This window comes from Pseudophaeobacter sp. TrK17 (genome assembly GCF_042192375.1).
In the GTDB taxonomy this organism is placed as follows: domain Bacteria; phylum Pseudomonadota; class Alphaproteobacteria; order Rhodobacterales; family Rhodobacteraceae; genus Pseudophaeobacter.
Genome location: NZ_CP071700.1, coordinates 3,190,217 through 3,247,887, shown reverse-complemented (window position 1 = coordinate 3,247,887; position 57,671 = coordinate 3,190,217). Strand labels below are relative to the sequence as shown.

General features: G+C 56.0%; 47 protein-coding genes, 3 tRNA genes, 3 rRNA genes and 2 pseudogenes (1 of these 55 cut by a window edge). 45 read left to right on the top strand and 10 right to left on the bottom strand.

Annotated features, from left to right (window positions below; genetic code table 11):
* The 9 genes from JZI28_RS15330 to JZI28_RS15290 all read left to right on the top strand — a co-directional run.
* On the top strand, positions 1-89 hold the end of the coding sequence (locus JZI28_RS15330; protein WP_295447959.1) for a MurR/RpiR family transcriptional regulator. The gene continues 784 nt to the left of window position 1, outside the view; the window shows 89 of its 873 coding nt (coding positions 785-873); its start codon lies beyond the left edge, outside the window; it ends in the stop codon at positions 87-89.
* A 97-nt stretch (positions 90-186) separates the two neighbouring features.
* Positions 187-582 (top strand): hypothetical protein, encoded by a 396-nt coding sequence (locus JZI28_RS15325; protein WP_375698173.1) that lies wholly within the window; start codon positions 187-189, stop codon positions 580-582.
* Between the two features lie 93 nt (positions 583-675).
* Positions 676-1,026: a RidA family protein gene (locus JZI28_RS15320; protein ID WP_295447953.1), complete on the top strand. Its 351-nt coding sequence runs from the start codon at positions 676-678 to the stop codon at positions 1,024-1,026.
* An 842-nt stretch (positions 1,027-1,868) separates the two neighbouring features.
* A 16S ribosomal RNA gene (locus JZI28_RS15315) occupies positions 1,869-3,328 on the top strand.
* 259 nt (positions 3,329-3,587) lie between these two features.
* Positions 3,588-3,664: transfer RNA gene (locus JZI28_RS15310), tRNA-Ile, on the top strand.
* A 21-nt stretch (positions 3,665-3,685) separates the two neighbouring features.
* A tRNA-Ala gene (locus tag JZI28_RS15305) sits at positions 3,686-3,761 on the top strand.
* A gap of 451 nt (positions 3,762-4,212) precedes the next feature.
* Positions 4,213-7,040 (top strand): 23S ribosomal RNA (locus JZI28_RS15300).
* Positions 7,041-7,302: 262 nt separating this feature from the next.
* Positions 7,303-7,417: ribosomal RNA gene (gene rrf, locus JZI28_RS15295) — 5S ribosomal RNA — on the top strand.
* The 16S, 23S and 5S rRNA genes sit together here with 3 tRNA genes alongside, the layout of an rRNA operon.
* A 94-nt stretch (positions 7,418-7,511) precedes the next feature.
* A tRNA-Met gene (locus tag JZI28_RS15290) sits at positions 7,512-7,588 on the top strand.
* A 495-nt stretch (positions 7,589-8,083) separates the two neighbouring features.
* Here JZI28_RS15290 and JZI28_RS15285 read toward each other — a convergent pair.
* A protein-coding gene (locus JZI28_RS15285; protein WP_375697739.1) for an IS3 family transposase occupies positions 8,084-9,171 on the bottom strand; the annotation gives its coding sequence in 2 pieces (ribosomal slippage) (positions 8,084-8,910 and positions 8,910-9,171; 1,089 coding nt in all).
* Positions 9,172-9,205: 34 nt separating this feature from the next.
* Positions 9,206-9,808, bottom strand: a complete 603-nt coding sequence (locus JZI28_RS15280; RefSeq protein WP_375698172.1) for a hypothetical protein — start codon at positions 9,806-9,808, stop codon at positions 9,206-9,208.
* 127 nt (positions 9,809-9,935) lie between these two features.
* Here JZI28_RS15280 and JZI28_RS15275 point away from each other — a divergent pair, with 127 nt between their 5' ends.
* From JZI28_RS15275 to JZI28_RS15265, 3 genes are read left to right on the top strand one after another with little or no spacing between them, the layout of a single operon-like run.
* Positions 9,936-11,282, top strand: a complete 1,347-nt coding sequence (locus JZI28_RS15275) for an IS1380 family transposase (RefSeq protein ID WP_040176196.1) — start codon at positions 9,936-9,938, stop codon at positions 11,280-11,282.
* A complete protein-coding gene (locus JZI28_RS15270) occupies positions 11,282-12,178 on the top strand; it encodes a hypothetical protein (RefSeq protein ID WP_375698171.1) in 897 nt (298 codons plus the stop codon). Before JZI28_RS15275 ends, JZI28_RS15270 begins: the two co-directional genes overlap by 1 nt.
* Positions 12,175-12,615 carry a lysozyme inhibitor LprI family protein gene (locus JZI28_RS15265; protein WP_375698170.1) on the top strand — a complete coding sequence of 147 codons (441 nt, stop codon included), beginning with the start codon at positions 12,175-12,177 and terminating at the stop codon, positions 12,613-12,615. Before JZI28_RS15270 ends, JZI28_RS15265 begins: the two co-directional genes overlap by 4 nt.
* 601 nt (positions 12,616-13,216) lie before the next feature.
* Here JZI28_RS15265 and JZI28_RS15260 read toward each other — a convergent pair.
* Together JZI28_RS15260 and JZI28_RS15255 are read right to left on the bottom strand one after the other, a co-directional pair.
* A pseudogene (locus JZI28_RS15260) lies at positions 13,217-13,642 on the bottom strand (ATP-binding protein); the annotation flags it as partial.
* Positions 13,643-13,766: 124 nt separating this feature from the next.
* Positions 13,767-14,945, bottom strand: coding sequence for a tyrosine-type recombinase/integrase (locus JZI28_RS15255; protein WP_375698169.1), 1,179 nt, complete (start codon positions 14,943-14,945; stop codon positions 13,767-13,769).
* Positions 14,946-15,071: 126 nt separating this feature from the next.
* On the opposite strand from JZI28_RS15255, the gene JZI28_RS15250 reads away from it, so the two are divergent.
* The 7 genes and pseudogenes from JZI28_RS15250 to JZI28_RS15220 all read left to right on the top strand — a co-directional run bounded on the left by JZI28_RS15250 (position 15,072) and on the right by JZI28_RS15220 (position 21,292).
* A protein-coding gene (locus tag JZI28_RS15250; protein WP_375697807.1) for an IS3 family transposase occupies positions 15,072-16,234 on the top strand; the annotation gives its coding sequence in 2 pieces (ribosomal slippage) (positions 15,072-15,342 and positions 15,342-16,234; 1,164 coding nt in all).
* A pseudogene (locus JZI28_RS15245) lies at positions 16,159-16,647 on the top strand (integrase core domain-containing protein); the annotation flags it as partial. The gene JZI28_RS15250 and the pseudogene JZI28_RS15245, both read left to right, overlap by 76 nt.
* Positions 16,648-16,782: 135 nt before the next feature.
* Entirely contained in the window at positions 16,783-17,553 is a 771-nt protein-coding gene (gene rfbF / locus JZI28_RS15240; RefSeq protein ID WP_375698168.1) for a glucose-1-phosphate cytidylyltransferase, read from the top strand.
* Entirely contained in the window at positions 17,550-18,596 is a 1,047-nt protein-coding gene (gene rfbG, locus JZI28_RS15235) for a CDP-glucose 4,6-dehydratase (RefSeq protein ID WP_375698167.1), read from the top strand. The genes rfbF and rfbG overlap by 4 nt, the downstream gene beginning before the upstream one ends.
* Before the next feature lie 45 nt (positions 18,597-18,641).
* A complete protein-coding gene (locus JZI28_RS15230; RefSeq protein ID WP_375698166.1) occupies positions 18,642-19,547 on the top strand; it encodes a glycosyltransferase family 8 protein in 906 nt (301 codons plus the stop codon).
* Positions 19,548-19,611: 64 nt separating this feature from the next.
* Positions 19,612-20,436: a hypothetical protein gene (locus JZI28_RS15225; RefSeq protein WP_375698165.1), complete on the top strand. Its 825-nt coding sequence runs from the start codon at positions 19,612-19,614 to the stop codon at positions 20,434-20,436.
* 25 nt (positions 20,437-20,461) lie between these two features.
* Complete coding sequence (locus JZI28_RS15220; protein ID WP_375698164.1) at positions 20,462-21,292, top strand: glycosyltransferase family 25 protein; 831 nt, start codon at positions 20,462-20,464, stop codon at positions 21,290-21,292.
* A 164-nt stretch (positions 21,293-21,456) separates the two neighbouring features.
* Here the strand turns inward: JZI28_RS15220 and JZI28_RS15215 are convergent, their stop codons facing one another.
* Positions 21,457-22,428: an IS481 family transposase gene (locus JZI28_RS15215; protein ID WP_375698163.1), complete on the bottom strand. Its 972-nt coding sequence runs from the start codon at positions 22,426-22,428 to the stop codon at positions 21,457-21,459.
* A 473-nt stretch (positions 22,429-22,901) separates the two neighbouring features.
* Here JZI28_RS15215 and JZI28_RS15210 point away from each other — a divergent pair, with 473 nt between their 5' ends.
* The 5 genes from JZI28_RS15210 to JZI28_RS15190 all read left to right on the top strand — a co-directional run bounded on the left by JZI28_RS15210 (position 22,902) and on the right by JZI28_RS15190 (position 29,193).
* The gene (locus tag JZI28_RS15210) at positions 22,902-24,143 is read left to right on the top strand and encodes an extracellular solute-binding protein (RefSeq protein ID WP_375698162.1); all 1,242 of its coding nucleotides are present in this window, start codon (positions 22,902-22,904) and stop codon (positions 24,141-24,143) included.
* Positions 24,144-24,283: 140 nt separating this feature from the next.
* Complete coding sequence (locus JZI28_RS15205) at positions 24,284-26,296, top strand: ATP-binding protein (protein ID WP_375700110.1); 2,013 nt, start codon at positions 24,284-24,286, stop codon at positions 26,294-26,296.
* Between the two features lie 181 nt (positions 26,297-26,477).
* On the top strand, positions 26,478-27,311 hold the full coding sequence (locus tag JZI28_RS15200) for a UDP-2,3-diacylglucosamine diphosphatase (RefSeq protein WP_375698161.1): 834 nt from the start codon (positions 26,478-26,480) through the stop codon (positions 27,309-27,311).
* Between the two features lie 12 nt (positions 27,312-27,323).
* On the top strand, positions 27,324-28,541 hold the full coding sequence (locus JZI28_RS15195; protein ID WP_375698160.1) for a DUF3419 family protein: 1,218 nt from the start codon (positions 27,324-27,326) through the stop codon (positions 28,539-28,541).
* A gap of 4 nt (positions 28,542-28,545) precedes the next feature.
* Positions 28,546-29,193, top strand: coding sequence for a class I SAM-dependent methyltransferase (locus JZI28_RS15190; RefSeq protein WP_375698159.1), 648 nt, complete (start codon positions 28,546-28,548; stop codon positions 29,191-29,193).
* 105 nt (positions 29,194-29,298) lie between these two features.
* On the opposite strand, the gene JZI28_RS15185 is transcribed toward JZI28_RS15190, so the two are convergent.
* Positions 29,299-29,703, bottom strand: a complete 405-nt coding sequence (locus JZI28_RS15185) for a hypothetical protein (protein WP_375698158.1) — start codon at positions 29,701-29,703, stop codon at positions 29,299-29,301.
* A gap of 17 nt (positions 29,704-29,720) precedes the next feature.
* On the opposite strand from JZI28_RS15185, the gene JZI28_RS15180 reads away from it, so the two are divergent.
* The 9 genes from JZI28_RS15180 to JZI28_RS15140 all read left to right on the top strand — a co-directional run bounded on the left by JZI28_RS15180 (position 29,721) and on the right by JZI28_RS15140 (position 43,243).
* Positions 29,721-30,758: an AraC family transcriptional regulator gene (locus JZI28_RS15180; RefSeq protein ID WP_375698157.1), complete on the top strand. Its 1,038-nt coding sequence runs from the start codon at positions 29,721-29,723 to the stop codon at positions 30,756-30,758.
* Positions 30,759-31,029: 271 nt separating this feature from the next.
* Positions 31,030-32,679, top strand: a complete 1,650-nt coding sequence (locus JZI28_RS15175) for a sulfatase-like hydrolase/transferase (protein ID WP_375698156.1) — start codon at positions 31,030-31,032, stop codon at positions 32,677-32,679.
* Between the two features lie 437 nt (positions 32,680-33,116).
* Positions 33,117-34,742: a glucose-6-phosphate isomerase gene (gene pgi / locus JZI28_RS15170; RefSeq protein WP_375698155.1), complete on the top strand. Its 1,626-nt coding sequence runs from the start codon at positions 33,117-33,119 to the stop codon at positions 34,740-34,742.
* Positions 34,743-34,787: 45 nt separating this feature from the next.
* Positions 34,788-36,248 (top strand): glucose-6-phosphate dehydrogenase, encoded by a 1,461-nt coding sequence (zwf, locus tag JZI28_RS15165; RefSeq protein ID WP_375698154.1) that lies wholly within the window; start codon positions 34,788-34,790, stop codon positions 36,246-36,248.
* 68 nt (positions 36,249-36,316) lie between these two features.
* Positions 36,317-38,155 (top strand): phosphogluconate dehydratase, encoded by a 1,839-nt coding sequence (gene edd / locus JZI28_RS15160; RefSeq protein WP_375698153.1) that lies wholly within the window; start codon positions 36,317-36,319, stop codon positions 38,153-38,155.
* 239 nt (positions 38,156-38,394) lie between these two features.
* Positions 38,395-40,185, top strand: a complete 1,791-nt coding sequence (locus JZI28_RS15155; protein WP_375698152.1) for a gamma-glutamyltransferase family protein — start codon at positions 38,395-38,397, stop codon at positions 40,183-40,185.
* A gap of 58 nt (positions 40,186-40,243) precedes the next feature.
* Entirely contained in the window at positions 40,244-41,068 is an 825-nt protein-coding gene (locus JZI28_RS15150) for a sulfite exporter TauE/SafE family protein (RefSeq protein ID WP_375698151.1), read from the top strand.
* Between the two features lie 6 nt (positions 41,069-41,074).
* Positions 41,075-41,788, top strand: a complete 714-nt coding sequence (locus JZI28_RS15145) for a FadR/GntR family transcriptional regulator (protein WP_375698150.1) — start codon at positions 41,075-41,077, stop codon at positions 41,786-41,788.
* Positions 41,789-41,896: 108 nt separating this feature from the next.
* Positions 41,897-43,243 carry an IS1380 family transposase gene (locus JZI28_RS15140; RefSeq protein WP_040176196.1) on the top strand — a complete coding sequence of 449 codons (1,347 nt, stop codon included), beginning with the start codon at positions 41,897-41,899 and terminating at the stop codon, positions 43,241-43,243.
* Between the two features lie 11 nt (positions 43,244-43,254).
* Here JZI28_RS15140 and JZI28_RS15135 read toward each other — a convergent pair whose 3' ends face one another.
* Positions 43,255-43,395, bottom strand: coding sequence for a hypothetical protein (locus tag JZI28_RS15135; protein WP_158441640.1), 141 nt, complete (start codon positions 43,393-43,395; stop codon positions 43,255-43,257).
* Between the two features lie 311 nt (positions 43,396-43,706).
* Here JZI28_RS15135 and JZI28_RS15130 point away from each other — a divergent pair, with 311 nt between their 5' ends.
* The 4 genes from JZI28_RS15130 (at position 43,707) to JZI28_RS15115 (ending at position 46,022) form a co-directional block, all read left to right on the top strand.
* A complete protein-coding gene (locus JZI28_RS15130; RefSeq protein WP_375698149.1) occupies positions 43,707-44,255 on the top strand; it encodes a hypothetical protein in 549 nt (182 codons plus the stop codon).
* A gap of 208 nt (positions 44,256-44,463) precedes the next feature.
* Entirely contained in the window at positions 44,464-45,381 is a 918-nt protein-coding gene (locus JZI28_RS15125) for a hypothetical protein (RefSeq protein ID WP_375698148.1), read from the top strand.
* Positions 45,374-45,610, top strand: a complete 237-nt coding sequence (locus JZI28_RS15120; protein ID WP_375698147.1) for a hypothetical protein — start codon at positions 45,374-45,376, stop codon at positions 45,608-45,610. The genes JZI28_RS15125 and JZI28_RS15120 overlap by 8 nt, the downstream gene beginning before the upstream one ends.
* Before the next feature lie 271 nt (positions 45,611-45,881).
* Complete coding sequence (locus tag JZI28_RS15115; protein WP_158441640.1) at positions 45,882-46,022, top strand: hypothetical protein; 141 nt, start codon at positions 45,882-45,884, stop codon at positions 46,020-46,022.
* A gap of 11 nt (positions 46,023-46,033) precedes the next feature.
* On the opposite strand, the gene JZI28_RS15110 is transcribed toward JZI28_RS15115, so the two are convergent.
* Positions 46,034-47,380, bottom strand: coding sequence for an IS1380 family transposase (locus JZI28_RS15110; RefSeq protein WP_040176196.1), 1,347 nt, complete (start codon positions 47,378-47,380; stop codon positions 46,034-46,036).
* A 100-nt stretch (positions 47,381-47,480) separates the two neighbouring features.
* Here JZI28_RS15110 and JZI28_RS15105 point away from each other — a divergent pair, with 100 nt between their 5' ends.
* A complete protein-coding gene (locus tag JZI28_RS15105; protein WP_375698146.1) occupies positions 47,481-48,800 on the top strand; it encodes a methyl-accepting chemotaxis protein in 1,320 nt (439 codons plus the stop codon).
* Positions 48,801-48,958: 158 nt separating this feature from the next.
* Here the strand turns inward: JZI28_RS15105 and JZI28_RS15100 are convergent, their stop codons facing one another.
* Positions 48,959-49,186, bottom strand: a complete 228-nt coding sequence (locus JZI28_RS15100) for a hypothetical protein (protein ID WP_348153000.1) — start codon at positions 49,184-49,186, stop codon at positions 48,959-48,961.
* 336 nt (positions 49,187-49,522) lie between these two features.
* Here JZI28_RS15100 and JZI28_RS15095 point away from each other — a divergent pair, with 336 nt between their 5' ends.
* From JZI28_RS15095 to JZI28_RS15070, 6 genes are all read left to right on the top strand, one after another.
* Positions 49,523-50,134 (top strand): DUF4178 domain-containing protein, encoded by a 612-nt coding sequence (locus JZI28_RS15095; RefSeq protein ID WP_375698145.1) that lies wholly within the window; start codon positions 49,523-49,525, stop codon positions 50,132-50,134.
* On the top strand, positions 50,131-51,441 hold the full coding sequence (locus JZI28_RS15090) for a DUF4178 domain-containing protein (protein WP_375698144.1): 1,311 nt from the start codon (positions 50,131-50,133) through the stop codon (positions 51,439-51,441). Before JZI28_RS15095 ends, JZI28_RS15090 begins: the two co-directional genes overlap by 4 nt.
* A gap of 1 nt (position 51,442) precedes the next feature.
* Positions 51,443-51,601, top strand: coding sequence for a hypothetical protein (locus tag JZI28_RS15085; protein WP_295455170.1), 159 nt, complete (start codon positions 51,443-51,445; stop codon positions 51,599-51,601).
* An 11-nt stretch (positions 51,602-51,612) separates the two neighbouring features.
* Positions 51,613-51,837: a DUF350 domain-containing protein gene (locus tag JZI28_RS15080; protein ID WP_297340905.1), complete on the top strand. Its 225-nt coding sequence runs from the start codon at positions 51,613-51,615 to the stop codon at positions 51,835-51,837.
* Between the two features lie 7 nt (positions 51,838-51,844).
* Positions 51,845-53,437 carry a polyamine aminopropyltransferase gene (locus JZI28_RS15075; RefSeq protein ID WP_375698143.1) on the top strand — a complete coding sequence of 531 codons (1,593 nt, stop codon included), beginning with the start codon at positions 51,845-51,847 and terminating at the stop codon, positions 53,435-53,437.
* Positions 53,438-53,589: 152 nt separating this feature from the next.
* Positions 53,590-54,693 (top strand): CaiB/BaiF CoA transferase family protein, encoded by a 1,104-nt coding sequence (locus tag JZI28_RS15070; RefSeq protein ID WP_375698142.1) that lies wholly within the window; start codon positions 53,590-53,592, stop codon positions 54,691-54,693.
* 17 nt (positions 54,694-54,710) lie between these two features.
* Here JZI28_RS15070 and JZI28_RS15065 read toward each other — a convergent pair whose 3' ends face one another.
* Positions 54,711-55,508, bottom strand: coding sequence for a helix-turn-helix transcriptional regulator (locus tag JZI28_RS15065; protein WP_375698141.1), 798 nt, complete (start codon positions 55,506-55,508; stop codon positions 54,711-54,713).
* A 133-nt stretch (positions 55,509-55,641) separates the two neighbouring features.
* On the opposite strand from JZI28_RS15065, the gene JZI28_RS15060 reads away from it, so the two are divergent.
* The gene (locus tag JZI28_RS15060) at positions 55,642-57,627 is read left to right on the top strand and encodes a CocE/NonD family hydrolase (RefSeq protein WP_375698140.1); all 1,986 of its coding nucleotides are present in this window, start codon (positions 55,642-55,644) and stop codon (positions 57,625-57,627) included.
* Positions 57,628-57,671: the final 44 nt, after the last annotated feature.

Here is a 57,671-nt window from a genome sequence, read left to right as displayed (position 1 = left end):
AGGAGGAAAGCTGGGACAAGACCAAAGAGCGCTATGATCGCCTTGATGAGCTCTTTGACACCACGCGACTGTTTCGCAAGTTCTCCTGAGGCGCGGGCCATGCGCTGTGGTGGATGGACAGGGCAGGCGGCTTGCGTCATGTTGGGCCCGTCAGCTCTTGCCTTGTCGTAGGTCTTAGGGGCTGTTTTGAACATTTCCTTTCAGGTTAAGACATCCATGATCAAATCTGCTGCTTTCTTCCCTGCGCTTGTTGTTGCCGCATCTGTTGTATTTGCCTCTGTCCCGGCAACGGCCAAGCCCCTGAGCCGAATTTTAGCCCAATCGCCGCTGTCGCCTGTCGATTTTGACACGATGCGCGCGGCCGAATCCGCGCTGTATGAGCATGCGAGGGTAAAAGTAGGCAGCTCGGTCAAGTGGAGCAATCCGCAAACGGGCTCCCATGGTGTGGTCAACGTGACAGCAAAGCAGGGCGCCTGCGTTTCGCTGAAACACGTGGCTCACCCCAATGGAGGAGCTGCGACGGTAAACGCCTCTCGTCGCTTCTGTCGGCAGGCCAGTGGTAAGTGGCTGTTGTCGCAATAATCGAGACCTGACCTCCTGCGAAGGTGCCTCTCTTCGATATGCGTCGGGGGCTTCTCCGATCGTAGCTTTTTCTTTTCAACCAGGAATACAATCATGACTGAAATCACCCGTCTCCACACCGGCGCCCGCATGAGCCAGATCGTAGTGCATGGCGATACCATCTATCTCGCCGGGCAGGTCGGTACCAAAGGCGCCAGCGTGGCCCAGCAGACCCAGGACTGCCTGGATAAGATCGACGCCCTGCTGGCTGAGGTCGGGTCTGACAAGACCCGCATCCTGCAGACCACCATCTGGCTGGCCGATATGGCCGACTTTGAAGAAATGAATGCGGTCTGGGACGCCTGGGTCCCCGAGGGCAATGCGCCGGCCCGCGCCTGTGGTGAGGCCAAACTTGCCCTGCCGGAGTTCCTGGTAGAGTTCCTGGTGACCGCCGCCAAGGCTTGATGAAACTGTCTGGGGCGGCTGTCTTCACTAAAGCTCTGAGAGGTTCGGCTGTTAGCCGGGCCTCTTTTTGTATTCCCGCACAAGGCTTTTTGTTTTCCGGCGCTGCTTTTGCTGTTCTTGCTGGTTTTTCTCTGGGGCTTTGTGTTGTTTGTCTTGATTCCTTTTGGTGAGTCTGTGGGTAATGTTGTGGGTAAGTTGGATTTTGGTTGTTTTGTGGTTTGTGGGGGCTGTTTTTGAGGCTTTTTGCGGTGCGGGTGTGGGGGTGGTTTGTATGGTAAGGTATTGATTTTGTTTTTATTTCACATTTCTTTTGCAGAAAGTTGTGATTTGATTGGTTTTTGGGTTGCGGGTTCTCTGGGTTATACTTAGAACCCCCTCTACCGGCGGCGGAGACGCGGCACGGTGGGGCGGCTGAGAGGTCGCTGACTGGCAGGAAAGGCTGCTGGACGCTCAGGAGAGACTGGGGCATCTGGAGGATGTTATGAGGCGGTTGCGCTAAGGAATTGGCGCGGTGGTCTTGTTTTTGGCCTTTAGGTGTTGCTCTTTGACATTGATGATAACTGAAGAGATATGTGGGCGGTTTGGTTCGTTTCGATGGATCAACGTCTGTATATCAACGCTAGTAGGGTGGGCCATTTGGTCTGTTCGATGATCTAGTGTCAGCTTCACTGTTTGACGGACTTTTGTTTACTTTTGTAAACTGAAGCACAATCAAACAGATGACTTCCGATACGTGTCCAATCCTTAGCCGGGTGGACATATGGATCTGCCCCCAAAAGCGGTCCTGAGTATTGGAGATGTGCAGAGGTTCGAACGTCAAGGATAGCATCGCGAGATGCTTTCAACTTGAGAGTTTGATCCTGGCTCAGAACGAACGCTGGCGGCAGGCTTAACACATGCAAGTCGAGCGCACTCTTCGGAGTGAGCGGCGGACGGGTTAGTAACGCGTGGGAACGTGCCCTTCTCTAAGGAATAGCCACTGGAAACGGTGAGTAATACCTTATACGCCCTTCGGGGGAAAGATTTATCGGAGAAGGATCGGCCCGCGTTAGATTAGATAGTTGGTGGGGTAATGGCCTACCAAGTCTACGATCTATAGCTGGTTTTAGAGGATGATCAGCAACACTGGGACTGAGACACGGCCCAGACTCCTACGGGAGGCAGCAGTGGGGAATCTTGGACAATGGGCGCAAGCCTGATCCAGCCATGCCGCGTGAGTGATGAAGGCCTTAGGGTCGTAAAGCTCTTTCGCCAGAGATGATAATGACAGTATCTGGTAAAGAAACCCCGGCTAACTCCGTGCCAGCAGCCGCGGTAATACGGAGGGGGTTAGCGTTGTTCGGAATTACTGGGCGTAAAGCGCACGTAGGCGGATCAGAAAGTATAGGGTGAAATCCCAGGGCTCAACCCTGGAACTGCCTTGTAAACTCCTGGTCTTGAGTTCGAGAGAGGTGAGTGGAATTCCGAGTGTAGAGGTGAAATTCGTAGATATTCGGAGGAACACCAGTGGCGAAGGCGGCTCACTGGCTCGATACTGACGCTGAGGTGCGAAAGTGTGGGGAGCAAACAGGATTAGATACCCTGGTAGTCCACACCGTAAACGATGAATGCCAGACGTCAGCAAGCATGCTTGTTGGTGTCACACCTAACGGATTAAGCATTCCGCCTGGGGAGTACGGTCGCAAGATTAAAACTCAAAGGAATTGACGGGGGCCCGCACAAGCGGTGGAGCATGTGGTTTAATTCGAAGCAACGCGCAGAACCTTACCAACCCTTGACATCCTTGGACCGCTAGAGAGATCTAGCTTTCTCGCAAGAGACCAAGTGACAGGTGCTGCATGGCTGTCGTCAGCTCGTGTCGTGAGATGTTCGGTTAAGTCCGGCAACGAGCGCAACCCACATCCTTAGTTGCCAGCAGTTCGGCTGGGCACTCTAGGGAAACTGCCCGTGATAAGCGGGAGGAAGGTGTGGATGACGTCAAGTCCTCATGGCCCTTACGGGTTGGGCTACACACGTGCTACAATGGCATCAACAATGGGTTAATCCCCAAAAGATGTCTCAGTTCGGATTGGGGTCTGCAACTCGACCCCATGAAGTCGGAATCGCTAGTAATCGCGTAACAGCATGACGCGGTGAATACGTTCCCGGGCCTTGTACACACCGCCCGTCACACCATGGGAGTTGGATCTACCCGAAGGCCGTGCGCTAACTTTTGAGGCAGCGGACCACGGTGGGTTCAGCGACTGGGGTGAAGTCGTAACAAGGTAGCCGTAGGGGAACCTGCGGCTGGATCACCTCCTTTCTAAGGATGTATCTAGCAAGAAGAACTTGTTCTTCCTCGTGATACACTTAGCAATGAACAGTAATCAAAACTGTTCAACATCGGGACATCTACTGGATGTCCTTTGGACCGAGCCGTCCTCATATCTCTTCAGACAAGTCGCGGCAGCAGCCGTTATCTGGCGCTGCCTGGTGACATAACCACTGAGTGCTGCTCTCGGGCATTGCTTTGCAATACCCTGTCGCACACGGGTTTTGATTTGCTTTGCAAATCGAAAACCGGGTCGGTAGCTCAGGTGGTTAGAGCGCACGCCTGATAAGCGTGAGGTCGGAGGTTCAAGTCCTCCTCGACCCACCACTCATCCTTCGGGATTAAGATGGGGCCTTAGCTCAGCTGGGAGAGCGCCTGATTTGCATTCAGGAGGTCAGGAGTTCGATCCTCCTAGGCTCCACCATTAAACAATTAGATCGTTAAGCACTGTGCGCAGTTCTTAACCGTCCAATTGGACGAATTGATATCGTAAAGAGAGAAACAATCAACAACACTGTTGATCGCCCCGAGTGTGGGGATGATCTCAGATTGGTGCTGGGTGAGATCTTCGGATTTTACACAGCGAGCTTTGGAATACGTCTGTTTCCTCGGACGTCCCAGGGTATGCCGGTTTGAAACGACAGAGTTGTCCAAGTCAAGTACACTAACCCGGTTCTAATTCCGCAAGGTTTTGGAACCAATTGTATTTATGATGTTTGTTTTGCGAAGGGGCTGCGACCGACATCACAGCCTTAGTAGTGAAGCGACTTTCGCATCATAAATGCGGGAAAGTATGCTTTTTGGTTCAGAGATTGTGGTCCGGCTACTTACCAGCGGCTGGATCCTGATGGTTTAGGCTATCTATTTCTGGATCAGATCAAGCGCGAGAAGGGCGTTTGGTGAATGCCTTGGCAGTAAGAGGCGATGAAAGACGTGATACTCTGCGATAAGTCATGGGGAGCTGAGAATAAGCTTTGATCCATGAATTTCTGAATGGGGCAACCCACCTGAAAGTTCATTATTGTTACTTCGGTAGCCAATAATGTTCTTAACCAGGTACTTATGAACTGAATACATAGGTTTATAAGAGCAAACCCGGGGAACTGAAACATCTAAGTACCCGGAGGAAAGGAAATCAATTGATACTCCCCTAGTAGCGGCGAGCGAACGGGGACCAGCCGAGCCTTGAGTGTGAGAAGAACCTGTTGGGAAGCAGGACCATAGCGGGTGATAGTCCCGTATTCGAAACATGATAGGACGTATTAAGTAGGGCGGAACACGTGAAATTCTGTCTGAAGATCGGAGGACCACCTTCGAAGGCTAAGTACTCCTTACTGACCGATAGTGAACCAGTACCGTGAGGGAAAGGTGAAAAGCACCCCGACGAGGGGAGTGAAACAGTACCTGAAACCGAACGCCTACAATCAGTTGGAGGGCCCTTGCGGCCTGACAGCGTACCTTTTGTATAATGGGTCATCGACTTGGTCTCACGAGCAAGCTTAAACCGTTAGGTGTAGGCGCAGCGAAAGCGAGTCTTAATAGGGCGCATGAGTTCGTGGGATCAGACCCGAAACCGAGTGATCTAGGCATGGCCAGGTTGAAGGTGCAGTAACATGCACTGGAGGACCGAACCCACATCTGTTGAAAAAGATCGGGATGAGCTGTGCCTAGGGGTGAAAGGCCAATCAAACTCGGAGATAGCTGGTTCTCTGCGAAATCTATTTAGGTAGAGCGTCGTACGAATACCCCGGGGGGTAGAGCACTGGATGGGTAATGGGGACTCACCGTCTTACTGATCCTAACCAAACTCCGAATACCCGGGAGTACTATACGGCAGACACACTGCGGATGCTAACGTCCGTAGTGGAGAGGGAAACAACCCTGACCTCCAGCTAAGGCCCCTAATTCATGGCTAAGTGGGAAAGCAGGTGGGATGTCCAAAACAACCAGGAAGTTGGCTTAGAAGCAGCCATCTTTTAAAGATAGCGTAACAGCTCACTGGTCTAATTAAGACGTCCTGCGGCGAAGATGTAACGGGGCTCAAGCCATGAGCCGAAGCTGAGGATGCACATAGTGCATGGTAGCAGAGCGTAGTGTGACATAGTTCCATGTCTCCTTACCTACTTCGGTAGGATTGGAGACACGGAGCTTTCGATGAAGCGGGCGCGTGAGCGATCCCGTGGAGAGATCACTAGCGAGAATGATGACATGAGTAGCGACAAAGAGTGTGAGAGACACTCTCGCCGAAAGTCCAAGGGTTCCTGCTTAAAGCTAATCTGAGCAGGGTAAGCCGACCCCTAAGGCGAGGCCGAAAGGCGTAGTCGATGGGAACCAGGTTAATATTCCTGGGCCATGAGGTGGTGACGGATCGCAGGTGTTGTTCATCCTTATTGGATTGAATGAGCAGCTGAGCGGTTCCTGGAAATAGCCCCTCTATAAGATCGTACCCTAAACCGACACAGGTGGACTGGTAGAGAATACCAAGGCGCTTGAGAGAACGATGTTGAAGGAACTCGGCAAAATACCTCCGTAAGTTCGCGAGAAGGAGGCCCGGGTCCTACGCAAGTGGAATCCGGGGGCACAAACCAGGGGGTGGCGACTGTTTATTAAAAACACAGGGCTCTGCGAAGTCGCAAGACGACGTATAGGGTCTGACGCCTGCCCGGTGCCTGAAGGTTAAAAGGAGGGGTGAGAGCTCTGAATTGAAGCCCAGGTAAACGGCGGCCGTAACTATAACGGTCCTAAGGTAGCGAAATTCCTTGTCGGGTAAGTTCCGACCTGCACGAATGGCGTAACGACTTCCCCGCTGTCTCCAACATCGACTCAGCGAAATTGAATTGCCTGTCAAGATGCAGGCTTCCCGCGGTTAGACGGAAAGACCCCGTGCACCTTTACTACAGCTTCGCACTGGCATCAGGATTGTGACGTGCAGGATAGGTGGTAGGCATCGAAACCGAGACGCTAGTCTCGGTGGAGCCTCCCTTGAGATACCACCCTTCGCACTCTTGATGTCTAACCGCGGTCCGTTATCCGGATCCGGGACCCTGCGTGGCGGGTAGTTTGACTGGGGCGGTCGCCTCCTAAAGCGTAACGGAGGCGCGCGAAGGTTGGCTCAGAGCGGTCGGAAATCGCTCGTTGAGTGCAATGGCAAAAGCCAGCCTGACTGCGAGACTGACAAGTCGAGCAGAGACGAAAGTCGGCCATAGTGATCCGGTGGTCCCGAGTGGAAGGGCCATCGCTCAACGGATAAAAGGTACGCCGGGGATAACAGGCTGATACTGCCCAAGAGTCCATATCGACGGCAGTGTTTGGCACCTCGATGTCGGCTCATCTCATCCTGGGGCTGGAGCAGGTCCCAAGGGTACGGCTGTTCGCCGTTTAAAGAGGTACGTGAGCTGGGTTTAGAACGTCGTGAGACAGTTCGGTCCCTATCTGCCGTGGGTGTAGGATACTTGAGAGGAGTTGCCCCTAGTACGAGAGGACCGGGGTGAACGAACCACTGGTGGACCAGTTGTCGTGCCAACGGCAGTGCTGGGTAGCTATGTTCGGACAGGATAACCGCTGAAGGCATCTAAGCGGGAAGCCCCCCTCAAAACAAGGTATCCCTGAGGGCCGAGGTAGACCACCTCGTCAATAGGCCAGAGATGTAAGCGTGGTAACACGTTCAGTTGACTGGTACTAATCGCCCGATTGGCTTGATCTGATCTAGTAATAGACAGCCAAGAACCAAATAAGCACCACATGACTTGTGACATAACAAAGGTGCAGCAACGTGCATTTGCACTGCCTGCTGCGTGACAGACTTTACTAACGTAAAGTCGTCAGTGTTGATTGTTTCCCTGCGATCTTGGAAATGTCCTCGTGACATAACTGGGGTGCGGTCTCTCGGGCATTTGCCATGCAAATACCCTGCCGACCGCCAACCAAAAAAATCCAAGAACCGCAGGTTCTTGGATTTTTCTTGGTTTGGTGGCGATAGCGAGAGCAAAACACCCGGTCCCATCCCGAACCCGGAAGTTAAGTGCCTTTGCGCCAATGGTACTGCGTCTTAAGGCGTGGGAGAGTAGGTCACTGCCAAACCTAGTAAAATCCAAAACTCAAAAACGATAACATAAACGCTAACTACTAGGACAAATCGTCCTCAAGTAGCAAAGCGCTAGGACATCATAACTGTCGCGGGATGGAGCAGCCCGGTAGCTCGTCAGGCTCATAACCTGAAGGTCGTAGGTTCAAATCCTACTCCCGCAACCAGCGCCTCTTGTGAGGTAGCGCCAGTAGAATACGCAGACACACAGCCCCCTTGCGGGGCTGTTTGCGTTTCTACCCTAAGCTCTTGATGCACGTGTTGAAGTTTAGAAAGTTCCGCTGCAATGCGGCTGCTTTCTGACGTAGTTGCAACCGACAGAATGCCTGCCAGGTCGCCAATCAGATCAACCGTCAATTCTTCACCCGTCTCGTTGGGGGTGAGGACTACTTTGTCGATCATTGCGCGCAGATGCTGTGATGCTTCGGCACGTGTCTCGGGGTTGTTCATGGTGTCCATCAGGCCGCGCACTTCCTTGTGGTAGCGGTCCGCCATATTGGGGTGGAAGATGATCTTCTCTTCTTCCTGAGTGGACAGCACCTGTTCCAGCTCATTGAGGCGGTTGTTGACGATGACAGCGCGGTCTTTGATCATCTCGGCAGGCACGCCATCGCAGATGGACTGGTAATCCCCCCATTTTTAATTGGGTCCAGCCGTAGAATTCACGCAGCCGTTTTCAGTTTCATGGCGGGTGTCATGCCGCCGATGCCCATGTTGGGTCGCTCGTTGTTGTAAGTCCAGAGCCATTGTGTTGCCTGGTCCTGTGCCTCCTCGATGGTTTCGAAGATGTATTGCCCCAGCCATTCGCCACGAACGGTGCGGTTGTAGCGCTCGATATAGGCATTCTGTTGGGGCTTACCGGGCTGGATATATTCGAGCCGCACATTGCGTTTCTCAGCCCATTCCATGAGCTTCCCGCTGACGTATTCTGGGCCGTTGTCCACACGAATAGCTTGGGGCTTTCCGCGCCACTCAATGATCTGGTTCAGCGCACGCACGACACGTTCAGCAGGCAGCGAGAAGTCGACCTCAATAGCCAGTCCTTCGCGATTGAAGTCATCCAAGACGTTTAATGCCCTGATCGACCGGCCATCCGCCAGCTGATCCGCCATGAAGTCCATGGACCAAGTTTCATTTGGTCTTTCAGGCACAGCCAGTGGTTCCGGCTTGTCCCGCTTCAAGCGTTTCTTCGGCTTGATACGCAGGTTCAACGCCAGCTCACAGTAGACCCGGTAGACACGTTTATGGTTCCAGCCATAGCCCTGCACGTTGCGCAGATACAAAAAGCACAGGCCGAAGCCCCAGGTCCGCTTGTTAGCCGTCAAGCGTTCAAGCCAATCTGCGATCTCTTCGTTGTCATCGCTCAGCACAGGGCTGTATCTATAGCAGGTCTCGCTGATCTCGAACGCACGGCAGGCCAGAGCTATGCTGACCCCATATTGCGCAACTGCATTCATGGCCATCTCTCGCCGATGAGACGGCCTTAACGCTTTTTTCCAAGCGCTTCTTTCAGCAGGTCGTTTTGCATGCTCATCTCGGCATACATGCGCTTCAGACGACGGTTCTCTTCCGCCATATCCTTCATCTCGGAAATCAAGGACGCGTCCATGCCGCCAAACTTGGCCCGCCATTTGTAAAAACTCGCGCTGCTCATTCCGTGCTCGCGGCAAAGCTCAGAGACCGGCACACCGCCCTCCGCCTGCTTCAACACTGCCATGATTTGCGCGTCGCTAAATCGTCCATTCTTCATCATAAATCTCCTCAGATATCTTGCCGAGAAAATTCTACTTTGGAACACCACTATTTTTAGGGGGGATTACCTCCCCACTTTTTTCCAAGGCCTTGAATGCAGCCTGGATCGATGGGCCGATAGTGGGGCGGCCAGCAGGCGTGGGGGCTTTTACCGTGACATTGCCACGGTCTAGGATCTCATTGCGGATACGGTTGGTGGTTATGCGCACTTCCACAAATTCTAGCCCCTGATGGCTAAGCGTGCGCTCGTACCAATCAACCTTTCCAGCCCAAGTTGATTTGGGAATGTAGACCGGAGCATTGGCGACTTTGCGCGGGGCTTCAAACCCATAGGCATGGGCATGCCCCTGCGAGATATAGCTTAGGATATTTTGCTTGAGCTTACGTTCAACTTCTGCCCGCGCGGTCAAGATTTCCTGCGGTTTCTTCCAAAGCATTTGCATCTTTTCCACCGGGCTGCATTCCGCATCGCGAACTTGTTGCGCTGCGTCATCGAATGCAGTGATAGCGGAGACCTTTTGCAATTCTTCCCAGCGTGCCTTGAGTTTGGGTTCGCCGTATTCGACCCAGACGCAGGACAGCGGCACGCTGATGCGCCACAGGTACTTTAGCTGATCTATGGAATGACTGGTCAAAGGAAATATCTCTTGTCTGTTATGTTACCTATACCCGCATTTCCCAAGTAACTTGACGTTTTCGCGCCTCCAACGGCCACTAATGTGTTATATTTCAGTATGTTAATTTGGCTGAAGGTGGTGGATTATGGATCACCCAGAGGGTGCACGCGAAACGGGTGATGGGCGGCTCAGTTTTGACCGCCGGGTCCGGCTGGAGTTTCATGGTTCCAAGATCAGCTCGGACGGTGGATTACTGTTGTTCAGGGAATTGGATGAAGTGCTCGGCCTGCACGACATTGCGGGCGGATTTCTGAGAGACACGCGAACTGGCCACAATCGCCTGCACTCACTGGTCGGCTTGTTGCGCCAGTCGGTCTTTGGGCGGCTGGCCGGATATGATGATGTTAATGACGCGGACCGTTTATCGCTTGATCCGGTGATGCGGCAGGTCGTTGGAGGGCGTGCCGTTGAGGCCAAGGCCGCGTCTGCGAGCCAGATGGGACGGTTCGAGACCGAGGTGTTGGCGGCAACCGACAATCGCACTGTGCTGGCGGATTTATCAGGACACTGGATCGACCGGGTTCACAATCGCAAACCGCCCAAGTGGATCACGCTCGACATGGACAGTTCAGTCAGTCCCACCCACGGCGCGCAAGAAGGCACCGCTTGGAACGGGCATTTCGGCTGCATGTGCTATCACCCGCTGTTCGTCTTCAACCAGTTTGGCCATTTGGAACGCTGCGCCCTGCGCCCCGGCAATGTTCACAGCGCAGATGGGTGGGAAGAGGTTCTGAAGCCCGTCATCGCGCGATATGCGGATCGTCACCTGATGCGGTTCTTCCGGGGGGATGCTGCGTTCGCCATCCCGGAGCTATACAAAACTCTGGAACTGGAAAACTATTTCTACGCCATCCGCCTTCGGGCCAATCGCGTTCTTCAGGGCAAGATTGCGCATCTGCTCAAGCGCCCTGTGGGTCGTCCGCCAAAAGGCGTGAAGCGCATCTACGGCGACTTCCAATATCAGGCGGCATCTTGGGACAAACCTCGTCGTGTCATCGCCAAGGTGGAATGGCATCCCAGCGAGTTGTTCCCGCGCGTGGGCTTCGTGGTCACCAACATGCCGATGGAACCCGACTGGATCATCCGCTTCTACAACCAACGCGGCACCGCCGAGCAATACATCAAGGAAGGCAAGCAGGCGATCAACTGGACCCGTTTGTCCTGCAAAGGCATGGCGCAGAACGAGGTGCGGCTGCAACTCCATGCACTGGCTTACAATATCGGTGCCTTCCTACAGGGCACTGATCTACCTGATGAGATAGCCGACTGGTCACTGACAAGCCTGCAGACGCGATTGATCAAGATTGGTGCGAGGGTTGTGCGTCACGCCCGTGCAATCACCTTCCAACTGGCCGAGGTGGCTGTCAGCGGCGATCTGTTCAACCGCATCCTTGCGGCCATACATCGGCTGCGCGCACCGCCGGTTCCCTAATGACAACATCGTTAATCATAAAACCTGAACAAAAGCGGCTCAACCGGTCTATCCATACGGGGGTCGGTCAGACCAATATCCGGATCAACCTCGCCCCCGAGACCGGAAATCGTGCTCAGTTCGCGCGTCAGATGCCCGAACAACGGCACCATGGGTCCAAGAGGCTTGATAGGAGCGCAGAACAGCGGCAAGGTGGGCGGGAGGACGTTCCACTTGGGGAATGTCAGCTGTATGTGAAAGAAAACTCACTACATTTTGCGAATAGCTGCCTAGATGCCCATCCGTTCCTCATTAACAATCATCGGTTGATATCGGTTGATGGGCTATGCCTGACGGCAGAAGAGGCTCCGTGCGGACCGCACGCAAAATCCTCGGAAGTTATTTTTGCCGAGTGCGAAGTGGGTAATCCCGCGCAAAATTGGGATATCCCACCGGTGAACGGCAGCGGCTATGTCATTCACGAGATGTCGGCGCTGACCTCGAAATTCGCCAAAGCATACCTGACTTCCCAAGAACACGAAGCTCTTCCTTTTCATATCATTGAGGCGTTTGAACCCATAATGGGTGATTACTACCATGTGTCAAACAGAGTGACCGGACGTGGTTTTGATTGGAATTTCGACCTTAAGGACGGCGCACAGAAGCTGGCGTTTGGAACCACAGAAACTGGATTGCTTGTCATTTATCAGGGACGGTATTTCCTAGAGCTCGATGATCGCAACGGGTATCGTTTTACAGACAGTTGGTCCGAGGCCACGAAAATGTATTTTCATCCATTGCCGGACAACCAGTTTAAAATGCTCATTGATGAGAACTCCTGCATAGTTGACGCTGGCAACGTCGACGTCGAAGTTGGGTCATGCAACTCAGATTTCGCAGTGTGGTTGGCAAAATGAATTCGCCTGAACATTTTCTTGTAAAAGCAGTTGGGGTCATTGGATCGATAACTCTTTGTGTTGTCGGATTTGCAGCCATTGCAGAAACCAGAAGCTTTTTGAGCCCGGCCTTTGCCAATTGCTCAAGCGAGGTCTCAAACATAAGCGAGGAGTGGCTGGACTGCCTTTCGGACGAAAGGGAGCATCAAGAACAGTTGCTGGCAGGCGTTGAACAGAAATTGCAGCGTAAGCTTGTAGATTTGGGGCTAGAAAACGCCGCGGCCCTGCAAATTCTGCAAGAACGACACGCAATTTGGAAGAATTTCGCGGATAGTGAATGTGAATATTATTTCGGAGTTTTCGCCGCGGGTCCTACGCGCGGCCCTGATCTGGAAATATGCAAAGTAAGAGCAACCATTGAACGAAGGCATGAGCTTGAAAAAGAGCTTGAGGAGTAATTATTTCAGATTCCAATAACGTATATCTCCTATCAAAATGCGGCAGCATGCTAGAATTCCCCTGCGTTTTTTACACCAGGGGGAACAAGAATCTGAGTTCAGGGCTGGTGGGGCATTTAGGGCTGACTGCCGCCATCTGATAGTTTCTGTCAGGAATGCCGGGGAGGTAAGCTGGTCGAGTGGCAGCTATGCGCAGATAGCGCGCTTTGCAAAGTTTGAGCGGTTGCCGACAGCGGACCTTCACCCCGACTGAAGCGATCCGCGGTTGAAGCCCGCCTTTCTGAACGCTACGTATCGCACCAAAGTCTTGCAGGCAGCAAGTCCATCATAGGAGAGATACTTGTGAGAATGACTGCACTTCCCAATTTGCAGGTTCTTGATCTTGCACGTAGCTACCATGAGGCGGCCGAAGTGTTGGCTGACGCTAACGCCAATGCAATTCCAATCATTAATTTGCGTTGCCTGTCAACGGCGGAGTAAAACCCGGCCACTGTGGCGGAGCAAAAGTAGGCCATCTGGGCGCGAGCGCCTTGGAGCGTGCGGCTCTCATTTAGCAAGCACGTTCCAAGGCGCATTGGCCGTCAGGCCAATTCTGTGAGGATCATGTTCCGGCGGTTGCGATGCGGGCGCGGCTTTGGTTGAGCCGATAGCTTTCGCCGTTCATTTCCAGGATATTGACGTGGTGGGTCAGCCGATCCAGAAGTGCGCCGGTCAGGCGTTCTGTGCCGAAGGTTTCCGTCCACTCTTCGAATGGGAGATTGCTTGTGATCAGGGTTGAACCGCGCTCGTAGCGCTGCGAGATCAGCTCGAAGAGCAGTTCGGCACCGGTCTTGCTGAGCGGCACGAAGCCCAACTCGTCGATGATCAGCAGCTTGACCTTTGTCAGTTTGCGTTGGAGTTGCAGGAGGCGTTTCTCGTCGCGGGCCTCCATCATCTCGTGGACGAGAGCGGAGGCGGTGACAAAGGCGACTGGCAGTCCTTTCTGGCAGGCGGTCAGGCCTAGGCCGAGGGCGATATGGGTCTTGCCGGCTATACGTAGGCCTTGGCCGTTCCCTACGTATAGGTAACGGTCGGTGAGTGGGTCTAGAAACCCTTATACGTAACGTACGGGATTTGCGGCAACCTTAGTCCCCACGTATCGGTACGTGTTCTTATACGGCGCGCAACATCGGTCGCCTCAAATCCCCGACTATAGATCCCAGCCGCGCGGCATTTTCTTCCGCTGCCTGCCGTACTGGATCATCCGCCAGATGGGCGTAGCGCATCGTGGTTTGGATCTGGCTATGCCCCAGCAACCGCCCGACCATCTGAATAGGCATGCCAGAGGATACGGCATTTGACGCATAGGTATGGCGCAGGTCGTGGATGCGGACCCCGGCCAGACCTGCCCGCGCTCGGATGCGTCGCCAGGGGTGCTGCAAATCGGTGGCGTATTTGCCCGCGATCTTGCCTTCAATGACATAAGGATTGCCGGGGCTGCGCGGCAAATGGGTCAGGACGTCCCGTGCAGGCTGGGGCAGGGGGATGCGCCGCGCGCCCGTTTTGGTGTCGGGCAGTTCCATGCCGGTGTCGGTAATGTAATCCCATTTCAATGTCTGGATGTCCCCCAGGCGGCAACCGGTCAGGAGCAGCAACCGGAACGCAGCCACCACAAAGGGCGTTTCCGTGCCGTCGCGTTCAACCTCACTCAGGACATGCCCAAGGCGTTGCAGCTCATTCTGGTTCAGATAGCGCTCCCGCTTCACTTCGCGATACTTGGGAACATGGCGGCAGGGATTGGAGCCATCCGGGCGCAGCCCCCAGATCTCAGCCAGATTGAACACCTTGGAGAGCACGCCTAGGGTGCGGTTGGCCTGATAAGGCTTGTCGCGGAACCTGTGGTGCAACTCGGCAATGTCGCGGCGCCCTACATCGACCACCTTGAAACTGCCGATGGCGGGAACAATGAACAGGTCGATGGCGCGACGATATTCCTTTTGTGTCGAAGGCTTGCAGCGCTCCTTGGCGTGGGCCTCAAAGAACCGCTCACAGAGCGCGGCAACCGTGGGGGCTTTGCGGTGCTGGGAAATGTCCTCGGCGGGGTTCTCGCCCTTGGCGACCTGTCCCGTGATCTCTTTCGCCAGTTTGCGGGCCTCTTCCACGGTGATCTTGCCATGCCGCCCCACCGAGACCCGCCGGGTGCGCCCACCCTTGCGATATTGCGCCTGATAGGTCTTGGCCCCGGACGGCATCACCCGCAGCCCAAACCCGGCAATCTGGCTGTCCCAGACAAAGTAATCCTTGGCCGCTGGTTCCAGCGCATCAACCGCCCGTTTGGTGAGTTTTGCCATCTCTATTTCCCTACCCCTGAAAGCTCTCGTGGAAGCACTGTGGAAGTGAGCTACCCCCCGAAATTCGGACACTGACGTAAGCTGCTATTTGTTGTCTGCTGATCTTCAACACGAAGGAGATCAGGAATGTCGAAACGGAAGCAACATCATCCAGAATTCAAAGCCAAGGAGGCGTTGGAGGCGTTGGAGGCGTTGAAAGGCGAAGAGACGGTCAGCGATTTGGCCATTCGGTTTGGCGTGCACCCAACGATGATCCATCAGTGGAAGCGCGCATTACTTGAAGGCGCATCGGGCGTATTTGAGCGTGGCGGACGGAAGGCACCGGAAGTCGATGAGGAGCAGGTCAAAGACCTGCACGCCAAGATTGGGGAGTTGGCCGTCGCCAACGATTTTTTGGCCAGAAAGCTCAAACCTTGGACCGGCAAGTGAGGCGCAAGATGATTGAGCCGAACCTAAAAGGTCTGTCAGTCAGCAAGCAATGTTCGCTGCTGTCGATCTCGCGGTCCTCGTTCTACTATGAGCCGAAGGGCGAAAGTGAGATGAACCTCGATCTGATGCGCCTGATCGACAAGCAGTTCCTGGAAACGCCGTTTTACGGCGTGCGTCAGATGACATGGCACCTACGCAATGACGACCACCTCGTCAATAAGAAGCGGATCAGACGCCTGATGCGGCTGATGGGCCTCATGCCGATCTATCAGAAGCCCAACACCAGCAAGGCAGCGAAGGGTCACAAGATTTACCCTTATCTGTTGCGCGGCTTGCGCGTGGATCGGCCCAACCAAGTTTGGTGCGCCGACATCACCTACCTGCCGATGCGGCGTGGGTTTTTATATTTGGTCGCCATCATGGACTGGCACACGCGCAAGGTGCTGGCGTGGCGTATCTCAAACACGCTGGAAGCCGAGTTCTGTGTTGATGCCTTGAATGAAGCGATCCACAAGTTCGGCCCACCCGAGATCATGAATACGGATCAGGGCAGCCAGTTCACGTCATTTGCTTGGACCGACCGCCTGCGTCGATCCGGCATCCGCATCTCAATGGACGGCAAAGGCCGGTTCCTCGACAATATCTTTGTCGAACGACTGTGGCGGTCGCTGAAATACGAATGCGTTTATCTGCACGCATGGGAGACCGGATCAGAGGCCAAAGCTGGCGTCAGAAAGTGGATCGCGTTCTACAACCACAAGCGCCCTCATTCCGCCCTTGGCGGCAAACCACCCGCTGTGATCTATTGGCAGAGAAACGAAACAACCAACCCCGATCAGCAGATGCAAAGAGTAGCTTAAATCACCCCAGATCCTGTCCAAGGATTGGGGAGTAGCTCACAGACAATGGAAAGGAGTTCTCCGACCGTCTCTTTGGTCTGCGCAAGCGCGAACAAAGCGGAAAACATGATTTCGACAAGCTCTGCGCCGAACTGGACATCGAACACCGTCTGACGCCGCAAAGATCGCCCCAAACAAACGGCATGGTCGAGCGCTTCAACGGTCGCATCGAAGACGTGCTGCAAAGCCACCACTTCCGATTAGGCGAAGAACTGGAGACCACGCTGCACCGCTATGTTTGGCTCTACAACCAACAGCTTCCGCAATCAGCCTTGGGCAGCAAGACGCCCTTACAAGCGATGAAGCACTGGCACAAACTCAAACCAGAACTGTTCAACAAACTGCCATACTACCGTCCGGGATGTGACAAGTAGGGCTCCAATTGACGTTGATCTACCTGTCCTCAAGATGCTAAAGACTTTGCAGCCAAAGGATGGAATGCTGGGTCAGCAGACGTTGACTGTTTTCATCCTTGGAGTCGAAATGCGTACGGGTCTGGAGACTATATAATGGTTAAAGCAATAATTCTTGCTGGGGGACTAGGAACACGCATTAGCGAAGAATCTCATTTAAAGCCCAAACCTATGATAGAAATAGGTGGAAAGCCGATCTTATGGCATATCATGAAAACCTATGCGCACCATGGCGTAACTGAATTTGTCGTGTGCTGTGGGTACAAAGGCTATCTTGTCAAAGAGTATTTCGCGAATTACTTCCTTCACAATTCTGATATCACCTTCGATCTCTCCGGCAATAAAATGCGTGTGCACCGGGAGAATGCTGACCCTTGGAAAGTGACCCTCGTCGACACGGGTGAACTGACGATGACAGGGGGGCGTATCAAACGCGTGGCTGATTATGTTGATGACACGTTTTGCCTGACTTACGGCGACGGTGTTTCAGACATCAACATTAGAGAGCTTCTCGCGTTCCATCGCAGCAGAACGACCGAGGTCACGGTAACAGCGATCCAGCCATCGGGGCGTTTCGGATCTCTGACTATAGAAGATAACCTGGTTACGAACTTCCAGGAAAAGCCGAAGGGAGATGGCCAATGGGTCAATGGTGGTTTTATGGTCTGTGAGCCTTCGGTTTTTGATCGGTTAACTGACGATGAAACTGTTTTTGAACAGGAGCCATTGATGGGGCTTGCCCGCGACCGGCAGCTGTCAGTTTTTAAACATCACGGTTTTTGGTCTGCGATGGACACTTTGCGTGACAGAAACTACTTGGAGAAGCTCTGGGCTGACCAACAAGCTCCTTGGAAGCTGTGGTCTTGAGTGACTTTTGGCAGGGAAAGCGTGTTCTGATTACTGGGCACACCGGGTTTAAGGGGAGTTGGCTTGCGCTTTGGCTACACTCTTTGGGCGCCGAGGTTTTTGGCTTTGCGCTGGAACCTGACACTCACCCTTCACTGTTTGATCAATTGCGCTTGGTTGAAAAGATCCACCACAGAGTAGGGGATATTCGTGAGTCACAAACCCTGAAAGAGTATTTGAAATTCAGTCAAGCTGATGTGGTGTTCCACCTTGCGGCACAACCATTGGTCTTGCGTGGATACCGTGAATCCCTGCTTACGTGGGACACAAATGTTATGGGGACGGTCAACCTGCTGGAGGCCGCGCGTGATCTTAAATACCCCAGTACAATAGTTGCTGTGACAACAGATAAAGTCTACCACAACCTAGAGACAAATCACTTCTATAGCGAAGATGATCGATTGGGTGGCTTGGACCCTTATAGCGCCAGCAAGGCAGCTGCAGAGCTTTCGATACAAAGCTATAGGTCCGTGTTCACCCAAGAAAGGCTGCCTGTGAAGCTTGTTTCAGCAAGGGCTGGGAACGTCATTGGCGGTGGGGACTGGGCAGAAGACCGCCTAATCCCGGATATTGTTCGAGCTTTGTCAAAGGGTGAACATATCAAGGTTCGAAACCACCAAGCGGTGCGCCCCTGGCAACATGTATTAGAGCCGCTGTTCGGATATATCAGCATGGCAGAAAGCGTTGCCAAAGATGAAATCGGTGTTTCGACATTGAACTTTGGCCCAGAGCGCAGTGAGATGCGTTCGGTCGCAGATGTCATCGACAGCGCATTAGAGCACTGGCCCGGCAAATTTCAGACGCTCGATCAATCGAATGCACCGCATGAAGCTGGCCTGTTGATGCTCTCAATTGAAAAGGCAAAAGAGTGCCTTGGTTGGACCCCAAAATGGGATTTCTCGACGACAATCGGAAAAACCATGACTTGGTACAAAGAAGCTCAGAACGGGGGGGATATACTATCCCTCACGTTGAGACAAATTAGGGAATTTGAAAGTGCGTAGATTGACAAAACTTTACTTAAGCGCATACCAAATCCGGTTTTCGTCGTGAAAAAGGCGATGGTCTATATCTGCGGCGAAGATTTTTTCGCGCCGTCTTTGGTTTCTTGTCTGTCCTTTAGTACAAATTATTATGACGACGTTGATCGATTTATCTTCCTTTGTACTGAAAATGACGAATTTATCGAACAAGCCCGCCAATATTGTGCTGATCAAAAGACTAATGTTCAGATCTTGAAGATGTCCATTACAGCAGCATCAAATTTTCCCTTAATGGCACATTTGCATCCCGCTGCTTATGGGCGGCTATTCCTACATGACTATTTGGATCCTAGCTACTCGCGTGTAATGTACATTGACGGGGATACGTTATCTGGTTCTGTTGACGTAGACTTTGAACAGGATCTATCGGGCAAAGTATTTGGCGCCGTTCAAGATATTGGTGTTGTTGCCTCAGGAAGCGCAGCGCAATTACTACACCAGTCGCCCTCACAAGGCGCAAAGTACTTCAATGCTGGGGTTCTCTTGATCGATTGGCCTCTCTGGTGCGAACAGGAAATTGGGCCACTTTGCAATGAGTACCTAAACTCAAATTTGGATGCCCCATACGGCGATCAATGTGCGCTGAACAATATTTGCGTCGACAAATGGGCCGAATTGCACCCTTCTTGGAACACACAAACGGACTTCCTGGCTGACCCCCAACTCGTGCAGGCCGCGAAGGTTATCCACTTTACTGGTGCAGCAAAGCCATGGCAGCGGGACCTTTGGAAGCATAATGTTGAGTATTCCGAGTACTACGAGAAGACTCTCAGCGGGCACCCATTTGACTCGATTTTTCGGCCCGCGACAGCAAAATCATCAGTTAAGCGCGCTTTTCGGTCCTTAGAGAAAAAGCTGAGGCTGAGAAAGATGAAGAACTGGGCCGCTTGGGTTGCCGAACATTACGGTTAATCCAATTAGGCGTCATATTGGTCAAACCCAGCAAAAGAACTCCGACAATCAAGGACGTAACAGTATGAATAAGCACTTGGTGTCCATCAAAAACGACGGATTTGGTGTCGCTTTTCGAAATTTCCTATCCTCAAAGCTTGTGAAGATGGGATGGGTGGAAGACGCTGAAAGAATGCGGCAGCGTCTCTCACGAGAATTCGATGAAATGTTTAACAGTACCATTGCTTATGGAGCGCTGAAGGGATTTCAATTCTCACCCAATACTTGGTGGTCAAAACACGATCGCGCTTCAATGATATTTGGTCTGTACGAAAAAGAAATTGTGAATATGCTACAGGACCTTTCCAAAACAAAAAATGTTTTTATCGATGTTGGTGCAGCCGATGGTTACTATGGCGTTGCAACGGTAAGCCAAAAAATTTTTGAGAAATCCTATTGCTTTGAGATTGAAGCGCAGGGTCGTGCAGTCATCAAAGAAAACGCAAATCTAAACGGTGTTAGTAACAAGGTTACCATTTTTGAAGAAGCCAAATTGACATCCTTGGCGAAGATACCGGCGGAAGATATCAAGAACTCGGTGGCCTTGATCGATATTGAAGGTTTTGAGTTCGATTTCCTCGATGATACCGTTTTGGAAATTTTGAAAAACACGGTCTGTATAATAGAGCTTCATGATTGGTTTTATGATGACGGTGATCAACGATTAGCCGACCTAAAAAGACGTGCAGCCAAGTACTTTGATGTGAGCGAATTCAAGTCCACATCTCGTGATACAAGCCATATTTTTGAGCTCGAGCGATATTCAGATAATGAACGTTGGTTGGTGTGTGGCGAAGGTCGACCTCGGTCAATGGTTTGGCTCCGCCTAGACCCAAAAGGTCGGCCTTAAAATCAAACGAGGAAGTAGGGGTTTCATGCAAAAACACTTCATCAATTTGACGCGCGTTCCAGAAAGAGCCGATTTCATTGCGCAAGAGGCTGCAAGGATAGGCTTGGCAGATGTCCAGTTCTTTCCCGCAGTCGATGCACAAGGACAACTTCCGAAAGACATATCCCCTTACTACACACCAAATTCTTGGAAAGCATATTGGGAACTGTCCGCCACCGAGGTCGCCGTCTTTGAAAGCCATCGCCTGTTGTGGGAAAAATGTGCGCTCGAAAACACAGACGCCTATTTCATATGTGAAGACGACATCTTGATGTCAGAAGCCTTACCGGCGACGTTGATCGAGTTGTCAAAACACACAAGCAAATTTGACCTAATCCACGTCGACAGCACGAATGTTGAATACCGTTATGGCAAAACCGAAAACTGGGCCGATGTAATTGTTGCCCCCATATTGCAACCGTTAAGCAGCGCAGCAGCCTACGTAGTTAGCCCAAGCGGCGCAAAAAAACTGGCCGCTGTTGCCAGACGTGGTTTTTGTGATCACGTAGACGATTTCCTTACACGCCCTGACAAGAACTATTGCGTGTTCCAGTTGCTACCCGCACTCGCAATTCAGGGCATGTTTGCAAACCCAGATCATGTCCCCAAAGAAATCCGCGCCAGCGAACGCACATCTATCCCCGCTTTAAACCAAAGTATCTCCAAGGGGCCAATTTCCTACAGAATAACCAAGGAAATACGGCGAAGCCTACGAAGACTGTTGCGTAAATCAGTCCTCGACAAGCGGCTGATTAAACTCGGCGGATCGGTCGGCATAACTCAGTTGGCCGAAGATCTCCCTTCCTATCTAGACTGACCTGTTGGCCAGTCACTTTCTGGTTTCCTGGCAAAGCAATGTGATCCTGCCCCACTGAATTGGTCCGGCCCTATAGTTAGGAATCGGAGGATCAAAGATGGGAATCAAACGACACAAGCCTGAAGAGATTGTCACGAAGTTGCGGCAGGTTGAGGTGCTGTGAGCTACTTGTCACATCCCGGACGGTAGTATGGCAGTTTGTTGAACAGTTCTGGTTTGAGTTTGTGCCAGTGCTTCATCGCTTGCAAGGGCGTCTTGCTGCCCAAGGCTGATTGCGGAAGCTGTTGGTTGTAGAGCCAAACATAGCGGTGCAGCGTGGTCTCCAGTTCTTCGCCTGATCGGAAGTGGTGGCTTTGCAGCACGTCTTCGATGCGACCGTTGAAGCGCTCGACCATGCCGTTTGTTTGGGGCGATCTTTGCGGCGTCAGACGGTGTTCGATGTCCAGTTCGGCGCAGAGCTTGTCGAAATCATGTTTTCCGCTTTGTTCGCGCTTGCGCAGGCCAAAGAGACGGTCGGAGAACTCCTTTCCATTGTCTGTGAGTATGGTTCGGATGCGAAGTGGGCAAGCCCGCTCTAGATCACGCAAAAAGCGGCGCGCCTTGGCCGCTGTCTTGCTGCTATAGATACGGATAAAAACCCAGCGTGTAGCCCGATCAATGGCAACAAACAGATACCGGCGGGAAGTTTGATCAGCCATCTGTGGCAGGTACTTCACGTCGATATGCAGATATCCCGGTTCGTATGCCTTGAAGGCGCTGTGCTTTGGGCGGGCGGCCTTTGGCTTAAGATCGCGCAGGTTGCCGACCCCATGCCGCCGCAGACACCGATCCAGTCCAGAGCGCGAGACGTCCGGGTTCAGAAACTCCCGCACCACGGCCAGCAAGTCATCCAGCGACACTAGCAGCATCTTGCGCAGCGCAACCACAACGGCCTCCTGAGCAGGCGTCAACGTCGTTTGCAGCCGATGAGCGGTATGGCTACGGTCATGGACACTGTCGCGCTTGCGCCATTTCCAAACTGTCTGTTCGGTTGTGCCAAAACGCTCAGCCAGAACCCATGCAGGCTCGTCGCTCGCCTGGATGGCAGCCCGTATCTTAGGCGTTGTTGTCGCTTGGTTATGAAGATGGATCAGCATTAAGCGCCCTCCCGAATGTCACCGAAAACCGATCTTGCCATGAAAAATGCGGACCGGCGAGGATCTATGTGATCGTCCGGGATGGAACATCTACCCGCAGTCCAAGAAATGCAAATCTCAAAGCTACGATGAATTTGTAATGGATGGCCGAAGTCCAGACAACAAAGAACTATCGCCGCAAGTGCGGCTTTGGCCTTTCACGGGCCCTCTGAAGTTTTGTAAACACAGTAGCACACCGTCCCAGAAGGTCGGTGGCACATCTGGATAGGTTTCTGGACTTTGGCCGCCAGCTTGTGGCAGCGTGATCACAATGGATCAAAAGGCGGGAATGCACTATCACTTGATCTGGCAGTTGGTCTGGATCAGTTGGGCCAGGCTCTCAAGTGGAGGTCTCGCCCTTGGCTGGCCCCGTCTCAGTTATGGAAAGAAGATCAATAGTGGCTTCGCGATTTGGACTCCTTCTAGCCGGTCTTGTGGCACTGACTGTTGGCACTGCTGCGGCGGCGCAAACCGAGCTGAGCATGTGGTATCATGGATCGCATAATGAAACTGAACGCCGGATCATTGTTGAGATCGTCGAGGATTTCAATGCCAGTCAACCGGATTGGAAAGTCATCCTGAAGAGCTTTCCTGAAGGCAGTTACAATGACTCGGTGGTTCGGGCGGCTCAGACCGGGAACCTGCCTGACATCATTGATGTGGATGCGCCGGTGGTCGCCAATTGGGCGTGGTTGGGATATCTGCAGCCGCTGCGCATAGAGGAGGCCGCGGTCGAGGCGTTCCTGCCATCCGCTGTTGGGCGCTGGAATGGTCATATCTATTCGGTTGGCCTGTGGGAGGCTGCGCTTGCGATCCTGACACGCAAGTCCACCTTGGAAAAATATGACATCCGACTGCCAAGTCTTGCGGACCCCTGGAGTGCGGCCGAATTTGAAACGGCCTTGGTGAAACTCAAAGCATCCGGGGAGTTCGACTATCCGCTGGACCTGGGGCTGAGCAGGGAGGGCGAATGGTTTCCCTATGCCATTAGCCCCTTTTTGCAAAGCTTCGGCGGTGATCTGGTGGACAGATCTGACTATAGTTCGGCACAGGGTGTGTTAAATGGCGAGGCCGCCCTGAGATTTGGAACTTGGTGGCAGTCCCTGTTTTCGCGCGGGCTTGTTCCCAGCCCGGAACAGTCGCAACCAAACCGAACCGCCGCGTTGATTGATGGTACATATGCCATGGCCTGGGACGGCAATTGGACCGTTCTGGATTTCATCGACGCTGTAGGAGAGGATGCCGTATTTCTGCCTGCACCCGATTTTGGTAAGGGCAGTGTCATCGGCGCCGGGAGCTGGCAGTTTGGCGTGTCAGCCACGTCAGAACATGTGGATGGGGCCAGCGCCTTTGTCGAGTTTGCGATTCAAGACCGATACCTGTCCACCATCGCGGATGAACTGGGATTGATCCCACCCACCCTGGCAGCCGCAAGAGCATCCACGACCTATGGCCCGGAGGGCTGGTTGCCAGGGTTTGTCGATTTGTCGCGCCAACAGGCTTTGCTACGTCCGGTGTCTCCCAGCTATGTTGTGATAGCAAAGGTGTTTGAAAGAGCCCTGGTTGAGATCGCTGAAGGTGCGGATGTGAAGGCCGTGCTTGATGAAGCGACCGATGACATCAATCGAGATATCACGCGAAATGCAGGGTATGTAAATCAATTGAGCGTTGATTAGGGGCGCTATGCTTTCTGATGATGGGGCTGGAAGGTGTTGAGCAGAGGCCGGGTAAGCGACCTCAAAGGGTGGATCGAGTGCTAGAGGGACTTCTAAACAGGTTTTGCTTCACCACTAAGGTGTTTCCGGCCTTGCTGGGAATGTTGTGTCTTGCAGTCCTGCCGGGGCAATTGAATGCAGATCCGCTGCGTGTTGGCTTTTATGAAAACCCACCCAAAATTTTTCGAGACTCAGCTGGGCAACCTGCCGGTTTTTGGCCGGAGGTGACCGAAGCCATTCTGTCTGAGATGGGCTATGATTTCGAATACGTCGACTGTGAATGGGAGTCCTGCCTGGAGATGGTGGGGCAGGGGCAGCTCGACCTTATGCCGGATGTGGCCTTTTCTGAGGAGCGTGCAGCGCAGTTCCAGTTTATCAACGAAGCGCTGATTTATTCATGGTCTACCATCGTCACCTCCCAGGAGGTTGAGATTACCTCTCTGGCGGATTTTGAGGGCAAGCGAATTGCCGTGCTCGCAAATAGTATCCAGGAGCGTGACCTGAGGCGGTTTTTACGCAAAGAAGGCCTGAAGAGTAAGCTGATCTGGACGTCGTCAGTGCAGGGCGCGATTGATGCGATTTTGGTTGGTGATGCGGATTTGGCAATTACCAATACGTTCTTTGCGGTGCAGATGGCCAATCAGAACAGTTTGCGTATTCCTGAGCTGCCATTTCAGGTCAACTCCTATCACTATGTGGTGCCGCCGGATGCCCCGGAAAACTTTGTCCAGGCGATGAACCTGGCCAGCTACCGGCAGCAAATGACCTTTGGGTCGGACTTTCACTCTGCCAAGTATGAATGGATATCCTTTCACAAAGCCCCGCTGCCGAGCTGGCTTATTACTGTGCTGCTTGTAGCGGTTTCTGTGCTTTTGGTGTCAGCAGTGCTCATATTCATCCTGCGCCGTGTTGTTCGGGCGCGCACCTTGGATCTTGCGACCACGGTTGATGCGCTAAGCGCAGAAATGGATCTTCGCAAAAAGGCCGAGAAGTTTGCCCTGGAAACCCAGAAATTTGACGCGATAGGCCGGCTTGTCGGGGGCGTCGCCCATGATTTCAATAATCTATTGTCGGTGATCATGGGTAACCTCGAATTGTTAAAAGACCAGCGTGGGCTGGATGCGCCCTCCTTGAAGTTCATTGACCAAGCACTGTCCGCGACCAAACGCGGGGCCAAACTGTCCTATGATCTCTTGTCTTTTGGGCGGCGTGCTCAGCTGGTGCCGCAGGTGCTGCGGGTCGATCTGGTTTTGCGTGGTATCGAGGAGATGCTGCGCCGGACCCTGCCTGAAAACATATCTGTGGAATTCTCCTATGACCCTCTTGTGAAGGCGGTTCTTCTGGATCAGGGGCAGCTGGAGAATGCGGTTTTGAACCTGGTGTTGAACGCCCGCGATGCGATGCCAGACGGGGGCAAGCTGACAGTTTCGGTGTCTAACCTAGGGGCGGACCAAAGCGACGGCGATGACCTTTCAGGCGAGCGGGTGGTGGTCTCTGTGATGGACACCGGTGTGGGGATCAAAGAAGACGCTTTGAGTAAGGTGTTTGAGCCCTTTTTCACAACCAAAGAATTCGACAAGGGGTCGGGGATGGGGCTGGCGATGGTGCATGGCTTTGTGACCCAGTCGGGGGGGAAGATCCGTATCCGCAGTGTCTGGGAGCAGGGGACGACGGTGGAGCTGAGATTTCCGGTGACCGTTGAGGCGGCGGATCAGGCGGCGGGAGGTGACATTTCCACAGGTTTTTTGGGCGATGAACAGATCTTACTGGTTGAAGATGACGATGATGTCCGCAGCGCCCTGAGCCAACGGCTTGCGGCCTCTGGGTTTCGTGTGACGCAGGCCCACAACGGCACAGAGGCCCTGGATCTGGTCAAAAAGGCACCTGAACTTGACCTGGTGGTGACGGATCTGACGATGCCTGGGTCGGTACAGGGGCTGGATTTGGTGGCGCAAGTCAGAAAGGTGCTTGATGGTGTCCCGATCGTGATCCTCACGGGGTATGGCGCTGATGTGCTCGATAGTGTCTCGGGTCTGCCAAAGCTTACCGTGCTCAATAAACCTGTCTCGGGACCTGTTTTGATTTCCAAAATTCGCGCTCTTTTGGACAGCTGACCGCTGCACCTGGCGCGAGGTGCAGCGCAAAACGGGGGCTGTTGGGCCTTTGCGCTTTGATGGGGTGATCTGCTGGGCGGTGTCGTGACGCCTTGATGCGCAGGGGAATGGAAACTGTCACCGTTCTGTTAAAACGATGGGGTACCTCCATATGCGACGCAAGTGACAGCGGGCGACGCGCATGAAATACCGAACCATTTTTTTGTCCGATATCCATTTGGGCACCCCAGGATGTCAGGCTGAATTACTGCTGGATTTCCTCAAATGCCACGAAGCAGACACCTACTATTTGGTTGGTGACATTGTGGACGCCTGGCGCATTCGCAGAAAGGGTTTCCTCTGGCCGCAGGCGCACAATGACGTGGTGCAAACGCTTCTGGCCAAGGCACATGGCGGTGCCCGGATCTATTTAATCCCCGGCAACCATGACGAATTCCTGCGCTCCTACTTTGGCACTCATTTTGGCGGTATCGAGGTGGTGGGGTCTGCCGAGTTCACCGCCCATAACGGAAAATGTTATCTGGTGACCCATGGTGATCAATTTGATGCGGTGGTGACAAACGCCAAATGGCTCGCGCATCTTGGGGACCGGGCCTATGAATTGATGCTGTGGCTGAACACCCGCCTTAATCGGCTTCGCCATCTCTGGGGCGGACAGTACTGGTCCTTGTCAAAATGGGCCAAGCACCAGGTCAAGCAGGCTGTCAATTTTATCAGCGAGTATGAAACAGTGCTGACTGCCGAGGCACGGCGCGGCGGCTATGATGGGGTGATCTGCGGTCATATTCATAGTGCGGCCATCCGTGACATGGGAGAGGTGACCTATGTAAACACTGGTGACTGGGTCGAAAGCTGCACCGCTGTCGTTGAAACGGCAGATGGCAGTCTTGCTCTTATCGATTGGACGCGTTCTGCGCGCCAGTCTCGCGGGGAGTCGCGCCGCCAACTTGGCCGCCAGCCTCGTCGCCGGGCACGCGATGCCCAGCCCGAAGAAAAAGTTCTCGAAAACGTTTAGGGGATACACCCAATGAATTCTTCCGCCCAGGCTCAATTGGACGCGGCTGTTTTGCAGGATGGCGATGCGGCAACCGGATGGCTTGAACGTCTGTTCTCGCGTCTGTTTCTGGGGTTGGTCTATCCGCAGATCTGGGAAGATCCGGTGGTGGACATGGAGGCGCTGGAGATTTCAGCAGAGGATAATCTGGTCTGCATCGCCTCTGGCAGCTGCAATCTAATGTCGTATCTGACCGCTGGCCCTGCTTCGGTCACGGCGGTTGATCTGTCGCCTGCCCATGTGGCCCTGGGCAAGTTGAAACTGACTGCCGCCCAAGCCCTGCCGGACTATGCCGCCTTTTATCAGTTTTTTGGCCGGGCAGACCTGGCCAGCAACGCCGTCCTGTATGAGCGCTATATCCAACCAAAGCTAGACCCCGGCGCGCGGGCGTTTTGGCAGGGGCGACAGCTGATAAATCGCCGCATCACGTTGTTTCAAAAGGGGCTTTATAAATACGGGCTGCTTGGTCGCTTTTTGGGGGCGGTGCATTTGGTTGCCCGTCTGGGGCGGGTGAATTTTGCGCCCTTGCTGGCCGCACGCAGCCTACAGGAACAACAGGCGTTTTTTGATCAGAAGATCAGCCCCCTGTTTGATATGTGGCTGGTGCGCCGGCTGGCTGGGTTTCGCGCTGCGCTTTTTGGCCTGGGCATTCCTCCGGCGCAGTATGACAAACTGGCCGCTGACGGCGGTGGCGACGTGTTGCCGGTACTGCGCGAGCGGGTCCGCAAACTGATGTGTGATACCCCGATCCGGGACAATTATTTTGCCTGGCAGGCCTTTGCACGCGGGTATGACCCGGCACCGGATGGGTCTCTGCCGCCCTATCTGCAGCAGCGCAATTTCCAAGCCCTGCGGGACTATGCCGACCGGGGCCGCATCGTAAACCGCTCCCTTACCGACCAGTTGGCGCAGGAGCCTGACAGCTCGAAACAGGGCTATATCCTGTTGGATGCCCAGGATTGGATGAATGACAGTCAGTTGAATGCGCTTTGGCAGCAAATCACCCGCACGGCAACGCCCGGGGCAAAGGTGATTTTTCGCATTGGCGGCGCTGATGACATCCTGCCGGGCCGAGTGTCGCCTGACATCCTGGGGCGCTGGGCCTATGACGCAGAGGTTTCCAAACGGGGCAGCAAGCAGGATCGCTCAGCGATCTATGGCGGCTTTCATCTCTATCGTTTCCAGGGCTGATCAGATGCGCGACGCGACCCCCAATGCCCATGCAGCACTGATGGATCAAACCTATCGCTACCAACGCATATTTTATGATTTGACCCGAAAGTACTATCTGTTTGGGCGTGATGCGCTGATTGATGATCTGGCGCCTGACGCCGACGCGCATGTTCTTGAACTTGCCTGTGGCACGGGGCGGAATTTGCAATTGGCTGAGGGGAAATATCCAGACTGCACCTTTTACGGGCTTGATATCTCGTCAGAGATGTTGGTGTCCGCCGGGAAAAAACTGGGCACGCGGGTTGCCTTGGCTCAGGCTGATGCCTGCCATTTTGAGGCCGCGCAACTGTTCGGCCGCGACGCATTTGATCGGATCTTTATCTCTTACGGGATTTCAATGATCCCGGATTGGCAGCAGGCTTTGCGCCAGGCCTTTGGGGCGCTTGCTCCGGGCGGCACGCTGCATGTTGTGGATTTTTCCAATCTGGAGGGATGGCCCGGCTGGTGCCGGGGCCTGCTGCATCGCTGGCTGACGAAATTCCATGTGAGCCCACGATTAGAGTTGGCAAGCGAGCTGGACAAGATCGCCCGTGAGCTGGGCGGCAGGGCACAATGCCGCCAGCTTTATCGCGGCTACGCGCAATATGGGATCCTGCGCAAGACGGGGTAACTCTGCGCACCTGGCGTTGTTTGACTGGGCGCTGTTTGGCTGACCACTGTTTGACTGGTCACAGTCGGGCCTGAGGTCTCAGCCAGGGTCAGGCGAAATCCCAGATCACGAAGGATTGTGCTGAGCATCGCTGATCAGCATCACAGGCGTGGGAGCCTGGGTTTGGGCTCTTGCCAGCGGGGCGCCCAGGCCAAGAACCAGCGTTGCGGCTGTTAAGGTGGCGCTGCCGCCCAGCAAGGCAACTGCGGTGAATTTGATGAAAGGCATGAAGCTGTTCATTGATTTATTCCTTGAGACAAAAACGGTGCGGTAAAGGGGCGAACCTGCTTTTGCAGAGAAAACAGCTCCAAACCCACTGGATGTCAAAATGAATACGTGATTTCTGGTGCCAAAATATTGACTGGATGTGCCAAAGACTTGACAGCAAATGCCAAAGGTTGACCCTTCGGTAACGTAAATGTTACTGATATTTGATCGCAGCTCAGGCGCTTGGTAGTCTGTTGAGCGCATCAATTTGGAGCCGGGACTTGACCTCTGTTTCGACACTCTACGCCAGAAAACAGATCGAACATGCAGACCAGATAGCCGACAAAGGCAAGCTGCTGGATCTGGTCGGCCTGACGCCAGAAACGGTAGCCGACCCTACGGTCATGGTGCCGGTTGAGGCCTATCACGACCTGATGGAGGAGGTTGCCAAAAGCGAGTTCCCGGATCTGAGGTTTCACATGAAAACCTGTAGGAGCATGAGGTGTGATGAGTTTGGCGTCTTTGGGCTTGCGCTGAAATCTGCCCCAACCCTGCGTCATGGGTTTCAGCGAATTTGGCGTTATACCCGACTACACAATCGCGTCGCGAGTTTTTCTGCCGAACAGGAGGGCGATCGGTTCTGTTGGTCCATGCAGGCCCCCAAGACGGACCGGCTTGGGGCCTTTTTGTCGGTAGAGGCCGCCATGGGTACGACACTGACGCTCTGTCGTGAAACGACCAGCCCGGAATTTCAGCCCTGCCATGTGCAATTTGTCCATGAAAGAGACGGCTCTATTGATGCTCTGGTAGAGCATTTTGGCTGTGTGCCAGAATTTGGAGCCCGGTCGGATGCGTTGCATTTTGATGTCCAGGACGTTGATCAGCCCAGCAGCATTGGCGATACTGGTGTCTGGAATTTCCTGATCTCTCATTTGGATCAGATGCTGGAAAAAGAACGTGACCAGGAGCAAAGCTTTGAAGCCCAGGTGATTGAGGAAATTGCCAAACTGCTGAGCGGCGGGGTGCCGCAGCTGTCGGAGGTTGCCAAAAACATGGGACTGGGGGGGCGCACCTTTCAGCGACGGCTGAGCGAGAGGGGGCATAGTTTTCAATCGCTCACCGACGAATCGCGCCGGAAACTTGCCCAGCAGCTTATTCAATCGTCGAACTATTCCTTCTCAGAGATTGCCTTTTTGACCGGGTTTTCAGAACAAAGCGCCTTTTCACGGGCCTTTAAGCGCTGGTCTGGCCAAACGCCCAAGGCCTATCGGAGTGGCCTGCGCGACAGCAGTGCCGCAACATCCTGCCCTGCTGAATAAGGCCCTGTTTTGCAGGCATGCTCCCCTTTGAGGGAGGCGCTTAGCAGTGCAGATAATGTCGGGCGACTATGCCGGGGTTGGTGGTGTGAACATATATGACTTGTCATTGATTTGTTTTTCAGGCTCTATCCGGTCGCTGGGGGCTTATGCCCAAGTCAGCAAAAACTGTGGCCGAAAGAAACAGGGCCGAAAAAATGAAGGCCAGGCAGGACCGGGACGAGACGAATATCTTTGCCCGAGGAGATGATCTGCTGGAGGAGGAGAAAGAACCATGACCAAACGCCCCAATGTTTTGTGGATTATGGCCGATCAACTGCGGTTTGATTACCTGAGCTGCTATGGTCACCCGCACCTGCATACACCGCATATTGATGCCCTGGCAAAACGCGGGGTGCAATTCAACAAGGCCTATATCCAGTCGCCGGTCTGCGGTCCGTCGCGGATGTCGGCCTATACCGGGCGCTATGTGCGCAGCCATGGCTCAACCTGGAACGGTATGCCGCTGCGGGTTGGCGAACCCACCTTGGGCGATCACCTGCGCGAGGCAGGTGCGCGGGCGGTTTTGGTTGGAAAAACCCATATGGCCGCAGACCTAGAGGGCATGGCCTGGCTTGGTATTGATCCCGACAGTACGATTGGCGTCAGCCGGTCTGAATGTGGTTTTGACCCTTTTGAGCGCGACGATGGTCTGCACCCTGATAGCGCCCGCCAAAAATGGTCTGCCTATGATGACTATCTGGTGGAAAACGGCTTTAAGTCAGAAAACCCCTGGGGTGATTTTGCCAATTCGGGCCTGGATGAAAATGGCGAGCGGCTATCGGCCTGGCTGCTGAAAAACTCGCGCTTGCCTGCGGATGTGCCCGAAGAGCATTCCGAGACCGCCTATATGACCAATCGCGCCATTGATTTTATGACCGAGGCCAGTGCGGATGGACGTCCCTGGATGTGCCACCTGTCCTATATCAAACCCCATTGGCCCTACATCGTGCCAAAGCCCTACCATGACATGTATGGGCCAGAGCACGTCATTGCTCCGGTCCGCTCTGAGGCGGAGCGCGACACCGATCACCCCCTGATGCAGGCCTATCTGAACGCCCGTGTCTGTCGCAGCTTTGCCCGCGACCATGTGCGTGAACATGTGATCCCGGCCTATATGGGGCTGATCAAACAGCTCGATGATAACCTCGGTCGGCTTTTTGCCTGGATGGAGGCGGCGGGCTTGAGCGAGAACACCATCATCGCCTTTACCTCGGATCACGGCGATTACATGGGCGACCACTGGATGGGCGACAAGGATTTCTACCACGATGTTGCCGCCAAAGTGCCGCTGATCATTGCAGACCCCCGCGGCGAGGCGGATGCCTCGCGCGGGTCCATCTGCGAAGAGCTGGTCGAAATGATTGATCTGGCACCCACATTCATGAATGCGCTGGGCTGCGAGGCCAAGCCGCATATCATTGAAGGGCGTGATCTGACACCGATCCTGAACGGGACAGAAGGCTTTTCCAGGCGCTATGCGATCAGCGAACATGACTATCATTGGTCCGATATGGCCCGTGCGTTGGGCGTGGCGCAGGAACATGCTCATACGGTGATGATATTTGATGGACGGTGGAAATTTATCCGCTGCGAAGGCTTCCGACCGGTGCTGTTTGATCTGGAAACCGACCCGCAGGAAGTGAAAGATCTGGGCGCTTCGGAACAGGCGGACCACATTGCGGTGCGCGCCCGGATGGAGGCGGCGCTGCTGGATTGGGCGCGACGGCACCATACCCGGATAACCGCGACACCTGCAGTTTTGGCACGTCAGAAAATTGCAGCAGAGGGCGGTATTCTGATCGGGTTCTGGGATGAGCAGGAATACGAAGAGGCCACTGGCAAACCCTTTAGCAGCCTGGTTCCGGCAGGGCGGCCGGGATAACGCGGGGGTCCTGACCGTCCAGTGACCCCAGGCGGCCAGGGAGCGGACGTCTTTTGTGGCCGATGTGACGCGCTGCCATGTCGGCCCAGATATCCCTCATGTACGGGGCAGGCCCTGTTTGCCAGTCTAAATGTCACTTTGTTCGCCTGCGGTGGTGCGCGCAATACTGGGTAAGCTCTGCATTGTAAAACAGCGGTCTGCAGTAGGCGCGGCGGCTTTGCGGGGGCGAAAGCTCTGCGATTTACTGATTGCGGGCGGGGCTGGAAGTGAGGTGGCCTATACCTGCAGTGCCTGGACTGCCCCGCCACTTTATGCCCTGCTGGGGATGCCAAAACATTCACAGTTGGGGCTTCTCTTGTGTAAGCGTTAGCGCTAACTGTGTTGCATAAGAGCGGGAGGTATGATTCGGCTAGATGGGTTCGTAAAGGTATTGGAAAATGAGCGAAATTTGGTCAAAGCTGAGTGAACACCGCAGGCGAACTTCTGAGACGTTGATCGCCGAGCTGTTCGAGAGAGATCAAAACCGGTTTCAGAACTTCTCTGCCCAAGCCGACGGATTGTTGCTGGATTTTTCCAAAACCGCCCTGGACGAAACCGGATTGAATGCGCTGGTTGATCTGGCGGAACAGGCTGGCTTGGCCAGCAAGATCGAAGCAATGTTTCGGGGCGATCCGATCAACGTCACGGAAGGCCGGGCTGCATTGCACACAGCCCTGCGGAGCCAGAATGACAGCGCTGTGATGGTCGATGGTCAGGATGTCATGCCGGAGATCCAGCAGACCCTGCAACGTATGGAAAGCTTTGCCGGGGCTCTGCGCAGCGGTGCCTATAAAACCGTAACCGGGGCGCAGTTCACGGATGTTGTGAATATTGGCATTGGTGGTTCAGATTTGGGCCCTGTCATGGCGACCCGCGCGCTTGCGCCCTATCACGATGGGCCGCGCTGCCACTATGTTTCAAATGTCGACGGCGCCGATATTACCGATAGCCTGGCTGGGCTGGATCCCCAAACCACCTTGATTATCATCGCCTCAAAGTCCTTTACCACCATTGAGACCATGACCAATGCGGCAACCGCGATCTCTTGGTTGCGGGCCGCTCTTGCCGATCAGGCCAGTGGGCATTTGGCGGCGGTGTCAACGGCTTTGGACAAGACTGCCGAAATGGGCATTCCCCCGGAACGGGTCTTTGGCTTTGCCGATTGGGTTGGCGGGCGCTATTCGCTTTGGGGGCCTGTGGGCCTGCCTATTCTGATTGCGGTTGGACGTGATAATTTCCGCGCCATGCTCAGTGGTGCGGCGGCGATGGACCGGCATTTTCAAACTGCGGATTTTCGCCACAACCTGCCGGTCCTGCTGGGGTTGGTTGGCATCTGGCACAGCAATATCTGCGGCTATAATACGCGGGCAATCCTGCCCTATGAGCAACGCTTGGCGCGCCTGCCGGCCTATCTTCAGCAGCTGGATATGGAAAGCAACGGCAAATCCGTGACGCTGGAGGGCAGCCCGGTGCACCGCACCACGGGTCCGATTGTCTGGGGGGAGCCTGGGACCAATGGTCAGCATGCCTTTTATCAATTGCTCCACCAGGGCACCCATGTGGTTCCTGCCGAGTTCCTGATTGCCGCAGAGGGGCATGAAGCCGAGCTTTCGCATCAGCATGATCTGCTCAAGGCAAATTGCCTGGCCCAATCCGAGGCCTTGATGCTGGGGCGCTCTGCGCAACAGGCCCGCGCCTTGGCCCAAAGCCGCGGCATCCCTGAGGGGGATCTGGATCGCATGACAGCGCATTTGACCTTCCCGGGCAACCGTCCGTCGATCACCCTTGCCTATCCGCGTCTAACCCCCTTTGCACTGGGCCAGATCATTGCCCTGTTTGAACACCGTGTCTTTACCGAGGGGGTCATCTGGGGGATCAATTCCTTTGACCAATGGGGGGTCGAACTCGGCAAAGAGCTCGCCGTTGGTCTGCTGCCACTTATTCAGGGCGCCACGGACAGCAGCAAGGATGGCTCTACCCTTGGGTTGGTGGCAAAACTGACAGCCTCCACCCCCGCAACCTAAGGCGCACCCGGTGGGGCGCCAATCGCAACTGGATCTGATATCACTATGGTTTCTCGCGTTATCCCCGTCGACCCCTTTGATCTGGTTCTCTTTGGTGCCACTGGTGATCTGGCGCGCAGAAAAATCCTGCCGAGCCTGTTCCACCGTTTTCAGATCGCGCAGTTCAGCCCCCAAAGCCGCATCATCGGCACGTCGCGCAGCAAGCTGGACAAGTCCGGGTTTCAGGCCTTCGTGGCCGAGGCCATTCGGGAGTTTGGCCAGGAGGGGGAGACCGGAGAAGAGGATATCGCCGCCTTTGTTCAATTGCTGGACTATGTGCCAGTGGATGCAAAAGACGACACCGGCTGGCTGGCGCTGAAAAGCCATCTGCGCGCCGATGTGATCCGGGTGTTTTACCTCTCCGTGGGACCCAGCCTGTTCCCTGAAATCGCCAGCCGCCTTAGCTCTTGCAACATTGCCACACCAGAGAGCCGGATTGTTCTGGAAAAGCCCTTTGGCCATGATCTGGGGTCGGCACAGGCCCTGAACGCGGCGTTGCGGGATCATTTTGACGAAAGCCAGATTTACCGGATTGACCACTATCTGGGCAAAGAAACGGTGCAGAACCTGATGGCGCTGCGCTTTGCCAATTCCTTGTTTGAGCCGTTGTGGAATTCCACCCATATCGACCATGTGCAGATCACCGTCGCCGAAAGCATCGGCGTCGCCGGGCGGGGAGAATATTATGACCGTTCTGGAGCCATGCGAGATATGGTGCAGAACCATTTGATGCAGCTGCTCTGCCTGACTGCGATGGAGCCGCCTTCGCGGTTCACCTCTAATGCGGTGCGCGATGAAAAGGTCAAAGTGATCGAAGCGCTGGAAACGGTGGCGCAGGGCGATCTGGCACGGGGGCAATATCGTGCCACCCCCGGCAGGGCTGTTGCCGACAGCTATCTGGATCACGCCGGTGATCCCAATAGCCGCACCGAGAGCTTTATCGCGATGAAGGTGCAGGTGGCCAACTGGCGTTGGGCCGGGACGCCCTTTTATCTGCGGACGGGCAAATGCCTGCGGGCCCGTGAAAGCGAAATTGCAGTGTATTTCCGTGATCCGCCCCATAACATTTTTGAAGGTGCCGACGGGGTGCATGGCAATGTCCTGGTGATCCGCCTGCAACCGGATGAGGGCATCACCCTGCGCACCACGATCAAGGATCCGGGCCCGGGCGGCATGCGGCTCACCGGGGCCAATCTGGATATGACCTTTGCCGACTCCCTGCCCGAAGCAGGGCGCCCCCAGGATGCCTATGAGCGGCTGATTATGGATGTCATTCGCGGCAACCAGACCTTGTTCATGCGCGGGGATGAGGTCGAGGCCGCCTGGGCCTGGGCCGATCCAATCATTGACGGCTGGAGCCAGTCCGGCGATGCACCCCAGCCCTATGATCGTGGCGGCTCGGGACCCGAAGATTCCCTGTTGCTTATGCACCGCGATAATCGCCGTTGGCGCACTATTGGCGCCTGATGTGTGTCACCACCATCCATTTGCCGTCCCACCGCTAGCACCTGCCAGACACCCGAAAGGCCTCTTACATGCGACTTAATAAAACTCTCGCCGAGGTAACCCACCGGATCATCGCCCGCAGCGCCGCCAGCCGCAGCGCCTATCTGGAGCGCATGCAGGCCGCTGCAGGCAAAGGGCCGGCGCGGGCGCATCTCAGCTGTTCTGGGCAGGCCCATGCCTATGCCGCCACCGGGGCGGATCAAGCGACACTTGCCGAGGCCAGCAGCGGCCATCTGGGCATTGTCACCGCGTATAATGATATGCTGTCAGCGCATCAGCCTTTTGAAACTTACCCGGCGCTGATCCGCGACGCCCTGCGTCAGGCCGGGGGCACGGCGCAGGTGGCGGGCGGAGTGCCTGCGATGTGTGATGGTGTCACCCAGGGCGAGGCGGGTATGGAGCTGAGCCTGTTTTCCCGCGATACCATCGCCATGGCGACCGGCATAGCGCTGAGCCACAATGTCTTTGATGCGGCGGTCTATCTGGGGGTCTGTGACAAGATCGTGCCGGGGCTGGTGATCGGGGCACAGGCCTTTGGTCATATTCCGGCGGTTTTCCTGCCTGCGGGTCCCATGACCAGCGGATTGGCAAATGACGAAAAGGCGCAGATCCGACAACAGTTTGCCGCCGGAGAAATCGACCGGGCCGAATTGCTGAAAGCCGAGATGGCGGCCTATCATGGCCCCGGCACATGTACGTTTTACGGGACCGCCAATTCCAATCAGATGTTGATGGAATTCATGGGGTTGCACCTGCCCGGCTCCAGTTTTGTCAATCCCGGCACCGCCCTGCGCGAGGCGCTGACGGTAGCGGGGTCACAACGGGCGCTGGCGCTTTCGGCGCTTGGCAATGACTATACGCCGATCTGCCAGGTGCTGGATGAAAAGACCTATGCCAATGGCATCGTCGGGCTGATGGCCACGGGCGGCTCCACCAATCTATTGATCCACCTCATCGCCATGGCGCGCGCCGGCGGGATCATTCTGGACTGGCAGGATTTTGCGGACCTGTCGGAGGTGGTGCCGTTGCTGGCGCGAGTCTATCCCAACGGCCTTGCAGATGTGAACCACTTCCACGCCGCTGGCGGTTTGGGCTTTATGATCGGTGAGCTGCTGGAGGCGGGCTTCCTGCATGGGGACACCAAAACTGTGGCGGGCGAGGGGCTTGCGAGCTACACCCAAGAGCCGTTGCTCTCGGAGGAGGGGCTGACCTTCCGCCCCGGCCCCAAGGAGACCCTGAACGCTGCAATTGTGCGCCCGGCTGCGGAGCCGTTTCAGGCGACGGGCGGGTTGAAACGTTTGACGGGCTCACTGGGGACTGCGGTCATCAAGGTCTCGGCGGTGGATGAAAAACACCATGTGATCGAGGCGCCGGCGCGGGTGTTCCACGACCAAGAGGACGCCAAGGCGGCCTTTAAGGCGGGGGAATTCAACGGCGACGTTATTGTCGTGGTGCGTTTTCAGGGCCCCAAAGCCAATGGCATGCCCGAGCTGCACAGCCTGACCCCGATGTTGGCGATCCTGCAGGGGCGGGGTCACAAGGTGGCGCTGGTCACCGATGGGCGCATGTCTGGGGCTTCGGGCAAGGTGCCGGCGGCGATTCACGTGGTTCCCGAGGCCCTGGATGGTGGACCAATTGCCAAGGTTCGCGATGGCGATATGATCCGGCTGGATGCCGCCAGTGGCGCGCTGGAGGTCCTCACAGAGGGGGTGCTGGACCGCGCCAGCGCCAGCGCCGATCTCAGCGCCTATCAGCACGGCACGGGGCGCGAAATGTTTGGCATGTTCCGCCGCACTGTGACCTCAGCGGATACCGGCGCCACGGTGTTTGATCTGCCCACCGAGTCGACGCCGACCTCACAGAACTGACACAGAGCAGGCAGGCCGCTCCTTTGGGCACTTTCCCAATTTATTTTGTATGCCCCGCGACTGCCCTGCGCGGGGCATAAGGTTGTGCCTGATCTGCTGGGCTTGACTCTTGGCGGGCTTTGAGTGTTTTTGAACCAATGTGGAATTGGTTCAGCTGGCTGTTGCAGGCTGAAACGTGACGGGCCTAAACATGACGGGCCGAAACATGACGGGCCGAAACAGGTCGCAAGGGGGCGCAGATGCAGGGGTTTACCACACGGCCAGAAATTCGCGGCTCCTTTGGTGTTGCAACCTCAACCCATTGGATCGCCTCGGCTGTAGGCTTTGGCATTCTGGAGCGTGGCGGCAATGCCTTTGATGCGGCGGTGGCCGCCGGGCTGGTGTTACAGGTGGTCGAGCCGCATTTGAACGGCCCTGCGGGTGATCTACCAGCCATTTTCCATTCCGCCCAATCCGGCAAGACGACAGTGCTTGCCGCCCAAGGCCCGGCGCCGGCCGGGGCGACGATAGATCACTACCGGGCACAGGGGTTGGAGCTCATCCCCGGCTCAGGACTGCTGGCCACGGTCATTCCTGGCGCCTTTGATGGCTGGATGCTGATGCTGCGCGACCATGGAACCCTGTCCCTTGCGCAGGTGATGGAGCCTGCAATCTCCTATGCGCGCGACGGCCACCCGGTTTTGCCTCGGGTCGCCCATACCATCGCAGGCCTGGCGGATTATTTTGCGGCTGAGTGGCCCAGTTCCGCTGCGACCTGGTGTCCCGGTGGCGTCGCGCCCGCACCCAATGAAAATTTCAAGAATCCCGATCTGGCCCGGACATATCAACGTCTGGTGGATCTGGGTGAGGCCAGCGGCGCGGACCGCGTGGCGCAGATTGATGCGGCACGCAGCGCCTGGGCAGAAGGGTTTGTTGCCGAGGCAATCGCGCAATATCTACAAACCGCAAAGGTGCATGACGTCTCGGAGCAAAAGAACAGCGCCGTGTTGACGGCGGCGGATCTGGCGCAGTGGCGGGCACAGTATGAAGAGACCCTCAGTTATGAATATCACGGCTGGACTGTACATAAGACTCAGGCCTGGTCGCAGGGGCCAGTGTTGTTGCAAAGCCTGGCGATCCTGAACCATTTTGACCTGGCAGCGATGGATCCTTTCGGCGCAGAGTTCACCCATACGGTGATTGAGGCGATGAAACTCGCCTATGCGGACCGCGAGGCCTATTATGGCGACCCGGATCACAGCGCGGTGCCGATGGATGTGCTGTTGTCACAGGGCTATAACGCCGGGCGCGCCGCTCTGATCACCGATCAGGCCTCGCTGCAGCAGCGCCCCGGTCGGGTGCCAGGGTTTGAACATCAGGCGGATGCCTATATCGCCCGGGCGGCGCGGGACTTTGGCGTCGCAGAGGCTGCACCACAAGAGCCGACCATGGCGCATCTCACGGAGAAACGTGGCGATACGGTACATTTGGATGTGATTGATCGCTGGGGCAATATGGTTTCTGCAACGCCTTCGGGTGGCTGGCTGCAATCCAGCCCTGTGGTGCCCGGTCTGGGCTTTGCGCTGAACAGTCGCGCCCAGATGTTCTGGCTGGAGCAGGGGCTGCCCACCTCCTTGGCGCCGGGGCGGCGCCCGCGCACCACCCTGACGCCAAGCCTGGCAGAAAAGGACGGCACGCGGCTGGTCTTTGGCACGCCTGGGGGGGATCAGCAGGATCAATGGCAATTGATCTGGTTCCTGCGCTTTGTGCACCACGGGCTGGATCTGCAGGCGGGCATGGACGCGCCGCTGTTCCATTCGATGCATTTTCAAGGCAGCTTTTATCCGCGCGCCGCCCTGCCTGGCGAAATGATGATTGAAGCGGCTTTTGGCGAGGCCGTGATCGCTGACCTGCGCCAACGGGGCCATATCGTCACGGTGGCCGAGGATTGGACTGTCGGACGACTGACCGCAGCCCTGCGCCATGCGGATGGCGGCCTGCAGGCTGCGGCCACACCACGCCTGATGCAGGCTTATGCGGTTGGGCGCTAAGCTGCGCGTGGCAAACTGTCTGGCGAGCAAAACACATACAGGAACGGGAACCTAAGACATGTTTGAGATCGAGACCCTTTTGACTTTGGCGGCCGTTGCTGCTGGATCGGGCGTCGTGGGCGGGATACTGGCCGGGCTATTGGGCGTCGGAGGCGGCATTGTCATTGTGCCGGCGCTTTATCTGGCATTGTCCCTTACCGGGATGGACAGTGCGCTCACCATGCAGGTGGCCGTTGGTACTTCGCTGGCGACCATTGTGTTTACCTCGCTGTCGTCGGGCTATGGTCACTATCGTAAAGGCGCCATTGATATGGGCTTGCTCAAGCTTTGGGCGCCGTCAATCCTGATCGGGGTGCTGATTGGTGGCGTTCTGGGGGGGGGGGTGTCCGGCAAGGTGCTGATTGCGGTTTTTGCCGTGGTGGCGGCCATCGTCGCCTTGGACATGATACTGCGCACAGGCGCTGACAGTGCGACACCGCGCAGCTTTGCCAAACCGGTCTGGGCCGCTTTGGGCGTGGTGGCGGGGGCGATTTCGGCCATGATGGGGATTGGCGGCGGTACCGTCTGTGTGCCGCTGTTGAATTTCCTCGGCTATGACATTCGCAAAGCGGTTGGCACCTCAGCGGCCATTGGGTTTGTGATCGGTGTGCCCGGAGCACTGATTTACATGGCCACCGGTTTTGGCGCCGAGGGGCTGCCGCCGTTTTCTTTTGGCTATGTGAATCTTTTCCTGGCAGCGGTGATCATTCCTTTGAGCACCAGCTTTGCGCGGGTGGGGGTTAAACTGGCCCATAGCATTCCGCGCCGAGCCCTGCGACTGGCCTTTGGCGTATTCTTGATGCTGACCTCTGCGCGTATGTTCAGCGACCTGGCAGGTCTGTAGCCAGCAATGACCGATCGCCCTCCACGTAGCCCAGCAGGCACATCCGATACCCGGCAGCCGCAACAGCATCTGGCGCAGCAGTTGCGACAGGGAATTACATCCGGAACCATGCTGCGAGGGGACCGCCTGTTGCCTGAACGAGAGATGGCGCAGCACCTGGGCGTCAGTCGTGCCCGTTTGCGGCAGGCCCTGGATCTGCTTGAGGCCGAAGGCGCCCTGTTTCGCCGACGGGGGCAGGGAACCTTTGTGCAACCGCCCCCCGCAACTGACGCCGCGCGGCTCAAGAGCCTCGCGCAACGGGTGAGCCCGCAAGAGGTGATGGAGGTGCGGTTGCAGATCGAGCCTGCCCTGGCAGGTCTTGCAGCCCTGCGTGCCGATGACCAAGCGCGCGAGCTTTTTGCCCAGGCGGCGCAGGCGACGCTCGATGCGCCGGATCAACACAGCTACGACGCTGCGGATGACGTCTTTCACTATAAAATCGCAGAGATGGCGCAGAACCCGCTATTTCTGACAGTCTATGAGGCAATCCGTACGGTGCGGGCGCAGTCCAGTTGGGCCAACACACGGGCCGCTCATTATTCGCCTGAGGTGATGGCCGTTCTGGGGCAGCAGCACCAGACTCTGGCAGCGGCCATTCTAAAGGGCGACAGCCCGGCGGCAACGCAGATCATGCAGGACCACCTGCACTGCGTGGCGGAGACGCTGTTGCAATCCCGCTAGGGTCGTGACCTTAGCCCGCATTTCCCAAGTAACTTGACGTTTTCGCGCCTCCAACGGCCACTAATGTGTTATATTTCAGTATGTTAATTTGGCTGAAGGTGGTGGATTATGGATCACCCAGAGGGTGCACGCGAAACGGGTGATGGGCGGCTCAGTTTTGACCGCCGGGTCCGGCTGGAGTTTCATGGTTCCAAGATCAGCTCGGACGGTGGATTACTGTTGTTCAGGGAATTGGATGAAGTGCTCGGCCTGCACGACATTGCGGGCGGATTTCTGAGAGACACGCGAACTGGCCACAATCGCCTGCACTCACTGGTCGGCTTGTTGCGCCAGTCGGTCTTTGGGCGGCTGGCCGGATATGATGATGTTAATGACGCGGACCGTTTATCGCTTGATCCGGTGATGCGGCAGGTCGTTGGAGGGCGTGCCGTTGAGGCCAAGGCCGCGTCTGCGAGCCAGATGGGACGGTTCGAGACCGAGGTGTTGGCGGCAACCGACAATCGCACTGTGCTGGCGGATTTATCAGGACACTGGATCGACCGGGTTCACAATCGCAAACCGCCCAAGTGGATCACGCTCGACATGGACAGTTCAGTCAGTCCCACCCACGGCGCGCAAGAAGGCACCGCTTGGAACGGGCATTTCGGCTGCATGTGCTATCACCCGCTGTTCGTCTTCAACCAGTTTGGCCATTTGGAACGCTGCGCCCTGCGCCCCGGCAATGTTCACAGCGCAGATGGGTGGGAAGAGGTTCTGAAGCCCGTCATCGCGCGATATGCGGATCGTCACCTGATGCGGTTCTTCCGGGGGGATGCTGCGTTCGCCATCCCGGAGCTATACAAAACTCTGGAACTGGAAAACTATTTCTACGCCATCCGCCTTCGGGCCAATCGCGTTCTTCAGGGCAAGATTGCGCATCTGCTCAAGCGCCCTGTGGGTCGTCCGCCAAAAGGCGTGAAGCGCATCTACGGCGACTTCCAATATCAGGCGGCATCTTGGGACAAACCTCGTCGTGTCATCGCCAAGGTGGAATGGCATCCCAGCGAGTTGTTCCCGCGCGTGGGCTTCGTGGTCACCAACATGCCGATGGAACCCGACTGGATCATCCGCTTCTACAACCAACGCGGCACCGCCGAGCAATACATCAAGGAAGGCAAGCAGGCGATCAACTGGACCCGTTTGTCCTGCAAAGGCATGGCGCAGAACGAGGTGCGGCTGCAACTCCATGCACTGGCTTACAATATCGGTGCCTTCCTACAGGGCACTGATCTACCTGATGAGATAGCCGACTGGTCACTGACAAGCCTGCAGACGCGATTGATCAAGATTGGTGCGAGGGTTGTGCGTCACGCCCGTGCAATCACCTTCCAACTGGCCGAGGTGGCTGTCAGCGGCGATCTGTTCAACCGCATCCTTGCGGCCATACATCGGCTGCGCGCACCGCCGGTTCCCTAATGACAACATCGTTAATCATAAAACCTGAACAAAAGCGGCTCAACCGGTCTATCCATACGGGGGTCGGTCAGACCAATATCCGGATCAACCTCGCCCCCGAGACCGGAAATCGTGCTCAGTTCGCGCGTCAGATGCCCGAACAACGGCACCATGGGTCCAAGAGGCTTGATAGGAGCGCAGAACAGCGGCAAGGTGGGCGGGAGGACGTTCCACTTGGGGAATGTCAGCTTAGAGGAACACCCGGTATTGGCTTAATAACTTCATGCCCTGTTTTGTTATTTACGGAAATTTTCTGGTAAGTAATATCTCAGGTTGCAGGTTCTGTTTTCGGAGGTTGTTTTGGTGCAATTTTTGAATCTTTAATAAACGAACTTTAATAACGAGGTGTACAACCTTGTGGAGTTTTTAAATGTTCAGGAATGTCTCAATAAACTTAAGATTGCTGGTTTCTGGCATTACAGCGATGTTATCTATCGTATTTCTGGCCAGTCTGTCGGTCTATAGCCTTTGGCAGAGTGAATTGGAATTGGAAGGGCAAATCGCCACTGTCGGGACGGTGCGGCAGGAGTTAAACGCAAATCTGAAACGCGAAGCGATAGAAGGGCTGGTTGTTTACGGCCTGCTTCAGGGCGCAGATCTCTCCAATGATGATAAAACAGCGCTGTCGGCGCAGCTGGCGGAAGAGGCAGAGAGCCTTCTGACCAGTCTCAAAGAGCTTCAGGTGACAGAAACCCAGCCCGAAACCGCCGCCGCGATCGAAACAGTTTTGCCTATGGCAGAGCAGAGCCTCGCCTCTAGCCAGGCTCTTCAGGCTTTGGGGTTTCGCGATAGTGCCGCTGCTCTGGCAGCGCTGCCGTCCTATTTGCAAGAATTCCACGCCTTGGAAGAAGCGCTTCTCTCTCTTGGTGAAAGCATTGAAACGCGTGCCGCGGAAACAGCGGTGGCGGCGCGGGCCCATGATATAAACCGCTATTCCCTAATCGCACCCCGGCCAAATGGAACGGGACGCTGACCCTCAAATGACCCAGCCGGGGCCTTCACTGGCCCCGCTCTATCCCCTTGCGGTTCCCGCGAGCATTCCCCGGACGGCACCGATGCAGGTGTTTCTGTCCATTCCACCTCCACCAAACCCACGTTCTGTTTCTCGGGCCGGTGCTGCTGGGGAGTGCTCACGCGAGCTGCAAGCTCGACACCCTCAAATCAAGAATGGACAAATGACAATGACCGAATATCGACACAACGTAGACCCCGCAAACCCCTCTGGCAGCAACCTCGCATCTGGCCCAATGGGCTTCACCGCAACGGTTGGCGGAGGTTCTCTTGAGGTTACTAGCGGCCACGGCATGACCCGCAGCGGCGGCGTAGAGCACACCGTACGCCCAACCGCAGACCCCTCCACCGGCCTTACCTTCAGCACCGAAGCTGGCCTCCCGGTCCCCGGCGGAAACCCTCGCCCCAATGATCTGGTCGAGATCGGCGGTATCAAGGTTAAGGTCGCTCAGGCTGTCCGCGATGGGCTTATCATGGACCCCTCACGGGGCCTGCTCAATGCCCCTGAGAGCGGCCATAACGCAAACCCTCACGCTGCCCCTGAAGGCGCTGTGGAGGCCCCTGAGAGCGTGGCAGATAGCTTCACCAATGACGTGCTGCCCCGCGTATCTCCCTCCACAATCTCTTCTATCGAAGCTGACCTGAATGAGGGCCAGTTCTCCGAGAAGACGATGGATTACCTGATGCTTGAAGGCGGGCAAAGTGCAGAGGCGCTGAGCGCTGTACGCGATGCCTACGCCGCAAAGGTCACCGCCGCCACCGGCATGGATGAGGCCGAGCTGCAAGAGCTGTGGCAGGACAACCGCCCCGCCTTCAATGCAGCTATCTCCGAGATGCTGAAGACCGGCAGCACCGCCGCCTTCCAAGACCTCGCAGCACAAGCAGACGCCGCAGCATGGACCGCTATGAGCACCGATGAGGCAACCGACGCATGGAAATCCCAGGGCTTCCCGCAGGCTTTGCTGGACGCTGGCCTAGAGCCGAGTTTTGAAGGCGGTGTGGTCTCGATCAAAATTCCCGGCATGGGTGTTGTTCCGTGGACCGAAGCGGTTCAGCGCGGGCTTGTGAAGGTGAGCCGTCATGGCTGACCCCAAGGCAAACCAACAGGGCCAAGTCACCACCTTTGGCTGGCCCTCAGCGGCTGATGTAGCGGCCCAGATGCAGGCGAAACATGCCGCATACCGGGCGCAGCAAAAGAAGCTGGAAGAGGCGACTGCTAAGGCTGAGGCCGAACGTGCCCGTGAAGGTGAGGCGAAAGCGGCCCGAACGCGGGATGCGACACAGGCCAGCTTGTTCTGGCATGACATCAAGCAATGAAATCAAGGAGTGGTTGACTGGGCGGAAGTAGAGCGCCGCCTGTCGCCCCAGCAAGCAGGGGGTATCCGGGAGACCGGGCACCTCCAAATATTTCTGTGCAAAAATTCGTGCAGCGGAGATCATATAGTAGGCCGCAAAAACTCCCCCGGTGGGGGGGGGGGCTATTCGCCATAGACGATGCGGTTCTTTATCTTAGCTGACATTCCCCAAGTGGAACGTCCTCCCGCCCACCTTGCCGCTGTTCTGCGCTCCTATCAAGCCTCTTGGACCCATGGTGCCGTTGTTCGGGCATCTGACGCGCGAACTGAGCACGATTTCCGGTCTCGGGGGCGAGGTTGATCCGGATATTGGTCTGACCGACCCCCGTATGGATAGACCGGTTGAGCCGCTTTTGTTCAGGTTTTATGATTAACGATGTTGTCATTAGGGAACCGGCGGTGCGCGCAGCCGATGTATGGCCGCAAGGATGCGGTTGAACAGATCGCCGCTGACAGCCACCTCGGCCAGTTGGAAGGTGATTGCACGGGCGTGACGCACAACCCTCGCACCAATCTTGATCAATCGCGTCTGCAGGCTTGTCAGTGACCAGTCGGCTATCTCATCAGGTAGATCAGTGCCCTGTAGGAAGGCACCGATATTGTAAGCCAGTGCATGGAGTTGCAGCCGCACCTCGTTCTGCGCCATGCCTTTGCAGGACAAACGGGTCCAGTTGATCGCCTGCTTGCCTTCCTTGATGTATTGCTCGGCGGTGCCGCGTTGGTTGTAGAAGCGGATGATCCAGTCGGGTTCCATCGGCATGTTGGTGACCACGAAGCCCACGCGCGGGAACAACTCGCTGGGATGCCATTCCACCTTGGCGATGACACGACGAGGTTTGTCCCAAGATGCCGCCTGATATTGGAAGTCGCCGTAGATGCGCTTCACGCCTTTTGGCGGACGACCCACAGGGCGCTTGAGCAGATGCGCAATCTTGCCCTGAAGAACGCGATTGGCCCGAAGGCGGATGGCGTAGAAATAGTTTTCCAGTTCCAGAGTTTTGTATAGCTCCGGGATGGCGAACGCAGCATCCCCCCGGAAGAACCGCATCAGGTGACGATCCGCATATCGCGCGATGACGGGCTTCAGAACCTCTTCCCACCCATCTGCGCTGTGAACATTGCCGGGGCGCAGGGCGCAGCGTTCCAAATGGCCAAACTGGTTGAAGACGAACAGCGGGTGATAGCACATGCAGCCGAAATGCCCGTTCCAAGCGGTGCCTTCTTGCGCGCCGTGGGTGGGACTGACTGAACTGTCCATGTCGAGCGTGATCCACTTGGGCGGTTTGCGATTGTGAACCCGGTCGATCCAGTGTCCTGATAAATCCGCCAGCACAGTGCGATTGTCGGTTGCCGCCAACACCTCGGTCTCGAACCGTCCCATCTGGCTCGCAGACGCGGCCTTGGCCTCAACGGCACGCCCTCCAACGACCTGCCGCATCACCGGATCAAGCGATAAACGGTCCGCGTCATTAACATCATCATATCCGGCCAGCCGCCCAAAGACCGACTGGCGCAACAAGCCGACCAGTGAGTGCAGGCGATTGTGGCCAGTTCGCGTGTCTCTCAGAAATCCGCCCGCAATGTCGTGCAGGCCGAGCACTTCATCCAATTCCCTGAACAACAGTAATCCACCGTCCGAGCTGATCTTGGAACCATGAAACTCCAGCCGGACCCGGCGGTCAAAACTGAGCCGCCCATCACCCGTTTCGCGTGCACCCTCTGGGTGATCCATAATCCACCACCTTCAGCCAAATTAACATACTGAAATATAACACATTAGTGGCCGTTGGAGGCGCGAAAACGTCAAGTTACTTGGGAAATGCGGGATAAATATGCTTTATACGTTATTGGGTATTTCTGGCCTGACCATTTTGGTGGTGCTATATAATGCGCGCAAAACGACGCTGACCATTACCAGACCAATCGAACGCTTGCGCATGGCGCTCAAAGATGTTGCGGAAGGGGATTTTGAGATCAGGATCTCTGACCGAATGCGCCCGGACGATTTTGGTGAAATTGCCCATGATATCGATGTGATTACTGCCCTTGTTGTAAAAACTCTCGCCGAACAAGAGGCGGGCCGAGCCGAAGGGGAGCGTGTTATCACCCGTCTTGGGAACGGGTTGAAAAATATGTCGAAAGGGGACTTTAGTGACCGTATTGATGAAACTTTTGACGATGAATACGACCCATTGCGCATTGATTACAATGAAACGGTCGATAACCTGAATGAATTGATTTCCAAGGTGGTATTGGCCAGCAAGGGTATTCAGGGACGATCCAGTGAAATTCAGGTCGCATCCGAGGATCTGTCGACGCGCACTGCCAGCCAGGCCGCAACGCTGGAGCAGACTGCAGCAGCGCTGGAGCAGATGGCCATGAGCGTCAACACTGCGGCGCAAAACACCAAAGAAGTCGAGCAGGCGGTGGTGACAGCGCGCAGCGACGTGGAACACAGCGGGCGGGTCGTTGAGGGGGCAATTGCCGCCATGAACGAAATTGAGGCGTCTTCTAGCCGGATTTCGCAGATCATTGGGGTGATTGATGACATCGCCTTCCAGACCAACCTTCTTGCGCTTAATGCCGGGGTTGAAGCGGCGCGCGCTGGTGAAGTGGGGCGGGGATTTGCTGTTGTGGCCTCCGAAGTGCGTGAGCTGGCACAGCGGTCGTCTGAAGCGGCAAAGGAGATCAAAATCCTTATCGCGACCAGCTCCGATCATGTTCAGGATGGGGTGCAGCAGGTTGACGGTGCAGGCAAGGCACTGGAAGCGGTTGTCCAGCAGGTTGCCCAGATTTCAGAGCTGATATCGGGTATTTCTGCGGTCTCTGCCAATCAGGCTACGGGGATCAACGAGGTCAATATCGGCATGTCTCAGCTGGATGAGGTGACCCAGAAAAATGCGACAATGGTTGATGAGTCCAGCTCTGCTATCCAGTCTTTGAATGGCGAAACACGCGGACTGAATCAGCTGGTTGATCAGTTTGTCTTGCGCGAGGAGCAGGATCAGATCGATGACGCAACCTCTTGGCAGGACAGTGCACCTGAGCCTTGGCAGGACAGTGTGTCTGAGGTGGATTTTGCAGAAGCCACTGACGATTTCGACGTGGATGATATGGACTATGAGGAAGAACAGATGCCTCGGTCTGCATAGGCCATCATCGGCCTGAGCCATCAACCTGCCTGAGCCATCGACGAAGATCACAGCTAGGATGATCTGTCAGACAATGGCCGGATGCGCCCATTTTGAACAGCCTTAAACTTTTGGCTGGATCTCAAACCGGGCGCATCCGCGAAATCGTACAACCAGACCTAAAGGTAGTAGCTGTCGGAAAAGACATGATGTGCCAAGCGGTCACGCTTGAGGCCACGTTTTGCAAGCTCTTCGTCGCTCATCGCCATCAGTTTGGTTAGGGTTTTGTAGCGCGTGTCGTTTTCGGCCATTGCGACCAAACCTCTGCCAAGGGCTGTGAAGGGCTTCGCAAGAAGATTCAAAAGTCCAAAGGCGGTTGGGACGGTATAATGTGCGGTATGTGCCATTTGCAGGTCACTCCTGATAAAACGTCTCCCATGGGGTGAAAATAGGCGGCGGTTCTCCGCGCCACCAGCCGCAGCGCCGTCATAGCCGCTATGCGTTGAGCTCAGGCGCCGGGATGGCGTAAATTTCAGGCATTAAAAACATATATTTGTTAGATTTTTTGCATCTTGTGAAACCTGCGGGCTCAGGGGGCGTGAATTTGAACCCTTGGGCGGGTAGGGCGCATCTGCATTTCAGGATAAATCTGTCCAGTCCTTGGCATGTTGCAAAATGCAAGCATGAGGGAAAATGGTGTTTTTTCCCGTTGCGAGCAGGGCCTGAATGATAAGAATTGGCCCATGAGCGAAATGAACTGTCCCAACTGTGGTAGCCGCGTCAGCCCGGCGATCAAAAGCGTCAAGATGATCACCTGCGAGTCCTGTGCGACCACTCTGCTGCTTGAGGATGCGGGGCTGCGTCTTGCGGGCAGCCAGGGGGTGCTGCATGAGGTGCCGATGATTTGCCAGCTGGGCGATGAGCTCAAGATCGGCAAGGGGCGCTATCAGGTTCTGGGCCATGCCCGGTTTTCCTACGGGCGCGGCACCTGGGATGAATTCTGGGCGATTGACGGTTCCGGCAATCCGGTGTGGATTTCCGTCGATGAGGGCGATCTGATCCTGCAACGTGAACTACCAGAAAAAGACTGGCCACAATACCGGGGGACGCTGCGTCTGGGCCGTACGCTGCGCTACAAGACCGAAGGGTTTCGCGTCGACGAGGAGGGAACCGGAACATGTGTTGGCCTCAAGGGCAGCTTTGGGCACCCGTTGACGGTCGGAGAGAGCTACCGCTTTCTCAACCTGCAGGGGGAGAATGGCAATGTGCTGTCGGCTGAGAGTGTCGACAAGGACTATGAGTGGTTCATTGGCAGCTGGATTGACCCCTTTGAGGTCGAGGTCAAAGCAGCATGAGCCTGAACCCAGATCTGAAGTCGATCAATTGCACCGCCTGTGGCGCCGGGCTCGACGTTCTGGGCGGCGGCCGGGTGACAACCCATATCTGTAGCTATTGTGGCACGGCGCTGGATGCGTTGGACAATTATAAGACTCTGGTGAAATTCAATATTCTGGAGCGCCCGGAGACCCCGATCAAGATTGGGGCGGCGGGGCAGATCTTTGGGGTGAACTACACTGTCATTGGACTACTGCAACACGAAGAGGTTTGGCGCGGACGCAGTTGGAAATGGGTGGATCATCAGGTGTTCTCTCCCACCCATGGCTATGCCTGGCTGACACTTGAGGATGGCCATCTGACCTTTTCACGGCGCTACCGCAAGCCGGTGGGCTGGCTGTCAGAAGCTGAGGTCAACCGCGCAGATACCCGCCCGAGGGTGCGGGCCGGGATCGAGGTGTTCCAATATTATGACACCTCAACCAGCGCGGTGACCTATGCAGAGGGCGAATTCACCTGGGCGCCGCGCAAGGGACAGAAGACCACCACGATTACGGCGATGTCTGACACTGCGATGTTGGGCTTTTCGACCACCAAACGCGAACGCGAGATCTACCATACGGTCTATCTGGAGCCGACCGAGGTTTCCGGCTTTGATCTGGACACTGGGAGCAAGCCAAGCGGAGTGCATGCGCTTCAGAAATTGAAGGCAGGCGCCCATGCTGGTTTCCTGACCAAGGCGGCACTGGGCTGCATGGTGCTGTGCCTGAGTTTAGCGCTTGTCATGTTCCTGCAAAACGGCAGGCTGGCCGAAACGCGGCAACGGTTCTCGGTTACGGAACTACCGGTAACCATCCCGTTTGAGGTGAGCGAACCAGGGCGTCTGACCCGTATTGATCTACAGGGAAATGGGCGCAATAGTTGGCACTTCCTGTCGGTAGAGCTGGAAGATCCCGAGGGGGAGGTGCTGTTTGAGTCCGGGCGCACCGTGGAATATTATCATGGGCGCGACAATGAGGGCAGCTGGAGCGAGGGCAGCAATGCGGCAAGCCTGGCCTTTTTTCCGCCGACGGCCGGTCGTTATGCGGTGACGCTGGATTTGGAAGAGAGCGGATTTTGGGCGCCAAATACGAATCGCGCTTCGTCGCCGCAACAGCAGTTGACCGAGGTGAGCCTGCAAATTCGCAATGGCGTTTCCAGCAGTTTCTGGCTGGTTCTCCTGGCGCTTGGTTTTGGCTGTGTTGGCGGCCTGCCGATGCTGCGCCGTCATCTGCATAACAGGGCCCGCTGGCGCGACAGCGACTGGGTTGATGAGGACGACGATTGAGATGATGTTATTTCGGCTGGTCTTTGTTGTGCTCTCGGGGCTGGCTATCGCTGGAACCACCTATGTCGCCTATCTGGGCCATGGCGGCGAAAGCCGTGATTTGGATCGCTCTATCCGCGCTGTCAGCGCTGGGCGGGGATTGAATGGAAGTATCAAATAGAGAGGATTCTCATGGAGTATCTTGCCGCAATTCAGCTGGCTGAAATGATCAGCACTGTTGTCTATACAATTCTGGGCGTCGCGCTCATGGGGCTGATCTGGAAGGTCATTGACTGGATGACGCCTTTTCCCATCATGAAAGAGATCGAGCAGGATCAGAACATGGCGCTGGCGGTGTTGATTGGTTTGGTGTTCGTTTCGATTTCGATCATCATTGCGGCTGTCATTGTCTCCTGAGCCGCAGGTGCAGACGACAGAGAGGGCAGGCGCATCAACTGACCCGCTTGCGGCGGCCAAGTCCCTACGCCTGCGGGAGGCCTGGCTTTTGGTGGCAACCTTTCTGGTGGCTGTGGCCGGCCTCATCTATGAGCTGATTGCGGCCACATTGTCGAGCTACCTGCTGGGCGACTCCGTGCGACAGTTCTCCTATGTGATTGGGGTGTTTCTGTCGTCCATGGGGCTGGGGGCCTGGCTGTCGCGCTATGTGGAGCGCCCAATGGCGGGCTTTGTCTGGGCGCAGATTCTGCTGGGGATCGCAGGTGGGTTTATGGCGCCGGCGGTATTCCTGACCTTTGCCTGGATGGAGAGCGTCAGCCTGCCGTTGTACGGATTGCTGATCACCGTTGGGCTTCTTTCGGGACTGGAGATCCCGTTGATCGCGCGGGTGCTCAAAGACATTGGCGCGCCGGAGTTCCGCTTTGAGAATGTTCTTAGCGTTGACTATATCGGCGCATTGGTTGCCTCGCTTGCCTTTCCATTGCTGATCATTCCGCACCTTGGCCTGATGGCTGGGAGCCTGGCGTTTGGGGCGCTGAACCTCGGGGTGGCCGGGCTGTCCTTGTGGATATTTCGTCGCGATACCAGCCGGGCGCAGCTGGGGGTCTGGGCGATCGCACTGCTGGTGACCTTGGTTGCACTATGGCAGGCAGAACGACTGGTATCCGTGACAGAAAGCAACCTGTTTGAGGATGACATTATCCTCAGCGAAGCCACGCCCTATCAGCAGATCACAGTGACCCGGTATCGCGACCGCACCCGGCTGTTTCTGGACTACTCGATCCAGTTTGATAGCCTGGATGAGTACCGCTACCATGAAAGCCTGGTGCATCCGGCCATGTCGCTGGCGCCGCGCCGCAAATCCGTGCTGATCCTTGGCGGCGGTGATGGGATGGCGGCGCGGGAAGTGTTGCGCTGGGCGGAGGTCGATGAGGTCACGCTGGTCGATCTGGACCCACGCGTCACCGAGCTGTTTCGCGACCACCCGGACCTGTCACCCTTGAACCACGGATCCCTGTCTGATCCGCGCCTTGAGATCAAAAATGTCGATGCCTGGCGCTTTGTTGAAGGCAGCAGCGCTGTCTATGATGTGATAATAATAGATCTTCCTGATCCCAAGAACCTGGCCCTGTCCAAGCTCTACAGCCGCCAGTTTTACGGCACCTTGGTTGAGCGACTGAGCGCGCAGGGGATTATGGTGACACAGGCGGGATCGCCACTGTTTGCCCGCGAAGCCTTTTGGTCCATCAATGCGACCCTGCAGTCCAGCCGTAACCCCCAGGCCCCGGGGGCTGGGCTGTCGACGCAGCCCTACCATGCCTATCTGCCGAGCTTTGGCGATTGGGGATTTGTACTGGCCAGTCCGCAAAAACCGGCCTCGACGCGGCTTGGTCTACCTGCAGGTCTGGCGGCGGAGCTGAAATATCTGACCCCCGAGGTGTGGCAGGCGGCGCAGGTGTTCGATCCTCAAAGTGGTCCCACACCAGTGGCGGTCAATACGGTGCAGTCACATGCTTTGGTTGGGTATTATCTGGATGGCTGGGCGCGTTGGTTTGAGTAGCCCGTAAGGGCTGCGGTTTTTAAGGTCCTCGCCTTGGCGTCAGTGCGCAAGCGAGATGATTTCTGATCAAATTATTGCAGGGGGAACAGGGGATGGGGTAGGTAGCGGTCAGGATTGATCGCACGGGGCAAGGCCCCAGTAAGGAATAGCCCATGACCCCGCTTTCTGGCCTCAAAGTTGTTGAATTGGCGCGCATTCTGGCAGGCCCCTGGATCGGCCAGTCGCTGGCGGATTTGGGCGCCAAAGTGACCAAAGTCGAAAGTCCTGATGGAGATGATACCCGCAGCTGGGGGCCTCCGTTTATTGAGCGCGACGATGATAAAACAGCAGCCTATTATTATGCGGCCAATCGCGGCAAAGACTGTGTTGTGGCGGATTTTCGCAGCGAAGCAGGGCGCGCGCAGGTGCTGGAGCTGATCCGGGATGCGGATATTCTGATCGAGAATTTCAAGGTCGGTGGGTTGGCGAAATATGGTCTCGATTATGAGAGCCTGGCCCAGGTGAACCCGCGGCTGATCTATTGCTCGGTCACCGGGTTTGGTCAGGACGGACCCTATGCCAAACGCGCAGGCTATGATTTTTTGCTGCAGGGGATGTCCGGTTTGATGTCGATCACCGGTGAGCCTGAGGGCCAGCCGCAAAAGGTAGGGGTTGCGATCACCGATGTGGTCACCGGGCTTTATGGCACCATTGGCATTCTGGCGGCGGTTGAACAGCGCCATACCACGGGCCGGGGTCAGCACATTGACATGTCCTTGCTGGATTGCGCCACGGCGGTTCTGGCCAATCAGGCGATGAACTATCTTGCCACCGGTGACAGCCCGACACGGCTGGGCAATGCGCATCCCAATATCGCGCCCTATCAGGTCATGGCGGTACAGGATGGGCATATCATTCTGGCCGTGGGCAATGACGGCCAGTTCCAGCGCTTGTGCGATGTGCTGGGTCTGGCGGGCATCAAGGCGGATGCGCGGTTCAGCTCGAACCAACTGCGGGTGGCCAATCGCGATGCCCTGACGAACTTGCTGGAAACCGTGCTGGCGGGCTGGACCCAGGGAGAGCTGCTGGCAGCACTGGAGGCGGCGACGGTTCCGGCGGGTCCGATCAATACCGTGGGTCAGGCCTTTGAGGATCCACAGTTGCAGCATCGCGGAATGCAGATTTCACCAGAGGGCATTCCTGGCGTCCGTGGCCCCTGGAAATTCTCGGATGCTGAACTGGCGTTGGAAAAATCGGCGCCCAAATTGCCAAAATAAGCTTTGCATTTTCTGGGCTACGGCTCTGGAGTGATGCTGATTGGCGGCTGGTCTCCCAGCAGGCGCCGCACCTTTGGGTCCAGTCTGACGCTGGTGCTGGGGTAGGCGCCGGTCAGCGCCAGGGCTTCGCGGGCGCTGGTGCGCTCAGAGATGCGTACCCAGACCGTGCGGGTGGAAAAGGGCTGTTGATCCGGGCGGGCAGATACCCCAAGGGTCAGCCCCTGCAGATAGGTTGTCTGTTGTGGGTGTTCCGGCATTAAAACTGTCTCCGACAAGAAACCACCTGCGCGCCGGTGGGTCTCATACATACACAGCCGGTTTCCCTGAAAGCTGGCCAGCCCGTGATAACGGCTGCGCTGGCGAATGCTGCCGTCGCCGGAGGTCGCCCGCTCATAGGTATGGGTGATAACCAGACCATCCTCGGCCCGGAGCTGGATCAGACTGCGCAGGATCTGCCCTGGCCAGGTCGGGGTGCAGTAATAGGCATGATAGACCCCTAAAAACCGACGCAGCGGGCGGGCCTGGTTTTGAAACAGCCGGTTGAACGGCAAAAGTGAGGGAATTGCGGTCAGCGCAGCCTTATCCAGCCGCGCGCCCTGTGCGGCGCAGAATTCATCATGGGGGGCCAGCAGCTCTGCCTCTGTCAGGGCAAAATATTTACTGATGCGCCGCAGGTTATGGGCCGAGGGGGCGCCGCCACCGCTGAGGTAGCGGTTGAACTGCTGGCGATTGATGCCAATGCCACGACAGGTCTGCGCAATCGGCCCCGCCTCGGCACAGAGCCAGCGCAGGTTTTGGGCGAAAGAAGACTGCATCTGGCGCTCGCTTTTGAGGATCTCAATAAAGTGCTTACATTAGCGTCACTTTGCGCACAATTGCGCAGTATGGCGATTCAGCGACTTAGGCGAGATTGCAGCAAGATTTGTAGCCAGAAAATGAGATGCCCGAATGCCCAACGCCTATGACCTGATCGAGACCACCTGGATCCCCCTGCCCGACGGGCGCCGCCTGGCTGCGCGGATGTGGTTGCCACGGGTGCAGACTCCGGTTCCAGCCATTCTGGAGTATCTGCCCTACCGCAAGGGCGATGGCACCGCGCCACGGGATGAAACCACCCATAGGGTTTTTGCCAGCGAAGGCTATGCCTGTATCCGAGTTGACATCGCCGGCACCGGGGACAGCGAAGGCGTCTTTGATGACGAATATTCGGAGCAGGAGCTGAGCGATGGCGAAGCGGTTCTGGCCTGGATTGCGGCGCAGGATTGGTGCGATGGCAACATCGGTATGATTGGCATTTCCTGGGGCGGTTTCAATGGTTTGCAACTGGCCTATCGCCGCCCCGAGGCGCTCAAGGCGGTGGTCTCGGTGGCCTCGACAGCGGATCGCTACGCCGATGATATTCACTATATGGGCGGCTGCCTGCTCAGCGATAATGCCAATTGGGGCAGTCAGATGTTTGCCTATCAGTCGCGCCCGGCAAACCCCAAGAACCGCGCTGACTGGCGGGAGGACTGGATCAAGCGGATCGCGGAGATGCCCTTTATGGCCGCCGACTGGCTGCGCCATCCGACCCGCGATGATCAGTGGAAGCACGGCTCCGTCTGTGAGGATTGGTCGGCCATCACCGCCCCGGTTTTGGCCATCACCGGCTGGGCGGATGCCTATGTGAATACCCCATCCGCCCTGGCCGCCAATCTCACCGCACCCTCCAAGGCGCTGGTGGGCCCCTGGGAGCACCGCTACGCCCATATCGCCAAACTGGATCCGGCGGATTTCCATGGCGAGGTGCTGGCCTGGTTTGATCACCACTTGCGTGCAGAGGATAACGGAGCTCAGGATCTGCCGGACTACCGCACCTATATGCAGGAACATTTCAACCCCACCATGCAGAACAAGCCCCGTCAAGGCCGCTGGGTGGCCGAGGCGCAGTGGCCATCCCCTAATGTGCGCGACCGGGTGATGTATCTGGGCGCTGATGGGCTGTCGGAGACGGTCACACCAGGACAGCGGGTTGTGCGCAACCCGGCGACGCTGGGGCAGGCTGCGGGTTATTTTTGTGCTGGTATGCGGTTTGAAAATGAACTGCCCGGAGATCAGACGGCGGATGATGCCATGGCTACCTGCTTTGACACTGGGCCACTGGCAGAGCCGCTGGAGATATTGGGACGGCCACGCCTGCGGGTGTCCTTCAGCGTCGACCGCCCGGTGGCGCAGTTGGTGGCGCGGCTGTGTGATGTCTCGCCCGAAGGGGTCTCGCAGCGGATCACCTACCGCGCCCTGAACCTGACCCATCGCGACAGCCATGAAACCCCGGAGCTTTTGGTGCCGGGGCAGCGCTATGAGGCCGAGATCGCCCTGAATGAATGCGCCCATCACCTGCGTGCCGGGCACCAGCTGCGGCTGGCGCTATCGACCTCTTACTGGCCCATCGTCTGGCCCGCACCGCAGGCCGCCGAAGTAACGCTGCATCTGGAAAGCTCGACGCTCACCCTGCCGGAGCGGCGTGTCGCAACCGAAATCACACCGCAAAACCCCGGTGCGCCGCGCGATTATCCAACCCTGCAATCGCAGGTGCTGCGGCCCGCTAGCGGAACCTCACAGACCATAACCCGTGAAGATGGCACAGTGGTGCTGGATACCTTTGACGACTATGGCAAGGCGGTGGATCCCTATCACGGGCTGACGGTGGGCAGTCATGTGTCGATGCACTACGCCATACACCCTGACGATCCGGCCTCCGCAGTGTTCGCCAGTGATTGGACTTTCACTTTTGAACAAGACGCGTGGCAGGTCTCGATTGACACCGAGAACAAGATGAGTTGCGACGTGGAGAACTTCTATCTGTGGCGCAAAGTGACGGCCCGCGAGGGGGCGGAGGGGGCGGAGGTTCTGGTCAAGGAATGGCAGGAAACCATCCCGCGTGGATTTCAGTGATTGGCCGCAGATCAAAACCGGGGTCAGGCGTCTTTCGCCTGACC

Coding starts and splice junctions, on each gene's coding strand:
- JZI28_RS15320 (WP_295447953.1), top strand. CDS start 676: ATGACTGAAATCACCCGTCTCCACACCGGCGCCCGCATGAGCCAGATC.
- JZI28_RS15275 (WP_040176196.1), top strand. CDS start 9,936: ATGGATCACCCAGAGGGTGCACGCGAAACGGGTGATGGGCGGCTCAGT.
- JZI28_RS15270 (WP_375698171.1), top strand. CDS start 11,282: ATGACAACATCGTTAATCATAAAACCTGAACAAAAGCGGCTCAACCGG.
- JZI28_RS15265 (WP_375698170.1), top strand. CDS start 12,175: ATGAATTCGCCTGAACATTTTCTTGTAAAAGCAGTTGGGGTCATTGGA.
- JZI28_RS15255 (WP_375698169.1), bottom strand. CDS start 14,945: ATGGCAAAACTCACCAAACGGGCGGTTGATGCGCTGGAACCAGCGGCC.
- rfbF (WP_375698168.1), top strand. CDS start 16,783: ATGGTTAAAGCAATAATTCTTGCTGGGGGACTAGGAACACGCATTAGC.
- JZI28_RS15225 (WP_375698165.1), top strand. CDS start 19,612: ATGAATAAGCACTTGGTGTCCATCAAAAACGACGGATTTGGTGTCGCT.
- JZI28_RS15220 (WP_375698164.1), top strand. CDS start 20,462: ATGCAAAAACACTTCATCAATTTGACGCGCGTTCCAGAAAGAGCCGAT.
- JZI28_RS15215 (WP_375698163.1), bottom strand. CDS start 22,428: ATGCTGATCCATCTTCATAACCAAGCGACAACAACGCCTAAGATACGG.
- JZI28_RS15205 (WP_375700110.1), top strand. CDS start 24,284: ATGTTGTGTCTTGCAGTCCTGCCGGGGCAATTGAATGCAGATCCGCTG.
- JZI28_RS15200 (WP_375698161.1), top strand. CDS start 26,478: ATGAAATACCGAACCATTTTTTTGTCCGATATCCATTTGGGCACCCCA.
- JZI28_RS15195 (WP_375698160.1), top strand. CDS start 27,324: ATGAATTCTTCCGCCCAGGCTCAATTGGACGCGGCTGTTTTGCAGGAT.
- JZI28_RS15190 (WP_375698159.1), top strand. CDS start 28,546: ATGCGCGACGCGACCCCCAATGCCCATGCAGCACTGATGGATCAAACC.
- JZI28_RS15185 (WP_375698158.1), bottom strand. CDS start 29,703: ATGCGCTCAACAGACTACCAAGCGCCTGAGCTGCGATCAAATATCAGT.
- JZI28_RS15175 (WP_375698156.1), top strand. CDS start 31,030: ATGACCAAACGCCCCAATGTTTTGTGGATTATGGCCGATCAACTGCGG.
- pgi (WP_375698155.1), top strand. CDS start 33,117: ATGAGCGAAATTTGGTCAAAGCTGAGTGAACACCGCAGGCGAACTTCT.
- zwf (WP_375698154.1), top strand. CDS start 34,788: ATGGTTTCTCGCGTTATCCCCGTCGACCCCTTTGATCTGGTTCTCTTT.
- edd (WP_375698153.1), top strand. CDS start 36,317: ATGCGACTTAATAAAACTCTCGCCGAGGTAACCCACCGGATCATCGCC.
- JZI28_RS15155 (WP_375698152.1), top strand. CDS start 38,395: ATGCAGGGGTTTACCACACGGCCAGAAATTCGCGGCTCCTTTGGTGTT.
- JZI28_RS15150 (WP_375698151.1), top strand. CDS start 40,244: ATGTTTGAGATCGAGACCCTTTTGACTTTGGCGGCCGTTGCTGCTGGA.
- JZI28_RS15145 (WP_375698150.1), top strand. CDS start 41,075: ATGACCGATCGCCCTCCACGTAGCCCAGCAGGCACATCCGATACCCGG.
- JZI28_RS15140 (WP_040176196.1), top strand. CDS start 41,897: ATGGATCACCCAGAGGGTGCACGCGAAACGGGTGATGGGCGGCTCAGT.
- JZI28_RS15135 (WP_158441640.1), bottom strand. CDS start 43,395: ATGGTGCCGTTGTTCGGGCATCTGACGCGCGAACTGAGCACGATTTCC.
- JZI28_RS15130 (WP_375698149.1), top strand. CDS start 43,707: ATGTTATCTATCGTATTTCTGGCCAGTCTGTCGGTCTATAGCCTTTGG.
- JZI28_RS15125 (WP_375698148.1), top strand. CDS start 44,464: ATGACCGAATATCGACACAACGTAGACCCCGCAAACCCCTCTGGCAGC.
- JZI28_RS15120 (WP_375698147.1), top strand. CDS start 45,374: ATGGCTGACCCCAAGGCAAACCAACAGGGCCAAGTCACCACCTTTGGC.
- JZI28_RS15115 (WP_158441640.1), top strand. CDS start 45,882: ATGGTGCCGTTGTTCGGGCATCTGACGCGCGAACTGAGCACGATTTCC.
- JZI28_RS15110 (WP_040176196.1), bottom strand. CDS start 47,380: ATGGATCACCCAGAGGGTGCACGCGAAACGGGTGATGGGCGGCTCAGT.
- JZI28_RS15105 (WP_375698146.1), top strand. CDS start 47,481: ATGCTTTATACGTTATTGGGTATTTCTGGCCTGACCATTTTGGTGGTG.
- JZI28_RS15100 (WP_348153000.1), bottom strand. CDS start 49,186: ATGGCACATACCGCACATTATACCGTCCCAACCGCCTTTGGACTTTTG.
- JZI28_RS15095 (WP_375698145.1), top strand. CDS start 49,523: ATGAGCGAAATGAACTGTCCCAACTGTGGTAGCCGCGTCAGCCCGGCG.
- JZI28_RS15090 (WP_375698144.1), top strand. CDS start 50,131: ATGAGCCTGAACCCAGATCTGAAGTCGATCAATTGCACCGCCTGTGGC.
- JZI28_RS15085 (WP_295455170.1), top strand. CDS start 51,443: ATGATGTTATTTCGGCTGGTCTTTGTTGTGCTCTCGGGGCTGGCTATC.
- JZI28_RS15080 (WP_297340905.1), top strand. CDS start 51,613: ATGGAGTATCTTGCCGCAATTCAGCTGGCTGAAATGATCAGCACTGTT.
- JZI28_RS15070 (WP_375698142.1), top strand. CDS start 53,590: ATGACCCCGCTTTCTGGCCTCAAAGTTGTTGAATTGGCGCGCATTCTG.
- JZI28_RS15065 (WP_375698141.1), bottom strand. CDS start 55,508: ATGCAGTCTTCTTTCGCCCAAAACCTGCGCTGGCTCTGTGCCGAGGCG.
- JZI28_RS15060 (WP_375698140.1), top strand. CDS start 55,642: ATGCCCAACGCCTATGACCTGATCGAGACCACCTGGATCCCCCTGCCC.